This is a genomic window from Streptomyces sp. NRRL F-5135 (assembly GCF_000719775.1).
Classification (GTDB): Bacteria; Actinomycetota; Actinomycetes; order Streptomycetales; family Streptomycetaceae; genus Streptomyces; species Streptomyces hebeiensis.
Genome location: NZ_JOHR01000005.1, coordinates 230,142 through 287,812, shown reverse-complemented (window position 1 = coordinate 287,812; position 57,671 = coordinate 230,142). Strand labels below are relative to the sequence as shown.

The following is a 57,671-nucleotide window of genomic DNA, read 5'->3' as shown; positions in this document are numbered from 1 at the left end:
AGTGCCGCCAGACGCGCGGCCACCACGGCGTCTCCACGCTCGTGTACTGCCCGGCGCGGAAGGGGTACGGCTGGTCGGGGCGGACGGTGATGACCGCGACGTCCGGGGTGCGCAGTTGGTGCGCCACCACTTCGGCGTTCCACCAGGCCGGGGCGTACTGCTCGTTCTCCGCCGCCGCGTCGATCATGATCTGCGAGATGGCCGTGTACGTCCTGACCCAGGCGCCCTCGGTCTCGTCGTCCCAGATGGTGGCGTACCGGGTCAGCGCGCCGATGAGGGCTTCGCCGACGGCGGGGTAATGCAGCGACTGGGTGCCGTACTTGCGGTGTCCACGGCCCAGCTGACGGAGGTAGTCGGTGAAGATGACCGGGGAGTCCATGTGCTCGGCCGCGATCAACAGCGACTTGAGGAGCCGGTCGCGCTGGGTGTCCATGGCCACCGGGAAGAGGCCGCGCAGCTCGGGGTGGTGGATGAAGAGCAGCGCGTAGAAGTAGGACGTCAGCTGGTCCGAGACCGGTTCGATCTCGGACAGGGTACGGCGGACGATGATCGCGTCGGGTGAGGCGTCGGTGTCCGCCGGTGGCGCGGCCGTGGGAGGGACGACCGCCGACGGCTGCGGCGCGGGTGCCTCGGGGGGCAGTGCGCCGGGCGCCGCCGGGGCCTCGGGCGGCAGCGCGGCGGAGACGGACGGCTGTTCACCGGCCCGGTCCGGCGCGGGATGTGGTGCGGGTTCGGCCTCGCCATCGGCATCGGCGTCAGGATCGGGCGCGGGAGTGGGCTCGGTCGCCGGCGTGGGCCCGGGCGGGGAAGTGGGGAGCGACTCGGGCGGCATGGCCCCGGGCGGGCGGCCGGCCCCGGTCCCCGCGCTTCCGGAGAGCGACTCCGGTCGTACGGATCCGGGCTGGACGAGGGCTTCGGGCGGGAAGCCGGGGCTTTCGGCGCCGGGCAGTCCGCCGGACAGCCGCGCGGCGGCTTCCGTGACCTCTTCGGGGAACGGCTCGCCGACGTTGCCGGCCGGCGCTCCGTCGCCTTCCGGCACCGACGGGTGGTGCGCGGGCGCGTCACCGTCCCCGACCGGCTTGTCGCGAGGCCGGAACGCGTCCGGTACGGCATCCTCCGGTGCGGGCCGGCGAGCGCCGTCCGGGCGTGCGACGGGCTCCCCGTTCGCCTCACCGGGGGGCGGGGTGGAACGCCTCGCGCCGGAGCCCACCGGGCGTATGGCGGCGAAGGAGCGGCTCGGCACTGATATTCGTCCGCGGTCCGTTCCGTCGGTCCCCTCCGGGCCGTCGCCGGCCGGGCCAGGGCCGGTGCGGCCCTCGGCGGGCCGCTTCTTGCGCGGGGAGAACCAGCCACCGCCCCCCGAATCACCGGACGTACCGGCGGCCGGGGTGGGGGACGTGCCGGAGCTTCCGGAGGTGCCGGCGCTCCGGGAAGGGTCGTTGTCCCCGGAAGTGCCATTGTCGGCCGACGTGGTGGTCGGAGCGTCCATCGTGTGCCTCGCCTCGAACATCTTTCGGTCGTCTACGCACTTCCGCTGCCCGGAATACGCTAGCAATTCCCCGCTTCGGCCAGGTCTGCCGACGGCCACCGCCGAACCACGCCATACCCCCAATTCGGGCATGGGTGACGGAGGGTGGCATCGCCCGCGGTTCCTGTCGCCGCATCTTGACAGGGCAGGTGGCCGCGAGGTCGAAGAGCGTCAAATACGGATGAACACCACGGGGGCAAGCATGCGAACGCATTGCTTCCCGTGCCGATTCACCGGCCTTCGGGCCCTGTTTCCCGCGAGACCCGGGGGTCAGCGTATTACTGCCGGGGACCGACGAGTTCATAGACCTCGCGCAGATCGCTCCCCGAGTACGTGTGCGTGGACAGTCCCGCCAGATGATGATCCGCGTTTACCGCCACTGACCTGGGCACCACTGCGAAAATCTCCGCATCCGACATGGAATCGCCGTAGGCGACACAGTCATCCAGTCCTACCCCGAACTCTGCGCACAGCCGGTTCGCGATCTTCACCTTGGCCGCCGGACTGAGAATGCCCGTCCGGTCGATGGGCTCGGTGAACGGCAGAGCCGGCCAGCGCGACCCGTGTGCGGCATGGGCACCCCAGTCCAGGAGCCGTGACACAAAGAAGTCGGGAGAGAGCGAGATAACAGCGCAGTAGTCCCCTTGCTTCCGGATATCCGCCCAGACCTCACGGATGCCGAGGAGCCACGGGGCGCCTTCGAAGGCGGCCTCGACCTGCTGGGCGGTGAGTTCGGCCCACAACTCGCGCGCGCGGACGGCGAACTCGTCGGGCGTCAGCCCGCGGTTCAGGAAGTCCCGTTCCAACGCGGCGATTTCGGCTCCCAGCCCCAACTGCCGGGAGATCTCGACCGCGGCGGCCGAACCACGGATGAGTGTTCCGTCGAGGTCGAAGAGGTGCAGTCTGCGCGTGCTCGCCATGAACAGCGAGGTTAGTACGTACGGTCCCCTTCCGTCCGCCGGGCGGCATTTCTCACACGGCGGCCCGACGGAACTTCGCAAGTGGCCTGACGAAGTGCCGGTCCGGCTTATCAACTGGACGAAAGGCCGGCCGTTCGGACAGCCTGGCCGCCATGCCGACTCCTGTTTCCGCCCTGCCGATCCGCCCGCTGGCCATGGCCGATCTCTCCGCCTGTGCCGATCTCGCCGAGAGCCGTGGATGGTCGCGCGAGGAACGTTCCTGGCGGCTGCTGCTGGCCGCCGGCGCCGGTTACGGCATCGACGACCCCGTCGCCGGACCACCGGCCGGCCAGGGATTGGCCGCGGTGTGCGTCCTCACGTCGTACGGACCCGTCGCTCGCGTCGGCGACGGGATGACGGACGGCCCCGGTGGCCACCGTGCCGAGAATGGCCGGAAGAGGACGCAGCGGCCCTCCTCCGATCCGGTGGGCAGCCAGGGCGTCGGTGGCGTGGCTGCCTTCGCCGGAAGGCCGGAGGCCGGTGGAAGGTCCTCCGTCGACCGAGGGCTCGCTGCCGTCGGTAAGTTGCTCGTCGCGGAACGGTACGAGCGCCAGGGGCTGGGCCGACGGCTCATGCGCCATGTCCTGGACGAGGCGGACAACAGGCCCCTCGTCCTCTACGCCACCTCGTACGGACTGCCGCTCTACCAGCGGCTCGGTTTCACCGACGTCGGTGGCGCGGCGCGGCTGCGAGGCCATCTCCGCGCCCCCGACCGGCCTTCGCCGGTGACGACCCGTCCGGCGACCGCGCACGACGTGCGGGCTCTGGTGCGCCTGGACGCAGAGGTCCTCGGGGTGGACCGCACCGCTCTGCTCACGCGGCTTCCCTCGTGCACGGACCGCATCCAAGTGGCCGAGGAGGGCTCCACGATCACCGGGTACGCGGCGGTCAGGTCAACTCCCCGCGCGGAGGTCGTCGGCCCGGTGATCGCCGAGGACACGGCCACCGCCGAGGCGCTGATCACCGCCCTGGTCACCGGCCGGGAGCGGCCCGTACGCCTGGACATCGACACACGGCACCCGGAGTTGTTGCGGCGACTCACCGAACGCGGGCTGGCGACAGCCTCCATGACCACGACGATGACCTATGGGACTCCGTCCCTGCCCGGTGACTGGGCCCGGCACTTCGCGCCGCTGAGCCTGGCCACGGGCTGATCGTCGTCCCTGGCCCCGCGCGGCGGCGTCTCTCGCGGGGCCATCGGCTCAATCGCTCCGGACGGTCCGCCGGTGCCCGCGTAAGGTGCCGGGCATGAGCGATCTGGACATACGACCCGCGGCGCTCGAGGACATCCCCGCCATAGTGGCGATGCTCGCGGACGACCCGTTGGGCGCTCAACGGGAGACGCCCGATGACCTCACCCCGTACACCGCCTCCTATGAGCGGCTGGCCCGGGACCCGAACCAGCATCTGATGGTGGCCGTGCGTGACGGTCGGGTGGTCGGGACGCTCCAGCTGACGATCGTCCCGGGGCTGTCCCGACGCGGTGCCACCCGCTCGGTCATCGAGGGGGTGCGGATCCATACGGACGAGCGCGGCAGCGGGCTCGGTACGCGCTTCATCGAGTGGGCCGTCGACGAGTCCCGGCGCCAGGGGTGCCAACTGGTCCAACTCACCTCCGACGCGAGCCGTACCGACGCCCACCGCTTCTACGAGCGGCTTGGATTCACCGCCTCGCATATCGGCTTCAAGCTCGCCCTGTGAGAGCACGTCCGATCGGGGACTGATGAGTTGGCTCCCCAAAGCGCGCCTTGTCCGTTGGTGCGGCCGTGTCCATCGGCGCGGCCATGCCCGTTTCACGTGAAACATCCGCCGCCTCAGCCTTCGGGCGAGGTCATGCCACGCCAGCCCTTCTCGTCCACCCCACCGGGCACATCGGCGCCGGGGTCGTACGCCTCGCGGGTGAAGACGAACGAGCCGAGGTCGAGATGGTCCACCGAGCCGTCCGGCCGCCGTACGACCCGCAGGGTCTCACCCGCGTGGTAGCCGTCGAGCCCGGTCCAGGTGCCGTCCGGCTGTCCGACAAAGCGCGAGCCGCGTCCACTGCTTCCTCGATTCCTTCGGCTCCCTCGGCTCCCTTCCAGCGGAGTGAGTTCCAGTCCCTGGTCCGTCGACAGGGTCAGCACGAACGGGTGTGTGCCCCAGAACCACGGGCCTGTGACCTCGAGCAGTGGCTGGTCGGCCGTGGCAAGCGGACGCCAGGGCTCGGGGAACCTCGGCTCGGCCTCGGCCACGATGGAGACGAGCTCGGCCGCCACCGCCCCCACCGGCGGGCCCGAGGTCGCGTTGGCGAGTGCCACCGCGGCCACGCCGTCGTCGACACTCACCCAGAGGGATGCGACAAAGCCCGGCAACGATCCCGTGTGCCCGGCCAGGCTCCGGCCGCCATGACGGGCCAGTTGGGTGCCGAGTCCGTATCCGCCGTCCCACTGTCCCGTCTCGGGCGGTACCGACGGCGTCCGCATCTCCGCCACCGACGCGGCGCTCAGCACCTTCTCGTCCCCGTCGGCGAGGAACCCGGCGAAGCGGCAGAGATCCGCGGCGGTGGACCAGAGCTGACCCGCCGGAGCCATCAGACCGAGATCCTCCGCGGGTTCCGGCAGCACCACATCGGCCCAGGGGTGGACGGCCCAGCCCTCGGCATGCGGAGCGACGGGCTGTGCGGTCGTACGGTCCATGGCGAGTGGCTCCAGCACGTCCCGGCGCAGCACTTCCTCCCACGGCGCGTCGCGCACCGCCTCGACCAGCGAACCGAGGACGGCGAACCCGGGGTTGGAGTAATGGTGCCGCCGTCCCGCGGGGTGCCGTACGGGCCGGTCGCCGAGGACATCGCCCAGCGTGGGCCGCAGCGTGCCCGGCGTCCGCTCCCACCATGGCCCCGGCGACTCCGCGCTCAGCCCCGCGCTGTGGCCGAGCAACTGGGCGATGGTCACCTCCCCCACGCCCGTCCCCGGCAGGTACTTCTCCAGCGGATGGTCGAGGCCGATCAGTCCCTCGTCGCGCAGCCGTAGCACGAGAACGGCGGTGAAGACCTTGGTGATCGATCCGACGCGGTATTGCGTGTCGGCATCCGGCACCTGCCCGTCCGCACCGCTCCGCGCCCCGGACCACACCATCCGGCCGTCCCGGGCCACGGCGGCCACCAACGAGGGCGCCCGCCCCTCGGCCTGGGCCACGGCCACACGGTGCAGAAGAGCCCGGCGCGTACCGGGCAGAAGTTCGTCACAGGATGAGGTCATGCCCCACACCTACCGTCTCGGCGGCGTGAGCGCACCGGGCGGCGCGAGCCTCATCCCAGGCGGTCCACGGAGGCCATGAAGTCCAGCATCCGGCGGTTGGTCTCCTCCGCGTGGTCGATCTGCGGACCGTGGCCCGTATCGGCGATGATCTCGGCTCTGGCGGCGGGTACGAGGCGCGGAACGCGCTCCACCTGCCGACGCGGGTGCACCAGGAGGCTCCGCCTGCCCAGCACGAGGTAGAGCGGAGTGCGGATGGTGGCCAGTTCGTCGTCGGACAGGGGCAAGGGGGCCGGGCGGCGAATGCGGTACGCGCGGACGGCGGCTCTGACCATGGTGCGCAGTTCCGGCACGATGAGGACCGGCTGCTCCAGCCAGGACGCCAGCCGAGGGCGCAGCGCCTTCGGCGCCCAGGTCGCGAAGAGGCTGACGAAGATCCAGACGAAGAAGCGCAGCCCGACCTTCTCCAAGCCGCCGGGGTCGAGCAGCGTGGCCGAGGCGACGCGGCCGGGCTCGCGGTGAACGTGGTTGAGGACGAGCCATCCGCCGTAGGAGGAACCGACGAGGTGCACACGGTCGAGTCCGAGTCCGGCGAGCGTTTCGTCCAGCCACCGCGCGGCGTGTTCGGGCTGATGGATGGGCTCGCGCTGCACGCTGCGGCCGGGATCGCCCGGGGTGTCGATCGCGTAAACGGGGCGCTCGGCGCTGAGATCCGGGGTGTTCGGGTACCACATGGCGGAGCAGGATCCCGCGCCGTGCACCAGGACGACGGGGGTACGCGATCGGGCGGCCGGGTCCGTGGGGCCGTAGCGGTAGACGTGCGTGGTGCCGAAGGAGGTCTCCACGTCCAACTCCTCGAGCGCGGGTGCCCCCAGCCCGTAGACCGCGTCGCACGCGGCGAAGTAATGGTCACGCCGGGCATCGCTCACGTAGCGGCCGACGTCGGCTCGGGCGCGAGCGGCAGTCTCGGTCACGGTCACCTCCGGGTTCCGGTTTCGTGATACGAACGTACCACAATGATGGTACGGCTGTACCATGAAGGAGAGCCAGCAGGGGCCGTACCAGTGGAGACGAGCGGAGAACCGGCCGATGCCCAAACGCGTGGACCACGCAGAACGGCGCACCGAGATCGCCGAGGCACTCGTCCGGGTCGCCGGACGACGCGGGCTGCACGCCGTGGGGATGCGGGACGTGGCGGCGGAGGCGGGTGTATCGCTGCGGTTGGTGCAGTACTACTTCGAGACGAAGGAGAAGTTGCTGCTCTTCGGCCTGGAGCGGTTGGCGGAGAGGTTCACGGAGCGGGTCTCCGCCCGTGTCCGGGCCGCCGGCGACGACCCCGGCCCGCGCGCAATGGTCGAGGCGCTGCTCATGGCGGCCCTGCCGACCGACGAGGAGAGCCGCACGTTCCACCACCTCTACACCTCGTACGCCGTCATGGCCATGCACGACCAGGCGCTGGCGGCCCAGCCCTTCATCAAGAACCCCGAGGCCGCCGAAGACGCGGTGACCGGACTCCTCCGGCAGGCTCAGGAGGCGGCTCTCCTCGAACCCGGTGTCGACGCCCGGCTGGAGGCGATCAGCCTGCTCGCCATGTCCGCGGGACTCGGCACCAGCCTCCTCGTCGGCCAGCGCGACCAGGAGTCCGCCGTCGCGGTGCTCGACCATCATCTTGACCGGATCTTCCGCGCGCGTGACGGTAGCGCGGCGACACGTGCGGACGGAGAGCCGGGAACGGGCTGAGAAACGCGCCCGGAGGCGCCGACGCGGACCGTCATGCAGGTTCCGCGATTGAGTGTCGAATGGCGGAGCGTTGAGCTGGGGCTTCCTTCGAGTCCGCGTCAGTTGTCGTCGACGTCTGTCCGCGGAATCGTGTCCAATCCTCGTGGTCAGCCGTTCGTGCCGAGGACGATCCAGTCGAGTATGGATCCGAGCAGGGCATGGAGTTCTTGCTCGGTTTGGAGGTCTCGGTGCTCGGGTGTCGGCGGTCAGTGGGAATTCCCCAGCGGCGGCCACTTGGCGGGGAGCTATCTGGCCGCCGGTGGTCACTCTGCGTTCCCGGATGGTTCGTCGTTCTTGATCGGTCCCGGCGGCAGCTAGGGCCTGGCTCCGGTGGCACCTGGATGGGGTTGTTGCACATGCCGTAGCGGCATGTGGTGGGGTCGGGGCACCACGGCACGAAAGGCTCTGTCTGCGATGTACCCCTCCCTCACGCCTCCCCGGCAGGTCAAGATCGGTGATGCCGCTGCGTTCGCCGGGATCACCCCACGCGCCATCCGCCACTACCACGAGATCGGTCTGCTGCCGGAGCCCGAGCGCGGCGGGGACGGCCGCCGCCGCTACGGCTATGACGACATGACCCGCCTGCTGTGGATCCGCAAGATGGCTGATGCCGGTATCAGTCTGGACGACATGCGGGCCGCCTTCGCCGAAGCCCGGGACGAAGCTGGAGACGAAGCCCTGGACCAAGCCCCGGATATCGAGTCGGTACTGAGCAGGCTGGAGGAAACCTTGGCGGCGCAGGAGGCCGCCATCAAACGTCGGCGCGCGGCTGTCCAGCGCCTGCAGGCAGTGGGCAGCCCGCTGGGGCTGCTCTCCGAACTGGTCACGGACCGGCTCAGCCACCTGCCCCCGGGCGCGTTGCGCCCCTCCGATCTGGACGCCCTGCTAGTCACAGAACGGATCTTCGGGCCGCTGGGCGCCGCCATCCAGGCCAGCACGTTCAGCGTGCTGGCCACCCACCCCGAGCTGCGGGCCGAAGAGGACCGTCTTGAGGCGGCCGAGGCCGCCCTCGACGACGGCGTCGAACCCGACGACCCGCGCGTCGAAGAGCTCGCCGTACAGCGATGCGCTCACCAAATGGCCCTGAATCAGGCCATCGAGGCAGCTGGTCTCGACGCGGCCGAGGAGAAGATCTTCGAGATCTACGACGCCGACCTGAAAGGGGAGGAGGGCACAGAGATGAGTGCCGCCGCAGCGATCACCAAGATGCCTTACGACTTCTCTCCTGCCCGGATGCGCTGCGTGGAACTCGCCGGACGGCTCTTCGGCGAGGCCCTTGCCGACGCCCACTCCGCGGACAGCTGATCGCCTGTGTCTGGCACTGACGTGGCCCGACAACCGGTCGCGTTCATCAGCCTCGTCACCGATGCGAGCGAGCACACTGTCCAGGTCAAGGAACTCTTCCCAGACCGGTCTTCCGCTCGCCGCTGTGAGTCTGGCGACGACAAGGTCTTCGAGTTCGGGGACCCGCTTGTTCTTCCAGATCTTGTCGGCCAGGCTGACAAGGAGTTCTTCCATCCCGGCCTCTTCGCTGGTCCAGGATGCGTGTGTTCCGGCGAAGCGTGCCATGGCGGAGTCGACGCCTTGGGTCATAAGTAGCTCGCGGCCTGCTTCTTCGTGCTGTGCACCGGGAGCGGACAACTCGGCGGGGTGCAGAGTCTTGCCGATGTCGTGGGTGGCGGCTCCGAAGAGAACCGCCTCCGGGTTGATGCCCAGATCGAGATTGCGTGTGGCAATCCATTCGAGGAGTTGCCCTGCAACGTCGTGGACTGCTCGCAGATGGGCGACCAGACGCGGCGGAGCGTCAACGCTGTGAAGCAGTTCTGCTGCTTCGATTGGCAGTGGACGCAGCGGGGGCCGACCGGTGTCCTGGAGGGCAATCGACAGTACTCGCGAGGTCGTCACCGCGACAGGGTAGTCGTTGCGGTCGCAGTAGGGACGCGGCATTCAGGATCGGTTCCCGTCGGTTGGCCCTGGCCCGCGTCGGCCTCTCGTGCCCCCTTTCCGCAGAAATGCTCCGTGACTCCATCCGCCGGACGGTCGCACTGGAATGCCGAGCTCACGAGCCCACTTGGCCATGGTGGTACTGCTCATACCTTTCTCCCGGGCGAGGTCCGGCAGAGTGCGGCGGCGGTTGACGTACTGCTCGAAGAGCCAGTCCCGGTCGATTTCGTCATGTCGCCGCCGGCCGCTCTTGCGCATGGGGATGCCGTACTCGTGGGCCAGCCTGAGGACATTGACGGGCGAGACGCCGACATCTCGTGCGATTGCCCTGGTGGGCTGGCAGTTGTCGAGGTAGCGGAGCCGGAATTCGTGCTCTGGGAGCAGTTGGCGGGCGATTCGGAGCGGCTGTCCGGCGGCGCCAGTTCGGCAGCACCCGCGGCGGCCGGTAGCACTGGTAGAGCACCATCGCCGCATCCACAGCCTTGGTCGACACCGGGGTGAGCCGCAATCCGACAATGCAGCGGGTGTACCAGTCCATGGCGACTGTCAGCTCACAGTTGACCCACTTCAGCGTCATCGGATCGAGTGCGAAGACGTCCAGCCTCGTGGTGTCCATCAGCACGTACTCACCCGGCCTGGTCGGCCGGAGTTTGTCGTAGGCGCCCTTCGGGCGGTCGGCAACGTCGCGGTTCCGCTTCGTGCTCTGCCGGAACGTCGGGTGCTTCTTCTCCAGCTCTTCCAGGGCTTTGTAAGCCTTGGACCGGCCCGGTATCTCCACCACGCCCTCGCCGTACCGCGCGACGATCCGGGCCTGCGTCTGGCTCAGGACGGTCTTGCCCATCGGTGTGGCCTCATCGCCGTGCTCGACCATCACCTCGATGGCGACTTCCACCCACCGCTGATCGCACCGGGACAGCACCGTGTCGATGCGGATCGGGGGCGCCAAGCCCGCCTCACCGTCCTCGCCTACCTCGGCGACCCACCGGCAGATGGTTCGCACCGACAGGCCGAGTTCGGCGGCCTTCGCCTCGTACCGGGCCATGTAAGCAGGTCCGGAGCGTATTCCGGCCGCGACTCCCCCGCGGCAGCCAGTTCGGCGCTGCCGGACTTGTAGCCGGTACGGATCTCCCGAACGTGCTCGGCCCTCTCCAGGAGCTTCGCCATGGTTTTCGTGTGGTCCTTGCCCGCGAACAGGGCCAGCACGGCGCCATTGAGTTCCCTGTCGTCACTCGACGAGGGCCCTGGACTGTCAGGCACGACCTGGGCCCGGTCCGAGAACAGCAGTTCCTTGACAGCGACGCGGAGGAGTCGTCCGAGCCGGTCTTTCAGCACAACTTCGTTGCCGGCCATCGTCGCGACGGTTTCGATGACTTCGACCGCTTCGCCGTCGTAGAGCATCCGGGTGCCGACCTGCAGCCGAACCGTCCCGGCGCTCAAGGCATCCTCCGCAGGACATGCTCCGATCCGAGCGGCCGGTCCAGGTCCGTGGCCAGGCGGCCGGTCCACAGCTGGTGGAACACCGACGCCCGCACCAGGCGGGCGTCGAACTGCGGCGCGGTGGCGAACGCCTCGGCCAGCGTGACACCGTGCAGATCAGCACGGTCCAGCGCCGCCAAGATCTCGGGGTCGAACAACCATTCACGCCGATAGCCAGCCAGGAAGCGGATGTTCTCCAACTGTCCGACCGGAGGCCCGCTCCACACCTCGTAGCGCCAGCCGCGCGACTCGATCACGGTGCGGGACCAGGCAAAGCTGAAGGCGACCTTGTCATCTGACAGCTTGTGCGCGGACTTGACGTCGACGACCACCGGCCCGGACTCGGTGAGCAGCAGGTAGTCGGGGATGTGTCGGCGTTTCGCCCCGTCGACATGTGCTGTCATGTGGAACGGCTGCGCGATGATCCGCGTGCACCTCGGATCGAAGTCGGCGTACAGGACTCGGCTGAGCTCCAGACGAGACTCGTAGAGCACATGGGACGCTTCCGTGGCTGACCAGTAGGTTCCCGAGTAGTGAGCCTGGCCCAGATGCCAGCGAAGCGTCCGCCACGGTGCCGCAGCGAACAATTCCTCTGGTCGCACCTCGCCGAACCCGTGCAGTTCAGGCTTGTCCTTGCCGGGCTTCCGGACCTGTAACTCGGCCGTGGATTATGGCGCCTTGGTCTGACATGCCGATGCAGCCCCCTGGAGTGGCTTCTCAACCTTCATGTCCACATTGGCGTGAGAGCCCGGCCGCGTCTGCAGCACCACCCCAATACCACTCCAACGAGTGACGCTTCTGACCCGCACGTCCTCGGGTCATGTCAAATTCGACACTGGCTTGACACTTGGGCGCGGATTTTGACAGCGAAACGCGGATCCTACACGTCAGGCCGTCAGGTCTGGGCCATGTCCACGAACCGCGAGTAGTGGCCTTGGAAGGCCACCGTGATCGTCGCCGTCGGGCCGTTACGGTGCTTGGCCACGATCAGGTCCGCCTCGCCCGCGCGGGGGGACTCCTTCTCGTACGCGTCCTCGCGGTGCAGCAGGATCACCATGTCCGCGTCCTGCTCGATGGAGCCCGACTCGCGCAGGTCGGAGACCATCGGCTTCTTGTCCGTACGCTGCTCCGGGCCACGGTTCAGCTGCGAGAGCGCGATGACCGGCAGCTCCAGCTCCTTGGCCAGGAGCTTGAGGTTCCGCGACATGTCCGAGACCTCCTGCTGGCGGCTCTCGGCGCGCTTGGAGCCGCCGGACTGCATCAGCTGGAGGTAGTCGATGACCACCAGCCTCAGCTCGTTGCGCTGTTTGAGGCGGCGGCACTTCGCCCGGATCTCCATCATCGACAGGTTCGGCGAGTCGTCGATGTAGAGCGGCGCCTGGGAAACGTCCGGCATACGGCGCGCCAGGCGCGTCCAGTCCTCGTCCGTCATCGTCCCGGAGCGCATGTGGTGCAGCGCCACCCGCGCCTCGGCCGACAACAGGCGCATCGCGATCTCGTTGCGCCCCATTTCGAGGGAGAAGATCACGCTGGGCAGGTTGTTCTTGATGGAGGCGGCGCGGGCGAAGTCCAGCGCGAGCGTGGACTTGCCCATGGCCGGACGGGCGGCGATGACGATCATCTGGCCCGGGTGCAGCCCGTTCGTGAGCGAGTCGAAGTCCGTGAAGCCGGTCGGAACGCCGGTCATCTCCCCGCTGCGGGAGCCGATCGCCTCGATCTCGTCGAGCGCGCCCTCCATGATGTCGCCCAGCGGCAGATAGTCCTCGCTGGTGCGCTGCTCGGTGACGGCGTAGATCTCCGCCTGGGCGGAGTTGACGATCTCGTCGACGTCGCCGTCCGCCGCGTATCCCATTTGCGTGATCTTCGTACCTGCCTCGACGAGCCGTCGAAGGACCGCGCGCTCATGGACGATTTCCGCGTAGTACGAGGCATTCGCCGCGGTGGGCACCGACTGGACGAGCGTGTGCAGGTACGGGGCGCCTCCGACACGGGTGATCTCGCCGCGCTTGGTCAGCTCGGCCGCCACCGTGATCGGGTCGGCCGGCTCCCCCTTGGCGTAGAGATCGAGGATCGCCTGGAAGACGGTCTCGTGCGCCGGGCGGTAGAAGTCGTGGCCCTTGATGATCTCCACGACGTCGGCGATCGCGTCCTTGGACAGCAGCATGCCGCCGAGCACCGACTGCTCGGCATCGAGGTCCTGCGGAGGCACCCGTTCGAAACCTTGGGAACCGCCGTCCCAGGGACCGGCGTCGCGACCGTCCCGGCCACGCTCGTGCTGCTCCTCGCGCCCGCGTCCACGCCCCCGTCCATGTCCGTCCGGTCCTTCGCCACGGCGCTGCCGGGAGACAGGCAGACGGTCGCCGGGACCGGCGTCGGTCCACGGGTCGTCCAAGGGCTCGGGAACGCTCACCGGCCACCTCCTCACGTCCGCTCAACGGACCTCGCCGTGCCACTCTTTCTACGGCACGACACTGACAAAACGGGAGGTCTGGCTCCGGTTCCGGCGCGTCGGACGCCGGTCCACGGTAGGCCCGCCGACACCGTCAGCCAATCTGGTTATCCACAGGCCATGTGGACGACGAACCAGATGCTGTGGAGAACCCCGGCGAACCTGTGCACGGAACGGGGGACAGCACTGTGGACAACCACGCGACTCCACCGGATAACCAGCTCTGAGCTGGCCGTTTTCCGTCCACCGGCTGTGGGGGAGAAAAACTTCCCCCATCAACTCAAGATCATCGGAGGGGCAGCCCGGCAGATCTCCGACCGCTGGTAAAAGTAAGGACCATAGACGCATTGCGTCTATTACCTGTGGAAGATTAGATTGGGTGCATGACAGAGGCCCCCACGGCATCCAGGCCCGGACGGCGTCGCCATGATCGAGAGATCATCGCGCTCGCCGTCCCCGCGTTCGGCGCGCTGGTCGCCGAACCGCTTTTCGTCATGGTGGACAGCGCGATCGTGGGGCACCTCGGGACCCCGCAACTCGCCGGTCTGGCGATCGCCGCGGGCCTGCTGACCACGGCGGTGAGCATCTTCGTCTTCCTCGCCTATGCCACCACCGCGGCCGTGGCGCGGCGCGTCGGCGCCGGAGAGCTGCAGGCCGCCATCCGCCAGGGCATGGACGGAATCTGGCTCGCACTGCTGCTCGGAGTCGCCGTCATCGCCGTAGCCCTCCCTGCGGCGCCCTGGCTCATCGGGGTGTTCGGAGCCTCCGACACCGCCACGCCGTTCGCCATCACCTACCTACGGATCTCCAGCCTCGGCATCCCCGCCATGCTCGTCGTCCTGGCCGCCACGGGGGTACTGCGCGGGCTGCAGGACACCCGGACGCCGCTCTACGTGGCCATCGGCGGCTTCGGCGCCAACGCGGCTCTCAACGTGGCACTGGTCTACGGCGCCGGACTCGGCATCGCGGGTTCCGCCTGGGGCACGGTCATCGCCCAGTGGGCCATGGCCGGCGTCTATCTCGTTGTCGTCGTACGGGGCGCGCGGCGCCATGGCGCCTCACTGCGGCCCGACGCCTCGGGCATACGGGCCAGCGCGCGGGCCGGAGTCCCACTGCTGATCCGTACGTTGTCGTTGCGGGCGGTTCTGTTGATCGCCACCGCCGTCGCCGCCCGGCTGGGCGACGCCGAGGTCGCGGCCCACCAGATCATCCTGTCGTTGTGGAACCTCATGGCCTTCGCGCTGGACGCCATCGCCATAGCGGGACAGGCGATCATCGGCCGCTACCTCGGCGCAGGTGACACCCACCGAGCCAGAGAGGTATGCCGCCGCATGGTGCAGTGGGGCATCGTCGCCGGCGTACTGCTCGGCGCTCTGATCGTGCTGGCGCGCCCACTCTTCATCCCGCTGTTCACCGGAGACCAGGTGGTACGGGACACGCTCCTGCCCGCCCTGCTCGTCGTGGCCGTCTCCCAGCCGGTCGCCGGGGTCGTCTTCGTACTGGACGGCGTGCTCATGGGTGCGGGGGACGGCCCATATCTCGCTGGAGCGATGCTGTTGACCCTGGCCATCTTCGCGCCGGCCGCACTGCTCGTGCCCACGCTCGGCGGCGGGTTGACAGCCCTCTGGTGGGCCATGGGACTGATGATGGTCGTTCGGCTGGCCACACTCTGGATCCGCACCAACTCCGGCCGCTGGCTGGTCACCGGCGCCACGCGCTGACTGTCCTGTCCTCGGCCCTTGCTCGCCAGGACCGCGGGTTCCGTCATCCTTGCGGATCCGCGATACCCGAACCTCCGTTTCACGTGAAACATCCCGTGTGGCCGTTTCACGTGAAACGTGGAGACGCACCCGGAGCACGGGGTACCAGGGGTGCAGAGCATGGAGCAAGGAAGAGAGGGCCACACCCCTGCGGGTGCGGCCCTCTCCATGTTCTGCCGGGGACGGCGCCACTCAGGCGGCGACGACCTCGATACCGAGGCGCGCGGCGACCTCGGGGTGCAGACGCACGGACACCTGGTGCGAGCCCAGGGTCTTGATCGGCGCACCGAGCTCGATACGCCGCTTGTCGACCTCCGGACCACCGGCGGACTTGATCGCCGAAGCGAGGTCAGCCGGAGTGACGGAACCGAAGAGGCGGCCGGCGTCGCCGGAGCGAACGGCCAGACGCACCTTCACGGCCTCGAGGCGGGCCTTGATCTCGTTGGCCTGCTCGATGGTCGCGATCTCGTGGATCTTGCGAGCGCGGCGGATCTGCGCCACGTCCTTCTCGCCACCCTTGGTCCAGCGGATCGCGAAACCGCGCGGGACCAGGTAGTTGCGAGCGTAGCCGTCCTTGACGTCGACGACGTCGCCGGCGGCACCGAGGCCGGAGACCTCGTGGGTGAGGATGATCTTCATGTTTCGGTCACCCTTCCCTTATCGCGCGGTGGACGTGTAGGGCAGCAGCGCCATCTCACGGCTGTTCTTGACGGCCGTGGCGACGTCACGCTGATGCTGCGTGCAGTTGCCGGTGACGCGACGGGCACGGATCTTGCCACGGTCGGAAATGAACTTCCGCAGCATGTTCGTGTCCTTGTAGTCCACGTACTGGGTCTTGTCCTTGCAGAACGCGCAGACCTTCTTCTTAGGCTTGCGCACAGGCGGCTTCGCCATGATGTTTCTCCTGTGTGATCAAGAAGTGGGGTACCAGCCCGCCCTAGAAGGGGGGCTCGTCCGAGTAGCCGCCGCCGGAACCGCCGGAGCCACCGCCCCAGCCGCCACCGCCGCCACCCTGCTGGCCGCCGGCCGGTGCGCTGGAGGCCCAGGGGTCGTCGGCGGGAGCACCGCCGCCGCCCTGCTGGCCACCGCCGGGGCCGCCGCCCCAGCCGCCACCGCCGCCACCCTGCTGGCCGCCGCCGTAGCCACCCTGCCCACCGCGACCGGTGGTCTTGGTGACCTTGGCCGTGGCGTTCTTGAGGCTGGGGCCGACTTCCTCGACATCCAGCTCGTAGACCGTGCGCTTGACGCCCTCGCGGTCCTCGTAGGACCGCTGCTTCAGCCGGCCCTGCACGACGACACGCATGCCGCGCTGGAGCGACTCGGCGACGTTCTCCGCCGCCTGCCGCCAGACCGAGCAGGTCAGGAAGAGGCTTTCGCCGTCCTTCCACTCATTGGTCTGGCGGTCGAAGGTGCGGGGAGTGGACGCGACGCGGAACTTCGCGACCGCCGCACCGGACGGGGTGAAGCGCAGCTCGGGGTCGTCGACGAGATTGCCGACGACCGTGATGACGGTCTCGCCTGCCATGGGTGAACCTCTCGGCGGGGATTGCTTCTGGCTGCTGTGCTGCTACTCGGAAACCTCGGACCCGAGTTCCGAACCGTGGCTCAGTGGATTCTGAGCCGCGGGCTCAGTGGGTCTCGGGGCGGAGGACCTTGGTCCGGAGGACCGACTCGTTCAGGTTCATCTGCCGGTCGAGCTCCTTCACGACCGCAGGCTCGGCCTGGAGGTCGATGACCGAGTAGATGCCCTCGGGCTTCTTCTTGATCTCGTAGGACAGACGACGACGGCCCCAGGTGTCGACCTTCTCCACCTTTCCGTTGCCCTCACGGACGACGGAGAGGAAGTTCTCGATCAGGGGGGAGACAGCGCGCTCCTCCAGATCGGGGTCGAGGATGACCATCACCTCGTAGTGACGCATGTGGAACCCACCTCCTTCGGACTCAGCGGCCACGGTCGATCCGTGGCAGGAGGGTCGTGATGCGTGCGCAACGGTACCGGCCACCACCGACAGCCCCGCTCGGCAGAGCGTGGACCATGGCGGGAACCCGCGATGAGACCTCTGAGGGCCTGGCGGGCCTGGACAGACACCGGTGCAGAACGTACAGAGTACCCGCAGCCCGCCTTCCGGTTGAAATCCGGCCGCGCTCGGACGCAATCTGTACACATCGGGTGTGTGCGGCGCTACGGTGCGCCGCTTTCCCGCACGGCCAGGAGGTGCCACATGGCACAGGCAATGCGACCGAACTCAGCGACCTCACTCTTCTCCACGGACGGCAAGCGCCACCCGCTCCAGGACACCCTGATGGCGGTGACGCTGGTCCTGGGGCTGCTCGCCTTCTTCACCGCGTTCTTCAACCATCTGCACCTGCTCAGCTCGTGGGCCGGTCTGGTGGGCATCCTCACGGGTGCTTACGGCCAGTTCATTTCCGTGACCACCCGGGAACGCTTCCTCCTCATCATCGGGCTGGGAGCCTCGGCCGTCGGGTTCTTCCTCGGGATGGCACACGGCGGTCTCTTCGGCGGGGTCATCGGCTGACCCCCGGGGGGCGTCGGCCGGATCGCGGGACGCCGCCCTTCCGGACACTCCGCCGGAGGCCCAAACGGGGCGCTCCATCGGACCAGTAGGCTTCGGCGCGAGAGCCGGAGCCCCTGTATCCATGGGGACACACCTGCCGAGGAGCGCCCCGCATGAGCCTGACACTGAGGACCATCAGCCGAGAGCAGCATCTGGCGTACATCCAGAGCCTGCCCGCGGCGAGTCATTGCCAGGTCCCGGCATGGGCTGACGTCAAGACCGAGTGGCGCTCGGAGAACCTGGGCTGGTTCGACAGGAACGACCAGCTCGTCGGCGCGGGTCTGGTGCTCTACCGCCAGCTTCCCAAGATCAAGCGCTATCTCGCGTACCTCCCCGAGGGCCCGGTCATCAACTGGTACGCCCCCAACCTGGACGAGTGGATGCGGCCGATGCTGGCTCATCTGCGCAACCAGGGCGCCTTCTCCGTGAAGATGGGGCCGCCGGTGGTCATCCGCCGCTGGGACGCCGCCGCGATCAAGTCCGGTATTCAGGACCCGGACGTCAAGCGGCTGCGCGACGTCCAGGCCACCCACATCGAACCGCGCGCCTTCGAGGTGTCCGACCGACTGCGCAAGATGGGCTGGCAGCAGGGCGAGGACGGCGGCGCCGGCTTCGGCGACGTACAGCCCCGTTACGTCTTCCAGGTGCCCCTCGCGAACCGTTCCCTGGACGATGTCCTCAAGGGCTTCAACCAGCTGTGGCGGCGCAACATCAAGAAGGCGGAGAAGGCCGGCGTCGAGGTCGTCCAGGGAGGCTACGAGGACCTCGCGGAGTGGCAGCGGCTGTACGAGATCACCGCCGAGCGCGACCACTTCCGGCCGCGCCCGCTCTCGTACTTCCAGCGCATGTGGAGCGTCCTCAACACGGAGGACCCCAACCGCATGCGCCTGTACTTCGCCCGGCACGAGGGCGAGAACGTGGCGGCGGCGACGATGCTGATCGTCGGCGGCCACGTCTGGTACTCGTACGGGGCCTCCGCGAACCACAAGCGGGAGGTCCGGCCGTCCAACGCCATGCAGTGGCGCATGCTGCGCGACGCCTACGCGATGGGTGCCACGGTCTACGACCTGCGTGGCATCTCCGACTCGCTCGACGAGACCGACCACCTCTTCGGCCTGATCCAGTTCAAGGTGGGGACCGGCGGCGAGGCCGTCGAGTACATCGGCGAGTGGGACTTCCCGCTGAACAAGCTGCTCCACAAGGCGCTCGACATCTACATGTCCCGACGCTGACCCGTCCCGGCGCCGGCCCGGCACCGATCGGGCGGCGGGCACCCTCCCGTCCTCACGGACAGGTACGGGGACGTCCGGTGAGCGCGGTGCACACCTCCTTGCCGCCGGCGTCTTCCTCCGTAAGGTGGACCATCTCCGTACGGCCCTCGAGGCCACGACATCGGCCCACGACACCACCCACCCTCTCCCTCACCGCAGCCACGAGAAAGGTCCCGGACCGGCATGGCGCTCTCCCTCTACGTCGACACCGCGCGCTGGCGGGCGCACCAGAAGTCGGTCATCGACCAGTTCCCGGGGCTGGTCCCGGTCTGCAAGGGCAATGGCTACGGCTTCGGCCACGAACGTCTCGCGGACGAGACGACGCGCTTCGGCGCGGACATGCTCGCCGTCGGCACCATCTATGAAGCAGCCAGGATCAAGGACTGGTTCAGCGGCGACCTGCTGGTCCTCACCCCGTTCCGGCGGGGGGAGGAGCCGGTGCCGCTGCCGGACCGCGTCGTCCGCTCCGTGTCATCCGTCGACGGTGTGTTCGCCCTGGTGGGGGCCCGGGTCGTCATCGAATGCATGAGCTCCATGAAGCGCCACGGCGTCAAGGAGCAGGAGCTCGGTCAGCTGCACTCGGCCATCGAGGACGTCCGGCTGGAGGGCTTCGCCCTGCACCTCCCGCTGGACCGCACGGACGGCTCCGACGCGGTCGAGGAGGTCATCTCCTGGATGGACCGGCTGCGCGCGGCACGGCTTCCGCTGCACACCATGTTCGTCAGCCATCTGCGCGCGGAGGAGCTGGCCAGGCTCCGGCAGCAGTTCCCGCAGACCCGCTTCCGGGCCCGGATCGGCACCCGGCTGTGGCTGGGCGACCACGACGCGACCGAGTACCGCGGCTCCGTCCTGGACGTCACGAGGGTCACCAAGGGCGACCGCTTCGGTTACCGGCAGCAGAAGGCCGCCTCCGACGGCTGGCTGGTGGTGGTCGCCGGAGGCACGTCGCACGGCGTCGGCCTGGAGGCTCCGAAGGCGCTCCACGGTGTGATGCCCCGGGCGAAGGGCGTCGCCCGGGCCGGCCTCGCCACGGTCAACCGCAACCTGTCACCGTTCGTGTGGGCCGGGAAGCAGCGCTGGTTCGCGGAACCCCCGCACATGCAGGTGTCGATCCTGTTCGTGCCGGCGGACGCCGACGAGCCCAGGGTCGGTGACGAACTGGTGGCCCATCTGCGGCACACGACGACACAGTTCGACCGCCTCGTCGACCGCTGACGCTCTCGTTCCGTTCCGTTCAGGTCACGACATACGGACGCCCTCCGCGCGCTACGGCGTCCGGAGGGCGTCCGTATGTCGTCAGAGCCGTCCGCGCGCCCTGAGAGCCGCTCAGGCGGCCCCAGGCGGCCTGGCGCCCCATTCGACCCGCGGCCCCCGCTCCGTCTGCGCCACGTGACGGTCGTGGCCGGCCGCCTGCCCGAGTACGAACACGTCCTCCGCCCCGTCCAGCACACCGCCCGACGGATCGTCCGAGCCGTCTCTCCGTACGCCGTCCCGCTCCGGCATCAGGATGTCCCGTACGACCAGCGCGCACAGGTACAGCGTGCCCAGCAGGTGCAGCGCGATGGCGAGCTGGTAGCCCTCGGTAGGCAGTCCCTTGTGCTCGTCACCGCCGTTCGTGTACGCCAGGTACATCCAGATGCCGAGGAAGTACAGGACCTCGCACGCCTGCCAGACCAGGAAGTCCCGCCAGCGCGGCCTGGCCAGGGCGGCCAGCGGCACCAGCCACAGCACGTACTGCGGCGAGTAGACCTTGTTGGTGAGGATGAACGCGGCGACGATCAGGAAGGCGAGCTGAGCGAAGCGCGGCCTGCGCGGAGCGGTCAGCGCCAGCGCCGCGATGCCCGCGCTCGCCAGCAGCATGAGCAGCATGGCGTAGGCGTTGACGGCGCCGACCTCCATGGATCTCCCCGTGCGCTGCGTGATGATCAGCCAGAAGGACCCGAAGTCGATCTGCCGCTCCTGGCTGAAGGTGTAGAACTTCTTCCAGCCCTCGGGCGCGAGCAGCATCACCGGCAGGTTCACCGCGAGCCACGAGCCGGCCGCCGCCAGCAGGGCAGCCCCGTACTCCCGGAACCTCCCCGCCCGCCAGCAGAGCACGAACAGCGGCCCCAGCAGCAGGACGGGATAGAGCTTGGCGGCCGTCGCGAGCCCGATGAGGACGCCGAAGGCGAGAGCCCGGCCGCGTGACCACATCAGCATCGCGGCGGCGGTGAGCGCCACGGCCAGCAGGTCCCAGTTGATGGTGGCCGTGAGCGCGAAGGCGGGCGCGAGGGCGACCAGCAGGGCGTCCCAGGGGCGGCGCCGGTGGGTCCGGGTGACGCAGACCGCGATGACCGCGGCGCAGATCATCAGCATGCCCGCGTTGACCATCCAGTACATCTGTTCGCGGTACTGGATGGAGCCGCCCGGGGTGAGCCAGGAGGCCAGCTCCATGAAGAGCCCCGTCAGCACCGGGTACTCCAGGTACTCCATGTCGCCGCTCAGCCGGTCGAAGTACGGGACCAGGTTGTCGGCGAAGCCACGCCCCAGGAAGAGATGAGGGATGTCCGAGTAGCAGGCGTGTGTGTACTGCGAGTTGGCGCCCCGGAACCAGGCCCAGTTGTAGCAGGGCGCCTTCTGGACCATGCCCAGCGCGAACATCCCGATCGCGACCAGGGCGACCACCTTGACGGGCGTGAGCCGCCCGCCGCCGGACCAGGCCCAGCGCCCGGCGGGTCCGCCGATCAGCTCGCTGCCGGCGGCGGCGATCTCGTCCCGCCGTGTGGGCGGCACGACCGACCGGTCCTGGTGCACGGTTGTCTTGTCTGCGCTCGGCATGCCGCCCATCCTGCCGTACGCGCCCATGAACACGGCTGAGGGCCGCCGCACCGTACGTACACAGCCACTGTGCGCGTACGGTGCGACGGCCCTCGTGACGAGCTCAGGAGCTCGCCGGCGCCTCACACCGGAGTGCTGGTGCCGGGAGGAGCACTAGCCTCCTGCCCCGGCGAAGAACCCGTTGTCGTTCTCCTCGGTCGCCTCGCCGGTCGGCGTCCCCGACGGGCTCGGTCCGCCACCGCCCGGCCCGCCGTTCTGGTTGCCCTGGTTGTTGCCGTCGTCGGGGCAGCCGAAGGGATTGGTGCAGACGTCGTCGGAGTTCGACGGCGACGGCCCTTCGTTGTCCGGCTCCTCTTCGGTCACCGTCGGCGACGGCGATTCCTCGTCCTTCTCATCGCTCTCCGACGGCGACGGCGACTCCTCGGTCTCCGTCGGCGACGGGGACACGCCCTTGCCGTTGTAGGCCTCGCCGATCTCCTCGGGCTCCGGGAACGGGATGGCTTCCTCGCCCTTCAGCGCCTCTTCCATGTAGTCGTGCCAGATGTCGGACGGGAACGAGGCACCGTGGATCTTGTCCTGGCCACCCGTGCCGAACATCTTCAGGAACTGGCGGTTCTTGCTCTCGGCGTTGTCGTCCATCCGGTACATGTCGATCGCCGTCGACAGCTGTGGGGTGTAGCCCACGAACCACGCCGACTTGTTGCCGTCGGTGGTACCGGTCTTGCCCGCGACCTCACGGCCCTCAAGTCGCGCGTTCTTACCGGTGCCCTTCTCCACCACGGTCTTGAGCACGTCCGTGACGTTGTCGGCGACCGCCGAGGTGAACGCCCTGTTCGCCTTCTCGTCGTGCTCGTAGACGACCTTGCCGCTCGCCTCCACCTTGGTGACGGAGTACGGGTCGCGCTGCTCCCCGCTGGCGGCGAACGTGCCGTAGGCCCCGGCCATCCGGATGGCGCTGGGGTCGGAGATACCGATCGAGAACGACGGCACCTCGCCACCGACGAGGGAGCTCTCCAACAGCCCGGCCTTCTTGGCCGCGTCCCTCACCTGGGGGATGCCGACGTCCATGCCCAGCTGGACGAAGGGGGAGTTGGCCGACTCCTGCATGGCGTAGCGCAGATCGATGGGACCGTAGTCCTTGTCGCCGTCATTGACCTGCAGCCACTCCTTGTCCTCCTCGTTCCGCCAGATCGACCCGTCGTAGTTCTTGATCTTCAGCTTGTTGTCGCCGTCGTAGATGGTCTTGTCCGGCGAGATCTGGGTGCGCTGGTCGCTGTTCTGCACCGGTCCCAGATTCGGATCCCGGACCCCGCTCTCCATCGCCGCCGCCAGGACGAACGGCTTGAAGGTCGATCCGACCTGGGCACCCGTCTGGTCCGCGTTGTTCGTGAAGTGCTTGGTGGCGTCCGTCCCGCCGTAGATGGCGACGATCTTCCCGGTCGACGGCTCGACCGACGCACCACCGAACTGGACGTGCGTGTCGGTGTCCGGGCGCTTCTTGGGGTCGATGTTCGCGTCGTAGACCTTCTTGACGGCCTTGGTGAGCTGCTCGACCTTCTTCTTGTTGAAGGTCGTGTGGATCTCGTAGCCGCCCTGGGCGAGTTCCTTCTCCGTGATGCCCTGGTCGTTGTTGTTGATGAAGTACGCCTTGGCCAGGTCCACCAGGTAGCCGGTCTGACCGCCGAGCCCCTGGTTCTGCTTCTGCTGCTTCGGCATCGGGAACTCGGAGTACTTGGCGAGCTCGGAGCGGTCGAGCTTGCCGTCGTTGACCATCTCGCCGAGGATCCACTTCCAGCGCTTCGTGGCGTTCTCGTAGTTCCTCTCGGGGGTGGCCCGGGGGTCGAGGGACGGGGCACCGGCCGGGTCGTAGTAGGTCGGACCCTTGAGGACCGTGGCGAGCAGGGCGCACTCGCTCGGGTTCAGATCGTCCGCGTCCTTCCCGTAGTACGTACGGGCGGCGGCCTGGATACCGAAGGCCCCACGTCCGTAGTAGGACGTGTTGAGGTACCCCTCGAGGATCTCGTTCTTCTCCATCTCGTTGCCCACCTTCATGGAGATGAACAACTCTTTGAACTTACGGCTGAGGGTCTGGCTCTGGTCACCGAGGAGTGCGTTCTTCACGAACTGCTGGGTGATGGTGGAACCGCCCTGGGTGTTGCCGCCCATCGCCATGTTGTAGACGGCGCGGCCCATGCCCTTGAAGTCGACGCCGGGGTCGTCCCTGAAGGTCTTGTTCTCTGCCGAGATGACGGCGTCCTGCATCGCCTTCGGGATACGGCTGATCGGGATGTTCTGCCTGTTGGGACCACTGCCCGCCGAGACCATCGGCGAGTCGTCGTCCCAGTAGTAGACGTTGTTCTGGGATTTGGACGCCAGGTTCTGGTCGGGGACCCCCACCAGGGCGTACGCGACCGAGCCCGCCGCGAGCAGCGACCCCAGGAAGGCGATGGAGAGCGCGGCGACCTGCTTCCAGGACGGCACCCAGCGCCGCCAGCCGTACTTGCCGTATCTCGGGTAGTCGATCAGGCGTTTCTTGCCTGACGGCGCAGCGCGCCCCCGGCCACCCTTCTGGGCCGCTCGTCTGGCTTCGGCTCGGCTGCTGTACGGGCGCTCCTCGCCGGGCGCACCCGAGTGCGACTCCGTGACGGTTTCGCGGGAAGACGCTCCGCGACGGCCTGACGGCTGCTGGGCCGCACGTCTCGCCGCGGCACGTCCACCACCCTGTGGCTGTGGTGGTTTGCGACGGTGCTCGCTCATCGAACGACTACTCCTCGGGCAGGCGTGCACGCCTGGAAGCGGCAGTTGAGTTCCGGTCCCCCCGAAATGAATACGGACGGGCCCCGCGCGGGGCTCATCCGCCATGCATCCGGTAAGCCGACAGTCTTGACGCGCGGCGGCGTCGCTCGGTTCCCGGTGGTCTGCATGCCGCACAGACTACGCACGGCCAAAACCCTACTAGTGCGCAAGTTCACCCCAAATCAGGCAAGTTGCCTACAGAGAATTAATGATGTGACGCCGTTCACGATGACCTCCCTTGTCGCGGCTGCCGGTCCGATCTATCGTCTGGATGTATCGATCCGATACATCAGCACGAGATGACAGCCGTGGACCGACGAGGAGGCCGGACGTGAGCAGACGCTCGGGCATCCTTGAGTTCGCCGTCCTCGGCCTCCTCCGCGAGTCCCCGATGCACGGCTATGAGCTGCGTAAACGGCTCAATACCTCACTGGGGATCTTCCGCGCCTTCAGCTACGGGACGCTCTACCCCTGCCTCAAGACGCTGGTCGCCAACGGCTGGTTGATCGAGGAGCCGGGCAGCGCTCCCGAGGACGCGCGCGCCGCCTCACTCGCGGGGCGCCGCGCGAAGATCGTCTATCGGCTGACGCCGGAAGGTAAGGAGCACTTCGAGGAGCTGCTGTCGAACAGCGGCCCGGATTCCTGGGAGGACGAGCACTTCGCCGCCCGCTTCGCCTTCTTCGGGCAGACGGAGCGCGAGGTGCGGATGCGTGTGCTGGAGGGCCGCCGCAGCAGGCTGGAGGAGCGGCTGGAGAAGATGCGCGCCTCTCTGGCCCGTACGCGCGAGCGGCTCGACGACTACACCCTCGAGTTGCAGCGGCACGGCATGGAATCCGTGGAGCGCGAGGTGCGCTGGCTGAACGAGCTCATCGAGAGCGAGCGGGCAGGACGGGACCAGAGGCAGTCACCGTCCGCACCCCCCGCCACGCGGAAAAGCACATCCGGAGAAGCGGGCGACCTGCCCCGGCACCGGGACGCCGAGCCTTCCGGAGGCACGCCTCCGGGGCGTACCGGCCCGCCGGATCCGTCCGCGGACACCGCCAAGTGAGGTCCTGCGCGTCCGCAGGGTCTCGTCACGAACACTGAGACACAGGGAGCATGCGGAATGGGTTCGGTTCGCGTAGCCATCGTCGGCGTGGGTAACTGCGCCGCCTCACTGGTGCAGGGCGTCGAGTATTACAAGGACGCCGATCCGGCGACCAAGGTCCCGGGGCTGATGCACGTCCAGTTCGGCGACTACCACGTCCGGGACGTCGAGTTCGTGGCCGCCTTCGACGTGGACGCCAAGAAGGTCGGGCTCGACCTGGCGGACGCCATCGGCGCCAGTGAGAACAACACGATCAAGATCTGCGACGTCCCGTCCACGGGCGTCACCGTGCAGCGCGGCCACACCCTGGACGGTCTGGGCAAGTACTACCGCCAGACGATCGAGGAGTCCGCCGAGGAGCCGGCGGACATCGTCCAGACCCTCAAGGACAAGCAGGTCGACGTGCTCGTCTGCTACCTCCCCGTCGGTTCCGAGGACGCCGCGAAGTTCTACGCGCAGTGCGCCATCGACGCCAAGGTCGCGTTCGTCAACGCGCTCCCGGTCTTCATCGCCGGCACGAAGGAGTGGGCCGACAAGTTCACCGAGGCCGGTGTCCCGATCGTCGGTGACGACATCAAGTCCCAGGTCGGCGCGACCATCACGCACCGGGTCCTGGCGAAGCTCTTCGAGGACCGGGGCGTCGTCCTCGACCGCACGATGCAGCTGAACGTCGGCGGCAACATGGACTTCAAGAACATGCTCGAGCGTGAGCGCCTGGAGTCCAAGAAGGTGTCCAAGACGCAGGCCGTCACCTCTCAGATCCCCGACCGTGACCTGGGGGCCGACAACGTCCACATCGGCCCGTCGGACTACGTCGCCTGGCTGGACGACCGCAAGTGGGCCTACGTCCGGCTGGAGGGCCGCGCCTTCGGCGACGTCCCGCTCAACCTGGAGTACAAGCTCGAGGTCTGGGACTCGCCGAACTCGGCGGGTGTCATCATCGACGCCGTGCGTGCGGCGAAGATCGCCAAGGACCGCGGGATCGGCGGGCCGATCCTCTCCGCGTCGTCGTACTTCATGAAGAGCCCGCCGGTGCAGTACTTCGACGACGAGGCCCGTGAGAACGTCGAGAAGTTCATCAAGGGCGAGGTCGACCGCTAAGGACACACACGCGGACAAGGCAGGAGACGGCCGGGAGTTCGTCGCTGCCTGAGCCGCACGCCTCTACGAGAAGGGTCGTCGGACCGTCCGTCCGACGACCCTTCTCGCATCTCCCGACCCGACGTATGTGACGCTGACTCACATGCCTGTCGTGCGTGATCTGCGCGTGCTGCTACGCCTCGGCGGTTTCCGTCGGCTGCTCGCGGTCCGACTGCTCTCCCAGGGAGCGGATGGCGTCTTCCAGGTCGCGCTCGCCGCGTATGTCGTCTTCTCACCCGAGAAACAGACCTCGGCCGCCGCGATCGCCTCCGCCATGGCCGTACTCCTGCTGCCGTATTCCCTGGTCGGACCCTTCGCCGGCGTGCTGCTGGACCGTTGGCAGCGCCGCCAGGTGTTCCTGTACGGGAATCTGCTGCGAGCTCTCCTGGCGGGCGTGACGGCGTTGCTGATCCTCGCCCCGGTACCCGACTGGCTCTTCTATGTCGCGGCGCTGTCCGTGACGGCCGTCAATCGTTTCGTTCTCGCCGGCCTGTCGGCGGCCCTGCCACGGGTGGTCGACGAGGACCGTCTCGTCCTCGCGAACGCGTTGTCTCCCACCGCGGGCACGCTGGCCGCGACGGCGGGTGGCGGAGTCGCCTTTGTCGTACGGCTGACCACGGTGGACTCCGACGCCACCGTCATGCTGCTGAGCGCTGTCCTCTATCTCTGTGGCGCCTTCACCTCCCTCACACTGGCACGCGAACTGCTCGGCCCGGAACGGCTGTCGGGCCGCCCCCGACTGGGGACCGCGCTCCGCGCCACCGCCGACGGACTCACCAGCGGTCTGCGCCACCTCGCACAGCGTCCGGCCGCTGCTCAGGCGCTGGCCGCCATGACGGTGATGCGCTTCTGCTATGGCGCACTGACCGTGATGATGCTGATGCTCTGCCGGTACGGCTGGACGACGCGGGAGGCCGACGGACTCGCGCTGCTCGGGATCACGGTCGCTGTCTCGGGAGCAGGTTTCTTCATAGCCGCAGTAATCACCCCTTGGGGCGGAGGACGTTTCGGCCCACACGGCTGGATAGCACTCTGCGCGACAACTGCCGCCCTCCTTGAACCCGCCTTGGGGTTGACCTTCGCGCCGTTGCCTACACTCATCGCCGCATTCATCCTCGGGCTGGTCACCCAGGGAGCGAAGATCGCCACCGATACGGCCGTACAGACATCGGTGGATGACTCCTTCCGAGGCCGAGTGTTCTCCCTCTATGACGTCCTCTTCAACGTCGCCTTCGTCGGCGCCGCAGGGCTGGCCGCCCTGATGCTGCCACCCGACGGCCGGTCGACTCCGCTCGTAGTGACGGTCGCGCTCCTCTATGGAGCAGTGGCCGTCGCCCTTACCCGGGCACGAAAAGAGCGGTGTTTCACGTGAAACACCGCCCCGATCGCGTCGCCGTCGCACGGGTCATGTTTCACGTGAAACATGACCCGAACCACTTCAGCCCTGCTTGGCCCACCACTCCTTGAGTGCGGCAACGGCCGCGTCATGCTCCATCGGCCCGTTCTCCAGCCGCAGCTCCAGCAGGAACGCGTACGCAGATCCGATCGCCGGCCCCGGGCCGACGCCCAGCACCTCCATGATCTGGTTGCCGTTGAGGTCAGGCCTGATGGAATCCAGCTCCTCCTGCTCTTGGAGCCGAGCGATGCGCTCTTCCAGACCGTCGTACGCCCGCGACAGCGCATTCGCCTTGCGCTTGTTCCGCGTGGTGCAGTCCGAGCGGGTCAGCTTGTGGAGCCGACTCAACAAAGGACCCGCATCGCGCACGTAGCGCCGAACCGCGGAGTCGGTCCACTCGCCCGTGCCGTATCCGTGGAACCGCAGATGCAGTTCCACCAGCCGGGCGACGTCCTTGATCATCTCGTTGGAGTACTTGAGAGCGGAGAGCCGCTTCTTGACCATCTTGGCGCCCACGACCTCGTGGTGATGGAAGGAGACCCGTCCGTCCTTCTCGAATCGCCTGGTCCTGGGCTTACCGATGTCATGCAGCAGCGCGGCCAGCCGCAGCACCAGGTCCGGGCCGTCCTCCTCCAGATCGATGGCCTGCTCCAGGACGATCAACGAATGCTCGTAGACGTCCTTGTGCCGGTGGTGCTCGTCGCTCTCCAGCCGCAGCGCGGGCAGCTCCGGCAGCACTCGTTCGGCGAGACCGGTGTCGACGAGCAGCGCCAGGCCCTGGCGTGGATGAGCCGAGAGAAGCAGTTTGTTCAGCTCGTCCCGCACACGCTCGGCGGAGACGATGTCGATGCGGTCGGACATGGCCGTCATGGCCGCGACCACGTCCGGGGCCACCTCGAAGTCCAGCTGAGCGGCGAACCGGGCAGCACGGAACATCCGGAGCGGATCGTCGGAAAAGGACTCCTCGGGCGTGCCAGGGGTACGCAGCACACGCGCCGACAGGTCCTCCAGCCCACCGTGCGGGTCGATGAAGTCCTTCTGCGGCAACGCGACGGCCATCGCGTTCACCGTGAAATCCCGGCGCACGAGGTCTTCCTCGATGGAGTCCCCGTAGGACACTTCCGGTTTGCGTGAAGTCCGGTCGTACGCCTCCGACCGGTAGGTCGTCACCTCGATCTGGAAACGCTGATCAGCGTCACCCACCCGTGCGTCCTTCTGGCAGCCGACGGTGCCGAAGGCGATCCCCACGTCCCACACCGCGTCCGCCCACGGCCTGACGATCTTCAGAACGTCCTCGGGACGGGCGTCGGTGGTGAAATCCAGGTCATTGCCGAGCCGGCCGAGAAGAGCATCCCTGACCGAGCCTCCGACCAGGGCGAGACCGAATCCGGCTTCCTGGAATCGGCGCGCGAGCTCATCGGCGACGGGGGACACTCTCAGCAGCTCACTGACCGCGCGGCGCTGCACCTGGCTGAGTGCACTGGAATTGTCTTCATTGGCGTTCGGCACAACAGAAAAGGGTACGTGCCGCCGTCCTCGCCGGCGTCCCCGTTTCGAGCCCGGACGGCCGATGCGCGGGTTTGCGGCGGAGCATGAGAATCTTCCGATCATGTGGGGCGGTCCCCAGCACTTCACCCCCGCGCGTCTCGTTACCATGCGTGGACGCGGCAATCGACAACCACCTATGGCAACCGACGACGACGAGAGACGGGCGAGCGCGTGGCGGAGGCGGCAGACTTCCAGGGGATCGGTCCATCTCCTGCCCGCCGGTGGCTGCGGCGCACAGCCTCCTTGATCGCCGGAGCCCCCTTGCTGGCGGGACTACTGACCGGTACGGCCCCCGCCGCCTCGGCGGCCCCCACAGCGAACGAGGCCACCGGCTCCCGCACCGTCGATGTGTCGCTCGACACACTCAACCCGAGCGCGCCGGTGAAGGGCGACACCCTCACCATCTCCGGCACGGTGACGAACGAGAGCAAGAAAACCGTCACCAACGCTCAGGTGGACCTGCGGGTGGGGCCACGGCTGTCCGGCAGGACCGCCATCGACGACGCCGCGGAGCGTGCCGACCACTCCTCCGGCGATGTGGCTCCGCTCGGCGGCTCGTACAAGGTGACCTTTCCCAAGCTCGCCTCCGGTGTCCCCCAGGACTTCGCCCTCTCCGTACCGGTCGGCAAGCTCGGCCTCGGTGACGACGGGATCTACCAGCTGGACGTCTCCCTGAGCGGCCGGACCGCCGCCGCCCCGTACAGCCGCGTGCTGGGCCTCCAGCGCACCTTCCTCCCCTGGCAGCCCGACCCCACGGAGAAGAAGACCCAGCTCACCGCTCTGTGGCCACTGACCTCACGGGCCCATCTCTCGGCGGAGACCGGTTCCGACGACCAGCAGACGCCGGTCTTCGAGAACGACGACCTGGCCGAGGAGCTGGCGCCCGGCGGACGGCTGGAGCAGATGGTCTCGCTCGGCAGCCGGCTTCCCGTCACCTGGGTCATCGACCCCGACGTGATCGCCACCGCCGACGCCATGACACGCAAGTACCAGGTCCGGAACGGCGACACCACCGTGCCGGGCAGGAACCAGGCCGTAGCCGCCCAGTGGCTGAATTCCCTGGAGAAGGCGGTGGCGGGGCACAAGGTGGTGGCGCTTCCGTTCGCCGACCCGGACCTGGCCTCATTGGCACACCGCGGCAAGGACGTCTCCGGAGCGCTCAGCCACCTTCAGCCCGCCACCGATGTGGCCGGCAAAACCGTGGAGACCATCCTCCATGTGAAGCCCTCGGGCGACTTCGCCTGGCCGGTGGACGGCGCGATCGATCCCTCGATCGTCGATGTCGCGACCTCGGCGGGCGCCCACAACATCATCACCCGAGGCGACAGCCTCCAGGACAACCTGCCGTACACGGCGACCGCCGCTCGGCCCATCGGCGGAGGCACCACCGCGATCGTCGCCGACACACGGCTGTCCACCGCATTCCAGGGCGACATGACGGAGGCGGGCAGCTCCACCCTCGCCGTGCAGAAGTTCCTCGCCCAGTCGCTGGCCCTCACCCTTCAGCAGCCCGGCAACGAGCGCAGCATCGTCGTAGCCCCGCAGCGGATGCCGACGGCCGCCCAGGCACAGTCCATGGCACGCGCACTGCGCGGTCTGGACGCCGAGCGCTGGACGGAGCCGACCGATCTCATCGAGGCGGCGGCGGCCAAACCCGATTCCCAGGCCACCACCAAGGTGCCGAGCGCCGCGCGCTACCCGAAGAGCCTGCGCGGTCAGGAGTTGCCGGCCGACGCCTTCCTCGAGATCAAGCAGACGACCGACCGGCTCGACAACTTCAAGGCCATCCTCAGTTCCCCGGACCGGGTGGCCGCCCCCTTCAGCAACGCGATCAACCGGGCGATGTCGGCGTCCTGGCGAGGTGACCCGGAGGCCGCGCAGCAGTACCGCGGCGCGGTGGAGAACTACCTGCTGAGTCTCGCCGACGAGGTGCAGCTCATCCCCAAGTCCGACCTCACCCTCTCCGGCCGTAGCGCGACGGTCCCGGTGACCGTGCAGAACCAGCTGTTGCAAGGTGTCCAGAACCTGGTGCTGCGCCTGAAATCCGACAACCCCACGCGGCTCAGGCTGGACGGCAACCGAGCGGTCGCGGAGCAGCCGATCAAGATCGACGGCGGGCACAGCCAGTCGGTGAAGTTCACCGGGGCAGGCAACGCCAACGGTCCGGTACAGGTGACCGCACAGCTCTACACGGTCGACGGCCGGCCCTACGGCGCCCCCATGACGTTCCAGGTCAAGGTCTCGGAGATCACGCCCACCGTCATGCTGGTCATCGCGGGCGGTGTGCTGCTGCTCGTCCTGGCCGGGGTCAAGATGTACAGCCAGCGCAAGCGGGCGGTGGCCCGTAAGGCGGCGGCGGAGTCCACGGACGACGAACAGACCGCGAGGGACACGAATCCCGAGCAGCCGAGTGACCCGACACCGGACACCGGACCGGAAAGCGCGGACGCGTCGGGCGCGGGTGAGAAAGTGGACCGTTGAGCGATGTCGTGGCCGGTGGCCGGGGACGATGAGGTGGGGTTGACCATGAAAGCGCCGTACGACGGTGACCGCGGGCAGGGCGCGGGCGGCGATCCGGCAGGCCAGGTTCCGCCCTCCTCGCAGCCTGCGGAGGATCCCTACGTGCAGGATGCCTACAGCCGGGACCCGTACTGGGCACAGGACCTGTCCGCACAGGACCCGGTGACCGAGGCTCTGTACGACCGTGCCTCGCACCCCCCGCCCCCGCCGGGCACCTATCCGGACGCGCGGGAAATGTACCGGCAGCCACCCGCTCAGCAGTACGCTCCCGACCCCCGTGTGTGGGCCCAGACGCCGCCCCCCGAGCCCGCCGGCCCCTCCCGCCTCCCCTACGGCGACAACCCGCACACCACCCAGTACACAGGCGTCGACGACCTGGTCTCGCGGGCCGGCGACGAGGGCCCCTCCCCGGACGCGTTCGCCCATCTCTACCGCGACCAGCAGGGCACCGGCCAGGTGCTGTCCCCGCCGGAGCCGGAGCCCGCGGCGCCGCCGCCTCCCGCCAAGAAGCAGAGCAAGGCCGCGGGACTGCTCAAGTCCAGCGCCGTGATGGCGGCCGGAACGCTGGTCTCCCGGCTCACCGGTTTCGTACGGAGCCTGGTGATCACCGCCGCGCTGGGCGCGGCACTGCTCGGCGACTCCTTCACCGTCGCCTACACCCTCCCGACGATGATCTACATCCTCACCGTGGGAGGCGGCCTCAACTCCGTCTTCGTACCGCAGCTCGTACGGTCGATGAAGAACGACGACGACGGCGGCGAGGCGTACGCCAACCGGCTGCTGACCCTCGTCATGGTGGCGCTCGGCGCGATCGTCGCCCTCGCCGTCTTCGGTGCACCCCTGCTGGTGCACGCGATGTCACCCACGATCGCGGGTGATCCGGCGGCCAACAACGTAGCGGTCACCTTCGCCCGCTACTGCCTGCCCACGATCTTCTTCATGGGCGTGCACGTCGTGATGGGCCAGATCCTGAACGCCCGTGGGAAGTTCGGCGCGATGATGTGGACCCCGGTCCTCAACAACATCGTCATGATCACTACGTTCGGGCTGTTCATCTGGGTGTACGGCACCGCCGCCGACTCCAGCATGACCGTCCGGACCATCCCGCCGGAGGGCGTCCGGCTCCTGGGCATCGGCACGCTGCTGGGCCTGGCCGTCCAAGCGCTCGCGATGATGCCCTACCTGCGTGAGACCGGTTTCCGGTTCCGCCCGCGGTTCGACTGGAAGGGCCACGGGCTCGGCAAGACGGTCAAGCTCGCCAAGTGGACCGTGCTCTTCGTTCTCGCCAACCAGGCCGGTGTCCTGGTCGTCACCCAGCTCGCCACCGCCGCCGGAAAGGCGTCCGGCGAGGACGGCACCGGCATCCTCGCCTACAGCAACGCCCAGCTGATCTGGGGCATGCCGCAGGCCATCATCACCGTCTCGGTCATGGCCGCGCTGCTGCCCCGCATCTCCCGGTCCGCATCGGACGGCGACTCCGGCGCGGTGCGCGACGACATCTCCCAGGGGCTGCGCAACTCCGCGGTCGCGATCGTCCCGATCGCCTTCCTCTTCCTCGCGCTCGGTGTGCCGCTGTCCATCCTGATGTTCTCCTCCAGCGGCCTGGACTCCGCGCGTTCGATGGGCTTCATCCTGATGGCCTTCGCCCTCGGACTGGTCCCGTACTCCGTGCAGTACGTCGTGCTGCGCGGCTTCTACGCCTACGAGGACACCCGGACCCCCTTCTACAACACGGTCATCGTTGCCGCCGTGAACGCCGCCGCGTCCGCCGTCGCCTACCTGGTGCTGCCCTCCCGCTGGGCCGTGGTCGGCATGGCCGCCGCGTACGGACTGGCCTACGCGGTCGGTGTCGGCATCGCCTGGCGGCGGCTGCGGAACCGGCTGGGCGGCGATCTGGACGGAGGTCGCGTGCTGCGCACCTACGCCCGGCTCTGCCTGGCGTGCGTTCCCGGGGCCCTCGGAGCCGGCGCGGTCGCCTATCTCGTGCTGAACCACGTCAGCGGCGGTGCTCTCGGCTCGGTGCTGGCACTGGTCGGAGGGTCTGTCGTTCTGCTCGGTATCTTCTTCGTCGCGGCGAAGAAGATGCGGATCGAAGAACTCAACGCCCTGGTCGGAATGGTGCGGGGCCGTCTGGGGCGCTAGAGCGGGGCCACCGGAGGCAACCATCGCCGGTCGCCGTGTGTCGTGCATAGCGTCCGACTGTGGGCACAATTGGCTAGGCGTTTAGATTGTTCGCAACGGATGGGGAGGCAGGAGCGACGGTGGCGGAACGTAGCACGGCTGCCGTCGACGTGGCCGACAACAGCGGTGAGAAACCGTCGGCTGCCAAGGCGGCCAAGGCCACGACCGACGGCGTGGCGAAGGCCCAGGACGCCGCGGACACATCCGGCGCTGCCGCGGGCAGCGAACGTCAGGATGCCGCTTCGGGGGGCACGGAGCCCGACTTGCACAGCGGCCACAAGCTCGCCAGACGCTACCGCCTGGAAGAGTGCGTCACCCGTCTGGACGGATTCAGCAGCTGGCGTGCCGTGGACGAGAAACTGCGCCGGGCCGTGGGGGTGCACATCCTCCCGTCCGACCATCCGCGGGCCCGCTCCGTCCTGGCCGCCGCCCGGTCCGCCGCCCTGCTCGGTGATCCTCGCTTCGTCCAGGTCCTGGACGCCGTGGAGGAGAACGACCTCGTCTACGTCGTCCACGAGTGGCTGCCGGACGCCGTCGAACTCACCGCCCTCCTCGCCGCGGGGCCGCTGGAGGCCCACGACGCCTACCAACTGGTCAGCCAGGTCTCCCAGGCCATGACCGCGGCCCATCGCGAGGGACTCGCCCATCTGCGGCTGACCCCGGGAGCGGTCCTGCGGACCTCCACCGGTCAGTACCGCATCCGGGGCCTCGCCGTGAACGCGGCGCTGCGCGGGATCCGCGCCGACCGGCCCCAGCGCACCGACACGGAAGCGATCGGCGCGCTGCTCTACGCCGCGCTCACGCAACGCTGGCCGTACGAGACGGATGCGTACGGGCTCTCCGGCCTTCCCAAGGACGTGGGCCTGATCGCCCCCGACCAGGTGCGCGCCGGGGTCCATCGCGGCCTCTCGGAACTCGCCATGCGGGCCCTGGTCAATGACGGTGCCACCGCGTCCCGCCAGGAACCGCCGTGCACCACGCCGGACGAGCTGGCGGCGGCGGTGGCGGAGATGCCGCGCGTCCGGCCCCCCGAGCCGGCCTTCACCGCCCCGCCCGACTACCAGCGCACCACCTACCAGCAGGGCACGTACGGGCAGCCGCAGACTTTGCCGCGCACAGCCGTCATTCCTCCGGTGGTGGTTCCCCCACCGCCGCTCCAGAGCCGCACGGGCAAGGCCCTGAAGTGGACCGTGGCCGCGCTCCTGATCGCCGCGCTGGGCCTCGGCAGCTGGCAGGTCGCCGACCATGTCCTCAACCGCGACGAGTCCGCGGACCCGACTCCCACGCAGCAGAGCACCCAGAACGACGACGACAAGTCGGCGACGAAGCCCGGCAAGCCGATCAAGATCGTCAATGCACGTGACTTCGACCCCCTCGGCCAGGACCAGTCCGAGAACCCCGAAGACCTCCAGAAGGCCTATGACGGCGATCCCAGCACCTCCTGGCATACGAGCGCCTACTTCAGCTCCGACTTCGGCCGCCTCAAGCCCGGTGTCGGCATCATTCTCGATCTCGGCAAGGTCCAGCAGGTCGGCACAGTGGATGTCTCGTTCCTGGGCGGCACGACAGGCGTGGAGCTGAGGGCCGCGTCCGCGGACACCCAGTCCGAGCCGACCACTCTGGACGCCTTTTCCAAGGTTGCCGAGGGATCCGGTGAGAAAGTCGCGCTCAAGCCCGGCAAGGAGCTCAAGACGCGATACGTTCTCGTCTGGCTGACCGACCTTCCCTCGGAACCGGGAGGCAATTATCGCGGGAAGGTCTCGGAGATCCAGGTCACCAGCTGACCGGAACAGGGGAGGGGGCCACCGTTGGACGATGCCGCTCTCGGCGATGCGAGCGATCACGATCTCTTGGGCGCTCATGTGGCGGGCCATCCGCATGCCTTCGGTGAGCTGGTCCGGCGTCATCGGGACCGGCTCTGGGCCGTCGCACTGCGCACACTGGGCGATCGGGAAGAGGCAGCCGATGCCGTCCAGGACGCGCTCGTCTCCGCATTCCGGGCAGCCCATACGTTTCGTGGCCAGTCCGCCGTGACCACCTGGCTCCACCGGATCACGGTCAACGCGTGTCTGGACCGGGCCCGCAAAGCCGCTTCCCGGAAAACGTCTCCCGTGGACGACACAGAGCGGCTGGAGCAGCTCCTCGAGCCCCAGGAGTCGGCCGAGGCGCCCGCCGAGCGGCAGGATCTGCATCGCCAGCTATTGGCTGCGCTGGCCACACTTCCCCCTGATCAACGCGCCGCCCTGGTACTGGTGGACATGCAGGGCTACCCGGTGGCGGAAGCCGCCGATGTCCTGGGCGTGCCCACCGGAACGGTGAAAAGCCGTTGCGCCCGCGGCCGGGCCAAACTGCTGCCTTTGCTCGCACATCTCAGAGGAGACACCGGGGATAGTGGCCGTCTCGACAGGGGAAGGAACCGGACGCCGGGGGCATCCGTCCCACCGGCATCAGGGCCGAAGGACGCAGGACCGAGCGATCCTGCCGCAGTGAAGGGCGGAGGTGGGCGCGCGTGACATCGACGACCGACACGACTCAGCACCCGGATGTCTCGGAAATCTCGGATCTGGCCGAGGGTCTGCTCTCACCGTCCCGCGCCGCTGACCTGAAGGATCATCTCGACGGCTGTCCCCTCTGCGCCGATGTCCATGACTCTCTGACGGAGATCAAGGGGCTGCTCGGCACGATGCCCGGCCCTCCGCTGATGCCGGCCGACGTGGCCGGCCGTATCGACGCCGCCCTCGCGGCGGAAGCGCTGCTCCAGTCAACAGCGCCCGGCAATGAGGTGTCGGGCGTGCCCGACGCCTCTGCCTCCGAAGGGCCGTGCGCCTCCACCTCGCATGTTTCACGTGAAACATCCAGCGAGTCGACCGACCCCTCCGAGTCCGTACGGGTCACCGCCACGTCCACGGAGGCCGTCGGGCAGCCCGTACGAACCACTCGCCCCGCCGGTCACCCGAAGGCGTCCACCGGCCCCGGTCGCAAGGCGGCAGAGCGGCGGCGCCGGCGGACCGCCATCCTGGGCGCCGTCTTCGGATGCGCCGCTTTGGGCGTCGGCGTGCTGTTCTTCCAGACAGAGGACTCCGCCACCACGGACAGCAGCGCGGACCAGCAGGCCCGCTCTGAGGTCAGCGCCTCCGCAGGGGACGGCAGCAACGAGTTCTCCGACACGCCTCTGCCTCGTCGGGTGGAAGCACTCCTCGCCTCCGAACCGACGACCCAGGAGTCCCCGGCCCGGCGGGACGGCGGCTCCACCAGCAACCGCAGTATTGAGAACACGCCCCTCCTCCAGCCCAAGGCCGTGGTGCCGCCCTGCATCCAGCAGGGGACCGGACGTACCGATGCCGCCCTGGCCGCCGAGCAGGGCACCTACCAGGGCAGCCGCGCCTATCTCGTCGTCCTCCCGCACCTCGTCGACGGCACTCAGGTCCAGGCGTACGTGGTCGATGCGGCATGTGTGGGCAGCGCCCCCGAGGCCAAGGGCAAGCTGCTGCTGACACACTCCTACCCCCGCCGCTGACGACACCCTCCCGGCCGCGGCATCTGGGGAATGCGAGACCCTTAGGATCCGTTGGATGGGGTGAAAGTCGTTGATCCGGCCCCAGTAGGCAGTCTGCTGTAGAGACGAGGAACAAACCCGTGACCGACGTCCGTAACGTGATCATCATCGGGTCCGGACCAGCCGGCTACACGGCCGCGCTGTACACCGCGCGCGCCTCGCTGAAGCCGCTGGTCTTCGAGGGAGCCGTCACCGCCGGTGGTGCGCTGATGAACACCACCGATGTGGAGAACTTCCCTGGGTTCCGCGACGGCATCATGGGGCCGGACCTCATGGACAACATGCGGGCGCAGGCCGAGCGCTTCGGTGCCGAGCTGGTCCCGGACGACGTCATCGCCGTCGACCTCACCGGCGACATCAAGACGGTCACCGACACGGCCGGCACCGTCCACCGCGCCAAGGCCGTGATCGTCACCACTGGCTCCCAGCACCGCAAGCTCGGCCTGCCCAACGAGGACACGCTCTCCGGACGAGGCGTCTCCTGGTGCGCCACCTGCGACGGCTTCTTCTTCAAGGACCAGGACATCGCCGTGATCGGCGGCGGCGACACGGCGATGGAGGAAGCCACCTTCCTGTCCCGCTTCGCCAAGTCCGTCACCATCGTCCACCGCCGGGACACTCTGCGCGCCTCCAAGGCCATGCAGGACCGCGCCTTCGCCGACCCCAAGATCAAGTTCGCCTGGGACAGCGAGGTCGCCGAGATCCACGGAGAGCAGAAGCTCTCGGGACTGACCCTGCGCAACACCAAGACCGGCGAGACATCGCCGCTCGCCGTGACGGGGCTCTTCATCGCCGTGGGCCACGACCCGCGGACAGAGCTCTTCAAGGGCCAGCTGGATCTGGACAGCGAGGGCTACCTGACCGTGGATGCCCCGTCGACACGGACGAACCAGCCCGGTGTCTTCGGTGCCGGTGATGTCGTCGACCACACCTACCGCCAGGCGATCACCGCTGCCGGCACGGGCTGCTCCGCGGCGCTGGACGCGGAGCGCTACCTCGCCGCCCTGAGCGACAGCGAGACGACTGCCGAGCCGGAGAAAACCGCGACCGTCTGACTCGCTCATCCCCACCCAACCCACAAGGTAAGGAGGCCGCCGTGGCCGGCGACCTGAAGCACGTGACCGACGACTCCTTCGAAGAGGACGTCCTCAAGAGTGACAAGCCCGTACTGGTGGACTTCTGGGCCGCCTGGTGCGGACCGTGCCGCCAGATCGCCCCGTCGCTGGAGGCCATCGCGGCCGAGCACGGCGACAAGATCGAGGTCGTCAAGCTCAACATCGACGAGAATCCGGCCACGGCTGCCAAGTACGGCGTCATGTCCATCCCGACGCTGAACGTCTACCAGAACGGCGAGGTTGCCAAGACCATCGTCGGCGCCAAGCCCAAGGCCGCGCTCGTACGTGACCTGGAAGACTTCATCAGCCACAAGTAAAGACGCGGCCGAGACCGGCTGCTCAATGTTTCACGTGAAACGGACTCGCCTCCGGCAGGAGGCGAGTCCGTTTCTTTTCTTATGGGCAAGCACGGACAAGCGCTGCCCCGCCGTTATGGGCGTATGGCGATTCGGCCGACGGCCGACTCAGAGCGGCCGCAGAGCGGGCTCCTTCTTCACAGCGCCCAGCAACCGGTCCAGCGCAAGCTCTACGTCCTCTTTCCAGGACAGCGTGGTCCGCAGCTCCAGCCGCAGACGCGGGTACCGCTGATGAGGACGAACGGTCTTGAAGCCCACGGCCAGCAGATATTCGGCGGGCAGAACACACGCCGAACCCTTCCACCGGGCATCGCCGAATGCCTCGATCGCTTTGAATTCCCGGCGCAGCAGATCCTTGGCCACCGCCTGAGCCAGTACGCGGCCCAGCCCCTGGCCCTGGTGGCCCGGCCTGATCCATGCCGTCATGAGCTGTGCGGCGTCCGAGGACGCCGGGCTCGTCGGGAAGGCCATGGAGCGCGGCACATACGCCGGCGGTGCGTACAGCACGAAGCCGACCGGCACGTCATCGACGTAGGCGACGCGGCCGCAGGATCCCCACTCCAGCAGGACCGCGGAGATCCATGCTTCTTTCTCCTCCGCCGCTCTGCCTGTCCTTACCGCAGCCTCTCCGCGTACCGGATCCAGCTCCCAGAAGACACATGCGCGGCAACGTCCGGGGAGGTCCGGAAGGTTGTCCAATGTGAGCGGTACGAGCCGACGCCCCATGGAGGCTGATCCTCACTTCCTTCACCTGCCGCTCCGCGGGCAGCGGTCGGCGCACTCCGTTCCCGAAGCAGGATGGCTGCGCCGTACACAACGCATCGTATCCACCCATAGGTTCCTGGCACACCGAGAGACAGAAAAGGCGGGCCGGGTTCCCGTCAGCAGGGAAACCGGCCCGCCCAGAGGCTGGCGAAGAGTGTCAGCCCGCGCGCTGCGGCTCCTCGTCCTCCCCGTCTCCGACACCTTCGGAAAGGCCCTTCTCCAACACTCGTCCTTCACCTGGGGCCAGGGTGCCGAGGATGCGTTCCAGATCCTCCATCGACGCGAACTCGACGACGATCTTCCCCTTCTTCTGCCCCAGATCGACCTTCACCCGAGTGTCGAACCGGTCGGAGAGCCGGGACGCCAGATCGGTCAGCGCCGGCGACACACGGGCACCGGCCCTGGGCCCCTTGTGCTTGGGCGCGCTCTCAGGCTCCGAGTCCATCAGCCTGACGATCTCCTCGACCGACCGTACTGAGAGTCCCTCCGCCACGATGCGATGGGCCAGTCGGTCTTGCTCCTCCGCATCCTTCACGGAGAGAAGCGCCCGAGCATGACCGGCCGACAGGACCCCGGCAGCGACCCGCCGCTGTACCGGGCCGGAGAGCCGTAGCAACCGTAGGGTGTTGCCGACCTGCGGGCGTGAACGCCCGATCCGGTCCGCCAACTGCTCTTGTGTGCAGCTGAAGTCCTTGAGCAGCTGATCGTAGGCCGCGGCCTCTTCGAGGGGGTTCAGCTGAGCGCGGTGCAGGTTCTCCAGCAGCGCGTCGAGAAGCATCTTCCCGTCGTCCGTGGCCCGGACGATCGCCGGGATACGTTCCAGGCCGGCTTCCCGGCAGGCCCGCAAACGCCGTTCGCCCATGATGAGCTCATAGGCTTCAGGACCCGACTGTCGTACGACAACAGGCTGGAGGAGCCCCACTTCCTTGATGGACGTGACCAGTTCGGCGAGCGCGTCCTCGTCGAATTCCTTACGAGGCTGACGAGGATTGGGCACGATCAGGTCGACCGGTACCTCGGCGAAATGCGCCCCGTCCACCGACCGCAACTCATTCAGCGTCTCAGCCGTCGGTGCGACTGTCGCCGGCTCCGGAACGACGGGCCCCGGTGGCAGGGAGGCCACCTTCGCCGCAGCCACCCCGCGGTCCGCGGTCAAAACCGCCCCCGCTCCTGAAGAGGCCGCTGCCCCTTCAGGGGAGGACGTCTGATTCTCCTGCGGAGCGCTGGGAATCAGGGCACCGAGCCCGCGTCCCAAGCCCCTACGGCCCCCACTCACTGGATCCCCTCCGACATGCTCTGCTGGCTGTTCTGGATGCCCAAATGAACCTGCTGGGCGTCGTAGTGCACCCCGACTCCCCGCAGGGCGATCTCGCGGGCGGCCTCTAGGTACGACAGGGACCCGCTGGATCCCGGATCATAGGTCAGCACCGTCTGGCCGTAACTCGGCGCCTCAGAGATACGTACGGAGCGAGGAATGCTTGTCCGCAGCACCTCCTTGCCGAAGTGGCTGCGAACCTCCTCTGCCACCTGCGAGGCGAGACGGGTCCTGCCGTCGTACATGGTGAGCAGGATCGTCGAGACATGCAGGCCGGGGTTGAGGTGGCCGCGCACCAGGTCGACATTGCGCAGCAGCTGTCCCAGCCCTTCGAGTGCGTAGTACTCACACTGGATGGGGATCAGAACCTCTGCGCCGGCGACCATCGCATTGACCGTCAGCAGACCCAGCGAGGGCGGACAGTCGATGAGGATGTAGTCCAACGGCTGCTCATACGCTTCGATCGCCCGCTGCAGTCGGCTCTCCCGTGCCACCAGCGACACCAGCTCGATCTCCGCACCGGCGAGATCGATGGTGGCGGGGGCACAGAAGAGACCTTCGACGTCCGGGACGGGCTGAACCACATCCGAGAGCGGCTTGCTCTCCACCAAGACGTCATAGATCGAGGGAACTTCGGCGTGGTGGTCGATGCCGAGCGCTGTGGAGGCATTGCCTTGCGGGTCAAGGTCGACGACCAGGACCCGCGCACCATGCAGGGCGAGCGAGGCGGCAAGGTTGACGGTGGTCGTGGTTTTCCCCACGCCACCCTTCTGGTTGGCTACAACCATGACCCGCGTCTGCTCAGGGCGAGGCAGACCGTCACCCGCACGCCCCAGCGCCTCCACCGCCAACTGGGCGGCTCGACCAATAGGGGTGTCGTCCATCGGGGGCGGTGTTTCACGTGAAACATCCTCCCCCGCCGACTCGGTGCGGGGACCGGGGACCGGATCGGTCATCGGTCCCGCGATGTTGGCGTCGGACCGCAAGGATTCACTCTCCTCGACTTCAGACTCGCAATGAACAGAGCCTGCCATGCTTTCGGGGTCAGGAACCAGCGAGGTCCGTGGATCTGTGGATGAATCCGCCTCTGTGGACAACCCCGTCCCCCTTTCGAGGGGCTTCCGGTCGCGCGATGTGGTAGCCGCGCGACCTCGGCCGATGATTCCTTGCAGCAGTGAGCGACGTTTCACGTGAAACACGATGCACGGGCCGCTATGCCAGGCTGTTACGACACTCCGTAGTACCCGCGTACGGCAGCTTGTATGGAGCACCACCGCTCACCAGGCGCATGGCCCGACTCAACGGCGGCGACGCGCCCGACCGGCTCGAGCAGCCTTGGCCCGCTTGGTGGCGAACCGCACGCCGCCGGGGCTCTCCCCGGCCTCCACGCGCACCACGGTGGCCAGCGGGTCGACGATGCCTTCGCCGACATGCAACACCGAGGTCCCCACCACACCCAGCTTGCTCAGTGCCGCACGAGCCCCCTTGATCTCTTCCTCGGCCGTGTCGCCCTTGAGCGCCAGCATCTCGCCGTACGGACGGAGCAGCGGAACGCCCCAGCCGGCCAGACGGTCCAACGGGGCCACCGCCCGGGCCGTCACCACATGTACGGGCTGAAGAGTGCCGAGCACTTCTTCGGCCCGGCCGCGTACCACCGTCACATGATCCAGGCCCAGCAGTTCCACCACTTCCTGGAGGAAGGTGGTCCGACGTAGCAGGGGCTCCAGCAACGTGATCTTCAAATCCGGCCGCACCAACGCCAGGGGGATGCCGGGGAGCCCGGCGCCCGAGCCCACATCGCAGACCATGACCCCTTCGGGAACAACCTCGGAGAGCACCGCGCAGTTCAGGAGGTGCCGCTCCCACAGCCGTGGTACCTCGCGTGGACCGATCAGACCGCGCCTCACGCCGGCGTCCGCCAGCAGCTCCGCGTAGCGGACAGCCTCCGGAAAGAATTCGCCGAAAACCGTGCGTGCCTCGTCCGGCGCGGGGGGAAGCTCTGCTGCCTCCGACACGGGAACCGTCCTTCCATACCGATCCACCGACTGGTGGCTGAACTATCAGGCTGACAAAGTTCGGCCCCGTCTGCTCAACAGACGGGGCCGAAAAACGCGGGACCGCTCAGGCAGGGAGCACCACGACGAAGCGCTGAGGCTCTTCGCCCTCGGACTCACTGCGCAGGCCGGCGGCGGCGACCGCATCATGCACGACCTTGCGCTCGAAGGGCGTCATCGGGTTCAGTTTCACCGGCTCGCCAGTGCTCTTCACCTTGTCCGCAGCCTTGGTGCCCAGCTCGGCCAGCTCGGTGCGCTTCTTGGCGCGGAAGCCCGCGATGTCCAGCATCAGCCGGCTCCGGTCTCCAGTCTCCCGGTGCACGGCGAGCCGCGTCAGCTCCTGGAGCGCCTCCAGCACCTCACCGTCACGCCCCACGAGCTTCTGCAGGTCCCGGCCATCCGAGTCGCTGATGATCGAGACCGCCGCACGGTCCGCCTCGACGTCCATGTCGATATCCCCGTCGAGATCCGCGATGTCCAGCAGACCCTCAAGGTAGTCGGCCGCGATCTCGCCTTCCTGCTCCAGGCGGGTCAGGGCGTCGTCGGCCTCGTCCGCGGACTCGGCGGCGGAGATGGTGCCTTCCGTCACGGATGCACTCCTTCTTACTTCTTGGACGGGTGCTTGGGGCGCTGCTGGCCCTTGCGCTGGCCCGGCTTGGCTTGGCGAGCGGAACCGGCGGCGGACTTGCCCGACGGCTTGGACGTGCTGTCCTGCGGCTCGTCCTTCTCCAACGAAGGCTTGCCGGGGGCCGGCTTGTCGGCGGCCGAGTGACCGGCGGCCGCCTGGCGCTGTGCCTTGGTCTGGCGCTTGGGCTGCTGCCGACGCGCCGCGCCACCGGCTTCGGCCTCAACGGTGGCGGTGTCGCTCTTGGCGACCGTGCCGTCGGCCTGTGCGGCCAGTCCCGCCTTCGCCAGGCCGGTGACGAAGCGGCGCTCGTTGTCGTTGCGGTCCGGCCCCTTGGCCACGATCGCCTGGACGATGGTGCGCTTACGCCGCGACCGCACCTGGCCCTGTGAGGTGATGGACTTCAGGAGGCGCTGGAGGTACTGGTCCTGCGCCTTGCTGCCCGGCGTCGGGTTCTGGTTGATCACGTACATCTGCTGGCCCATGGTCCACACGTTGGTGGTCAGCCAGTAGACGAGCACACCGACCGGGAAGTTGACACCCGTGACAGCGAAGATCACCGGGAAGATGTACATCAGCATCTTCTGCTGCTGCATGTACGGCGTCTTCACCGTGAGGTCGACGTTCTTCGTCATCAGCTGGCGCTGCGTGTAGAACTGCGACGCGGACATCAGCACGATCATGATCGCCGTGACGATCCGGACGTCGGTCAGGGAAGCGTTCAGGGACGCCACCTTGTCGCTGCTGTCCATGAACTTGGCGGCCAGCGGAGCCCCGAAGATGTGCGCCTGACGCGCGCTGTCGAGCAGGCTCTGGTTGATGACACCGATGGTCTTGCCGCTGGCGATGCTGGACAGCACGTGGTACAGGGCGAAGAAGAACGGCGACTGCGCGAGGATCGGCAGGCACGAGGAGAGCGGGTTGGTACCCGTCTCCTTGTACAGCTTCATCATCTCCTCGGACTGACGCTGCTTGTCGTTCTTGTAGCGCTCCTGGATCGCCTTCATCTTCGGCTGGAGCACCTGCATGTTGCGGGTCGACTTGATCTGCTTCACGAAGAGCGGGATCAGGCAGATCCGGATCAGTACCACCAGGGACACGATGGACAGCCCCCAGGCCCAGCCTGTGTCAGGGCCGAAGACCGCCCCGTACAGCGAGTGGAACTGGACGATGACCCAGGAAACAGGTGTGGTGATAAAACTGAAGAAACTGGCAATCGTGTCCACTAATCAGGCTCCTTGAGCTTTGGGCGAGGTCTCTGCGGCCGGGCCGGGGTCGCCGGTGTCCGGCCCCCCGGAAGGCACGCCAGCGGCGGAGTGCCCGCCCTTCCTGTCGCGCCACGCCGTGCGCAGCATTTCGTGCCAGCGCGGGCGTGTGCGCGGCGGGACGTGATCCACACCACCGGGCGACCACGGGTTGCACCGCAGAATGCGCCAGGCGGTCAGAGCCGTCCCCTTCACCGCGCCATGCCGGTCGATGGCGGTATATCCGTAGTGCGAGCACGACGGGTAGTACCGGCAGACAGGACCCAGCAGTGGGCTGATCGTCCACTGGTACAGCTTGATCAGAGCCAGCAGCGGGTATTTCATCGCGCGCCCCCTCCCAGCAACCGCCGGAGAGCGGCGTCCAGGTCTCGGGCCAGGTGGGCATGGTCGGCGTCACCCGCTCCGGGCAGCGCCCGTACGACAACCAGGCTACCGGTGGGCAGCTCGGACAGACGTTCGCGTATCAGGTGACGCAGTCTCCGCTTCACCCGGTTCCGTACGACGGCTCCGCCCACGGCCTTGCTCACGACGAAACCCGCACGCGTCGGGGAAGCGCTCTCCCCAGGCGCGTGCGGGTCGGTTGGACCGCTACGTAGATGGACGACGAGAAGCGGGCGTCCGGCCCGGCGTCCTCGGCGTACCGCGGCCGCGAAGTCCTCGCGCCGCCTCAGCCGATTCTCGGTAGGCAGCACGTCATGACCTGTTGGCGATCAGGCGATCAGGCGGACAGACGTGCGCGACCCTTGCCACGGCGGGACGCGAGAATCGCGCGGCCGGCACGGGTGCGCATCCGCAGCCGGAAGCCGTGGGTCTTCGCGCGACGACGGTTGTTCGGCTGGAAGGTGCGCTTGCTCACTCGGGGGCTCCAGAGAAATGTGTGTGGTGGCGGGACATCGCCTGGCTGTCACCGTGCGCCCACGAGTAGCTCGCGTTTACGCCCGAGTGCACCGCTTCAACAACCACAGTTCGTGATCTTTGCCCATCGGAGGCAGGCGGCAGCAGCCATCGACAACTCGACCTGGTCACGGTACGCGCGGCTGCGCCATCCGGTCAAACCAGGTCCGGGCCGGGGCTCATTGTGCACAGGCTGTGGACAACGACTTGAACCGCGCGGGTCGCCCTGACTACCGTGGCTGAACTCCGGCTTCTTTTCCTGCCGGTCTTCCCGATCCCGTCCCGAGAACCACACATTCGTGGGACCTGCGAGAGAGCGTGCCCCGTGGCTGACGTACCTGCCGATCTTGCCGCAGTGTGGCCACGAGTGCTGGAGCATCTCCTCAGAGAGGGCCAGCAGGGCGTCGAGCCCAAGGACAAGCAGTGGATCGAGCGCTGCCAGCCACTCGCCCTGGTCGCCGACACCGCGCTCCTCGCCGTTCCCAATGAATGGGGCAAGCGGGTCCTCGAGGGCCGGCTCGCCCCGCTCATCAGCGAGACCCTGAGCCGCGAGTGCGGGCGGCCCATCCGGATCGCCATCACCGTCGACGACTCCGCCGCGGAGCCCACCCCGCCGGCCCCACCCCTGCCCCAGCAGTCCCGCTACCAGGCGCCGCAGCACGACCAGTCGCGCCAGAGCGATCCGTACGACGACTACGGGCGCCGCGCGGCGGACGACGGCTACGGCCACCGGCCGTCGGACGACGGACTGCCGTCGGTGCGCCCCGCGTACCCGGACTACCAGCAGCAACGCCCCGATCCCGGCGTCTGGCCGCGCACCCAGGACGATCTCTCCTGGCAGCAGCAGCGGCTCGGCGGTTACCAGGACAGCGACCCGTACACCTCCCGCCCCCAGCAGCCGCAGCACGACTACCGGCAGCCGCCACAGGGTCCGCACGAGGGCGGCCCGTACGACCAGCGGTCCGACGGGGGGCCGTACGACCAGCGATCCGAGTACGCCAAGCACTCCGACGCGCGTGATCTTCCGGATCTGCCGGCACCCCGGCACGGCGGCACGCACAGCGCGGTGCCGGGCGGCCCGCGCGGGGGAGCGCCGGGCCCGCTGGGCGCCCAGCCCGCCCCGGCGCCGGGCCCCGGCGAGCCGCATGCCCGGCTCAACCCCAAGTACCTCTTCGACACCTTCGTGATCGGGGCCTCCAACCGGTTCGCGCACGCGGCGGCGGTCGCGGTCGCCGAGGCCCCGGCCAAGGCGTACAACCCGCTCTTCATCTACGGCGAGTCCGGGCTGGGCAAGACCCACCTGCTCCATGCCATCGGGCACTACGCCCGGAGCCTCTATCCGGGGACGCGGGTGCGCTACGTGAGCTCGGAGGAGTTCACGAACGAGTTCATCAACTCGATCCGGGACGGCAAGGGCGACACCTTCCGCAAGCGGTACCGCGATGTCGACATCCTGCTGGTGGACGACATCCAGTTCCTGGCGAGCAAGGAGTCGACGCAGGAGGAGTTCTTCCACACCTTCAACACGCTGCACAACGCCAACAAGCAGATCGTGCTGTCCTCGGACCGGCCGCCCAAGCAGCTGATCACGCTGGAGGACCGGCTCCGCAACCGCTTCGAATGGGGCCTGACCACCGACGTCCAGCCGCCGGAGCTGGAGACGCGGATCGCGATCCTGCGGAAGAAGGCGGTCCAGGAGCAGCTGAACGCCCCGCCCGAGGTGCTCGAGTTCATCGCCTCCCGGATCTCGCGCAACATCCGCGAACTCGAAGGGGCCCTCATCCGGGTCACGGCGTTCGCCTCGCTCAACCGGCAGCCGGTGGACCTCGGTCTCACCGAGATCGTCCTGAAGGACCTGATCCCGGGGGGCGAGGACGCGGCACCCGAGATCACCGCGAGCGCCATCATGGCGTCGACGGCGGACTACTTCGGGCTGACCGTGGAGGACCTGTGCGGGTCCTCCCGCAGCCGGGTGCTGGTCACCGCGCGGCAGATCGCGATGTACCTGTGCCGTGAGCTGACCGACCTCTCGCTGCCCAAGATCGGGGCGCAGTTCGGCGGCCGCGACCACACGACCGTGATGCACGCGGACCGGAAGATCCGTGCGCTGATGGCGGAGCGGCGCTCCATCTACAACCAGGTCACGGAGCTGACCAACCGCATCAAGAACAGCTGACGCCACTGAGGCCACTGGCTGTGCCGGCATGACCGGCACAGCCGCGGCGATCGGCACAGCGGCAAGGGTCACGCCCCCGGTACGGGCCGATGCGACCCTCGCTCGGAAGGCCGCGCCCCTGTCCGCGACCGCCGCTTCTTCATCGCTTCCGCGTCGTCCCTGACCGAGGCGCCGTAGCCAGGACGCCGAGGGCCGGCGCGTCGCGCGCCACGCCCGCTGTTCGAATCCGGAGACGCGCTGAAGGCTTCTCCACAGATCCTGAAGGAATCCTCCGTCCACAGCTTGGGGACGGGGAAGTTGTCCAGACGGCGTCCACAGGCCCCGCCGCCAGTCGATCATCACGCCAGGTCAGGTGGCTGTGGAATTGTGGCCGACGCCGCTCCACAGACTGTGGACGGAAAACTCTTCCACAGGGCGCCGGATCCGTTGTCCACCGGCGGCCCACAGGCAGGCCGCCGTTGCCCACAGCTCATCCACACCCCTGTCCACTGTTCGGCAACGAAACGCCCGGCATCGCTGAGTCGAGTGAAAGGCGTCACACCAAGGAGCTGGGTTGGGCTGTGGGGAACCGGGGTAAAGCTGGGGACAGCACTGGGGAGAAGTACCGGTGTCCTGTGCATCGGGTGTGCACAACTTCGGCCTGTCCACAGAAGGCGCGAGTTGTCCACGAGCCGCACCCACAGCACCAGTGGACAAAAAACCGGCCCTGACCTGCGGATACGACGTTTTCCACGGTTTCCACAGGCCCTACTACTACTCCCACCTGGAGTTACCGGGGAATTCGCTTCGAAGAAGGCCCTGTGCACAACTCGGGCCCGGAGCCTCCGGCACCCGTCGACTCGACTTGACCCGCGACCGCACCGACTGTCGGTGCCGTGCGTCAGACTGGTCACCGGCATCACAGCCGACGACGAAGGCCAGCAGGGCGAGCCAGCAACAAGCAGGAGGCGGTTCCGGTGAAGATCCGGGTGGAGCGCGATGTACTCGCGGAGGCGGTGGCCTGGGTGGCTCGGAGCCTCCCCGCCCGTCCGCCGGCGCCCGTTCTCGCGGGCCTTCTTCTGAGGGCCGAGGACGGAGCGCTCAGCTTCTCCAGCTTCGACTACGAGGTCTCGGCGCGCGTCTCGGTGGACGCGGAGGTCGAGGAGGACGGCACGGTCCTCGTCTCCGGCCGGCTGCTCGCCGACATCTGCCGGGCGCTGCCCAACCGGCCGGTGGAGATTTCCACAGACGGTGTACGGGCGACCGTGGTCTGCGGCTCCTCCCGGTTCACCCTCCACACCCTTCCGGTGGAGGAGTACCCGGCGCTGCCGCAGATGCCGACGGCGACCGGCACCGTTCCCGGTGAGGTCTTCGCCTCGGCCGCCTCCCAGGTCGCGATCGCCGCGGGCCGTGACGACACGCTGCCGGTGCTCACGGGCGTACGGATCGAGATCGAGGGCGACACGGTCACGCTGGCCTCGACCGACCGCTATCGCTTCGCGGTCCGTGAGTTCCTGTGGAAGCCGGAGTCCCCGGACATCTCCGCGGTCGCCCTGGTGCCCGCCAAGACGCTGCTGGACACGGCCAAGGCGCTGACCAGCGGTGACACGGTCACCCTGGCGCTGGCCGGCTCGGGCGCCGGTGAGGGCCTGATCGGTTTCGAGGGCGCGGGCCGCCGTACGACCACACGCCTGCTCGAAGGCGATCTGCCGAAGTACCGCACGCTCTTCCCGACCGAGTTCAACTCGGTCGCGGTCATCGAGACCGCCCCGTTCGTGGAGGCCGTCAAGCGCGTCGCCCTGGTCGCCGAGCGGAACACGCCGGTGCGGCTGAGCTTCGAGCAGGGCGTGCTCATCCTGGAGGCCGGGTCCAGCGACGACGCACAGGCTGTGGAGCGGGTCGACGCGACGCTCGAGGGCGACGACATCTCGATCGCCTTCAACCCGACCTTCCTGCTGGACGGCCTGAGCGCGATCGACTCCCCGGTCGCCCAGCTCTCCTTCACGACGTCCACGAAGCCGGCCCTGCTCAGCGGCCGCCCGGCCGTCGACGCCGAGGCGGACGAGGCGTACAAGTACCTGATCATGCCGGTACGACTGAGCGGCTGACCCCACAGGTGAGTGGCCGGGTCCGGGCGTAGGCTCGGACCCGGGTACGAATCGCCTCAACGCTTAAGGAACGCCTGATGGAGCTCGGTCTTATCGGTCTCGGCAAGATGGGCGGCAACATGCGCGAGCGCATCCGCCGCGCGGGCCACACCGTCATCGGTTACGACCGCAATCCGGACCTCTCCGATGTGCAGAGTCTCGAGGAGCTGGTGGGCAAGCTCAAGGGGCCGCGCGTGGTGTGGGTGATGGTGCCGGCCGGGGCCGCGACCCAGGCGACGATCGACGAGCTGGCAGGTCTGCTGTCCCCGGGGGACGTCGTGGTGGACGGCGGCAACTCCCGCTGGACGGACGACGAGAAGCACGCCGTCGAGCTCGGCATCAAGGGCATCGGCTTCGTCGACTGCGGCGTCTCCGGCGGTGTCTGGGGCCTGGAGAACGGCTACGCGCTCATGTACGGCGGTGACGCGGAGAACGTGGCCAAGGCGCAGCCGATTTTCGACGCGCTCAAGCCCGAGGGCGAGTTCGGCTCCGTGCACGCCGGCAAGGTCGGCGCGGGCCACTTCGCCAAGATGGTCCACAACGGCATCGAGTACGCGATGATGCAGGCCTACGCCGAGGGCTGGGAGCTGCTGGAGAAGGCCGATTCGGTCACCGACGTCCGCGAGGTCTTCCGCTCCTGGCAGGAGGGCACCGTCATCCGGTCCTGGCTGCTGGACCTGGCGGTCAACGCGCTGGACGACGACGAGCATCTGGAGCGGCTGAAGGGCTACGCGGAGGACTCCGGCGAGGGCCGGTGGACCGTCGAGGCGGCGATCGACCACGCGGTGCCGCTGCCCGCGATCACCGCGTCCCTGTTCGCCCGCTTCGCCTCCCGCCAGGACGACTCCCCCCAGATGAAGATGATCGCCGCGCTGCGCAACCAGTTCGGCGGTCACGCGGTCGAGAAGGCGTAACGATCCGGCGGCCGGGCGGCCGACCGGCGGCGGAATCAGCACGTACACACCCGGGAGGGCCGGCGCACACCCATGCACGTCACGCATCTGTCGCTGGCCGACTTCCGCTCCTACGCCCGGATCGAGGTGCCGCTCGACCCGGGCGTCACCGCGTTCGTGGGGGCGAACGGACAGGGGAAGACCAATCTGGTCGAGGCGGTCGGCTATCTCGCCACTCTCGGCAGCCATCGCGTCTCCTCCGACGCGCCGTTGGTGCGGATGGGAGCCGAGCGCGCGGTGATCCGGGCCGCGGTGACCCAGGGGGAGCGCTCGCAACTGGTCGAGCTCGAACTGAACCCCGGCCGGGCGAACCGCGCCCGTATCAACAGGTCGTCGCAGGTGAGACCGAGGGACGCGCTGGGGATCGTACGGACGGTCCTGTTCGCGCCGGAGGACCTGGCGTTGGTGAAGGGCGATCCGGGTGAGCGGCGCCGCTTCCTCGACGAGCTGGTCACGGCGCGCTCGCCGCGGATGGCCGGCGTGCGGTCCGACTACGACCGGGTGCTCCGGCAGCGCAACACCCTGCTGAAGTCGGCGGCGATGGCCCGGCGGCACGGTGGCCGTGGCATGGACCTGTCCACGCTCGACGTGTGGGACCAGCATCTGGCGCGCGTGGGCGCGGAACTGCTGGCGCGGCGGCTCGACCTGATCGCGACCCTGCGCCCGCTGGCGGACAAGGCGTACGAGCAACTGGCTCCCGGGGGCGGCCCGGTGGTCCTGGAGTACCGTTCCTCCGCCCTGGAGGCCGAGGGGAGCCCGGGGCTCCCCGACGTGAGTGCGGAGCCGGCGCGGGACGCCGCCGCGACGGGATCAGTGGGGCTCGCGGAGCCGGAGTTCGCCGGGCACACCCGCGAGGAACTGTACGAACGCCTGCTGGCCGCGCTGGCCGGCGTGCGCAAGCAGGAGATCGAGCGGGGCGTGACCCTGGTCGGCCCGCACCGCGACGACCTCGTGCTCAAGCTGGGCCGGCTGCCCGCGAAGGGGTACGCGAGCCATGGCGAGTCCTGGTCGTACGCGCTGGCGCTGCGGCTGGCCTCGTACGACCTGCTGCGCTCCGAGGGCAACGAGCCGGTGCTGGTGCTCGACGACGTCTTCGCCGAGCTGGACGAGCGGCGGCGGGAGCGGCTCGCGGAACTGGTCCTGCCGGGTGAACAGGTCCTGGTGACCGCGGCGGTGGACGATGACGTACCGGATGTGCTGGCCGGGGCGCGGTACCTGGTGGCGGACGGCACGGTGGAGCGCGTATGAGTGACGGCAGGGACAGCGGCGACGGCGGGTACGACCCGGCCGCGCCGTACGGCCGGCCCGTGCCGCCCCGGCCGGGGACGGCGGACGGTGCCGTAACGGCGCCCGCCGAGGCCTCGGGGGTGGACCTGGCCCGGGTCGCGTTGCGCGCGGCCAAGGAGCAGGCGCGGGCGCGTGGTGCCGCCGCGCAGCAGAAGAAGCAGGCGCGGCGGGGCGGCGGCCTGCGCTCGGGCGCCGGCGCGGACGGCCGCGACCCCCTGCCGCTCGGCGCCGCGATCAACCGGCTGATCACGGAGCGGGGCTGGGAGACCCCGGCCGCCGTGGGCGGGGTGATGGGCCGTTGGCCCCAGATCGTCGGCGAGGACGTGGCGAAGCACTGCGTGCCGCAGCGCTATGACGACGGCGACGACCAGCGGGTCCTGACGGTGCTCTGCGATTCCACGGCGTGGGCGACGCAGCTGCGCCTGCTGGCGCCGCGCCTGGTGGCCCGGCTGAACGAGGACCTGGGCCACGGCACCGTACGCATGATCAAGGTCCTGGGGCCTGGCGGTCCGCCGCAGCGGTACGGCCGGCTGCGCGCGGCGGGGAGCAGAGGGCCCGGCGACACCTACGGCTGAGACCGGACGCAACGGTCGCGTACCGGCGAACGGTCCCGTACCGACGTCGTACGGGACGGAGACGGGACCGTCTTCGGCCCCGTCTCCGTCCCGTGCACACCGGGGTCCGGGCCCGTACCTACCGGGCGGCCGGTGGGCCCCGGATGTATAGGTATGCGTTCCGTCGGCGTACGCCCTTCGGCCGGTGAGGCAGCGGACCGGAGCGGGCGAGGGCCGGGCGCCTCGACACCCCGCCCCGGTCCGCCCCCGGTCCGCCCCCGGTCCACCTCCGGTACGAGTCCGCCCCCGGTGCGACCGCGCCCGGCCCCGCGCCCCTTCCCGCCACGGTCGCCTCCCCTCCTCTCCTCCATTCCCTGCCCCGGCACGCTCTTTCCGCGCCCCCTGTCCGCGCCCCTTCCGTACGCCCCGCGACACCGCTGTGACCAGGGACGTCGGCCGGGGAAGACGGGGCGTCCCGCACCGTAGCGGCAGGTTGACAGCCCGAAGCGCTCAATGCCGGTGTGAGCCTCTTGGAGCCCCTTCCCGAATATGGGGAGTCGGCAGGCGCTCATTCAGGGCGGCACATCGGTACTCAGGTACCCGCAAACCCCCATTCGTGTCGGCGCTACCGGTAGACTGATGGGAAATCCCGCTGTGCTTGCGGGAACGTCAACAGAAGCTGACACAAGCCGAACGACGCAGCCGCTCCCGCTTGCTCGGGTCAACGGCCTGCGCTGTGCCAGAAAGGGCGCTTCGTGGCCGATTCCGGCAACCCCGATGAGAAGACACCGTCCACCTTCATTGGCGAGAACGGCGAGGTCTCCGCCTCGTACGACGCCAGTGCCATCACCGTGCTCGAGGGCCTGGACGCGGTCCGCAAGCGGCCCGGTATGTACATCGGCTCCACCGGTGAGCGTGGGCTGCATCACTTGGTGCAGGAGGTCGTCGACAACTCCGTCGACGAGGCCATGGCCGGGCACGCGACCACCATCGATGTCACGATCCTCGCCGACGGCGGGGTGCGGGTCGTCGACAACGGCCGCGGTATCCCTGTGGGCATCGTTCCCTCCGAGAACAAGCCGGCCGTCGAGGTCGTGCTCACCGTCCTGCACGCGGGCGGCAAGTTCGGCGGTGGCGGCTACGCCGTCTCCGGTGGTCTGCACGGCGTCGGTGTCTCGGTCGTCAACGCCCTGTCGTCGAAGCTCGCGGTCGAGGTGAAATGCGACGGCTACCGGTGGACCCAGGACTACAAGCTCGGCGTGCCGACGGCGCCGCTGCTCCAGAACGAGCCGACGACCGAGTCCGGAACGTCCGTCACCTTCTGGGCGGATCCGGAGATCTTCGAGACGACCGAATACTCGTTCGAGACTCTTTCCCGGCGCTTCCAGGAGATGGCCTTCCTCAACAAGGGCCTGACCCTGACGCTGACCGACGAGCGCAAGTCGGCCAAGGCCGTTGTCGGCGCCGACGTCGCGGGCACGGACATCACCGAGGGCGTGGACGAGGAGCCGCCGGCCCGCACGGTGACGTACTACTACGAGGGCGGCATCGTCGACTTCGTGAAGTACCTCAACTCGCGCAAGGGCGAGCTGATCCACCCCACCGTGATCGACGTGGAGGCCGAGGACAAGGAGCGGATGCTCTCGGTCGAGATCGCGATGCAGTGGAACGCGCAGTACAGCGAGGGTGTCTACTCGTTCGCGAACACCATCCACACCCATGAGGGCGGCACGCACGAGGAGGGGTTCCGGGCGGCGCTGACCGGCCTGGTCAACCGTTACGCGCGCGAGAAGAAGCTGCTGCGCGAGAAGGACGACAACCTCACGGGCGAGGACATCCGCGAGGGCCTCACCGCGATCATCTCGGTGAAGCTGGGCGAGCCGCAGTTCGAGGGGCAGACGAAGACGAAGCTGGGCAACACGGAGGCGAAGACCTTCGTGCAGAAGGTCGTCCACGAGCACCTGACGGACTGGTTCGACCGCAATCCCGTCGAGGCCGCGGACATCATCCGCAAGGCGATCCAGGCCGCCACCGCCCGGGTCGCGGCCCGTAAGGCGCGGGACCTCACCCGCCGCAAGGGCCTGCTGGAGAGCGCGTCGCTGCCGGGCAAGCTGAGCGACTGCCAGTCCAACGACCCCTCGAAGTGCGAGATCTTCATCGTCGAGGGTGACTCCGCCGGCGGTTCCGCGAAGTCGGGCCGTAACCCGATGTACCAGGCGATCCTGCCGATCCGGGGCAAGATCCTGAACGTCGAGAAGGCCCGTATCGACAAGATCCTCCAGAACACCGAGGTACAGGCGCTGATTTCGGCGTTCGGCACCGGTGTGCACGAGGACTTCGACATCGAGAAGCTCCGCTATCACAAGATCATCCTGATGGCGGACGCCGATGTCGACGGCCAGCACATCAACACGCTGCTGCTGACGTTCCTGTTCCGCTTCATGCGTCCCCTGGTCGAGGCCGGGCACGTCTACCTGTCGCGGCCGCCGCTGTACAAGATCAAGTGGGGCCGGGACGACTTCGAGTACGCCTACTCCGACCGCGAGCGCGACGCCCTGGTCGAGCTCGGCAAGCAGAACGGCAAGCGCATCCGCGAGGACTCGATCCAGCGCTTCAAGGGTCTGGGCGAGATGAACGCCGAAGAGCTCCGGGTCACCACGATGGACGTCGACCACCGGGTGCTCGGCCAGGTCACGCTGGACGACGCGGCCCAGGCGGACGACCTGTTCTCGGTGTTGATGGGCGAGGACGTCGAGGCACGGCGGTCCTTCATCCAGCGTAACGCCAAGGACGTCCGCTTCCTCGACATCTGAGTCGGCCACAGCTGACGGATTCGACAAGGCCGAAAGGAAAACTGACCAGCAATGGCCGACGAGAACACCCCCGAAACACCTGACTCTCCCGACACTCCTGACGTCCCTGGCGACTCGGCTGCCTCCGGTGCCGCGGGTGCCGCCGGTGAGGCGAGCGGCGCCGAGGCCTCCGGCGTCCCCGGCACCCCCGGTACGCCGGTGATCCAGGAGACCGTCGAGGCGGTCGAGGGCCTGGCGATGCGCGTCGAGCCGGTCGGGCTCGAGACCGAGATGCAGCGCTCGTACCTCGACTACGCGATGTCCGTCATCGTCTCTCGCGCGCTCCCCGACGTACGGGACGGCCTCAAGCCGGTCCACCGGCGCGTCCTGTACGCGATGTACGACGGCGGGTACCGGCCCGAGAAGGGCTTCTACAAGTGCGCCCGCGTCGTCGGCGACGTCATGGGCACGTACCACCCGCACGGCGACTCCTCGATCTACGACGCCCTGGTCCGGCTGGCGCAGCCGTGGTCGATGCGGATGCCGCTGGTGGACTCCAACGGCAACTTCGGTTCTCCGGGCAACGACCCGGCCGCGGCCATGCGGTACACCGAGTGCAAGATGATGCCGCTGTCGATGGAGATGCTCCGGGACATCGACGAGGAGACCGTCGACTTCACGGACAACTACGACGGCCGCAACCAGGAGCCGACGGTTCTGCCGGCGCGCTTCCCCAATCTCCTGATCAACGGCTCGGCGGGCATCGCCGTCGGTATGGCCACCAACATCCCGCCGCACAACCTGCGTGAGGTGGCGGCGGGCGCGCAGTGGGCGCTGGAGCACCCGGAGGCCACGCACGAGGAGCTGCTCGAAGCGCTGATCGAGCGCATCAAGGGCCCGGACTTCCCGACCGGCGCGCTGGTCGTGGGCCGTAAGGGGATCGAGGAGGCCTACCGTACGGGCCGCGGTTCGATCACGATGCGCGCGGTGGTAGAGGTCGAGGAGATCCAGAACCGGCAGTGCCTGGTCGTCACGGAGCTTCCGTATCAGACCAACCCCGACAATCTCGCTCAGAAGATTGCCGACCTGGTCAAGGACGGAAAGATCGGCGGCATCGCCGATGTCCGCGACGAGACGTCCTCCCGTACGGGCCAGCGTCTGGTGGTCGTCCTGAAGCGGGACGCGGTCGCCAAGGTCGTCCTGAACAACCTCTATAAGCACACCGATCTTCAGACAAATTTCGGCGCGAACATGCTGGCGCTGGTCGACGGCGTACCGCGCACGCTCTCCCTGGACGCGTTCATCCGGCACTGGGTGGCGCACCAGATCGAGGTCATCGTCCGGCGGACGCGCTTCCGGCTGCGCAAGGCCGAGGAGC

The 57,671-nt window shown here is 68.3% G+C and carries 49 protein-coding genes and 1 pseudogene (2 of these 50 cut by a window edge); 25 read left to right on the top strand and 25 right to left on the bottom strand.

The genetic code is table 11. The annotated features are described in order from the left end of the window. Positions 1-832: the 5' portion of a globin domain-containing protein gene (locus IG02_RS39055; protein WP_234314695.1), read on the bottom strand. It extends 557 nt beyond the left edge of the window; the window shows 832 of its 1,389 coding nt (coding positions 1-832); it begins with the start codon at positions 830-832; its stop codon lies off the left edge, out of view. 974 nt (positions 833-1,806) lie between these two features. Further along, positions 1,807-2,448 carry an HAD family hydrolase gene (locus tag IG02_RS0110010; protein WP_030744405.1) on the bottom strand — a complete coding sequence of 214 codons (642 nt, stop codon included), beginning with the start codon at positions 2,446-2,448 and terminating at the stop codon, positions 1,807-1,809. A gap of 152 nt (positions 2,449-2,600) precedes the next feature. Here IG02_RS0110010 and IG02_RS0110005 point away from each other — a divergent pair, with 152 nt between their 5' ends. Both IG02_RS0110005 and IG02_RS0110000 read left to right on the top strand, forming a co-directional pair. After that, positions 2,601-3,641 carry a GNAT family N-acetyltransferase gene (locus tag IG02_RS0110005; protein ID WP_030744404.1) on the top strand — a complete coding sequence of 347 codons (1,041 nt, stop codon included), beginning with the start codon at positions 2,601-2,603 and terminating at the stop codon, positions 3,639-3,641. Between the two features lie 94 nt (positions 3,642-3,735). Further along, a complete protein-coding gene (locus IG02_RS0110000; RefSeq protein WP_030744402.1) occupies positions 3,736-4,188 on the top strand; it encodes a GNAT family N-acetyltransferase in 453 nt (150 codons plus the stop codon). 113 nt (positions 4,189-4,301) lie between these two features. Here the strand turns inward: IG02_RS0110000 and IG02_RS0109995 are convergent, their stop codons facing one another. Together IG02_RS0109995 and IG02_RS0109990 are read right to left on the bottom strand one after the other, a co-directional pair. Then, the gene (locus IG02_RS0109995) at positions 4,302-5,723 is read right to left on the bottom strand and encodes a serine hydrolase domain-containing protein (RefSeq protein ID WP_030744399.1); all 1,422 of its coding nucleotides are present in this window, start codon (positions 5,721-5,723) and stop codon (positions 4,302-4,304) included. 50 nt (positions 5,724-5,773) lie between these two features. Continuing rightward, entirely contained in the window at positions 5,774-6,694 is a 921-nt protein-coding gene (locus IG02_RS0109990; RefSeq protein WP_420707732.1) for an alpha/beta fold hydrolase, read from the bottom strand. 115 nt (positions 6,695-6,809) lie between these two features. Here IG02_RS0109990 and IG02_RS0109985 point away from each other — a divergent pair, with 115 nt between their 5' ends. Both IG02_RS0109985 and IG02_RS0109980 read left to right on the top strand, forming a co-directional pair. Beyond that, positions 6,810-7,460 carry a TetR/AcrR family transcriptional regulator gene (locus IG02_RS0109985; protein ID WP_030744396.1) on the top strand — a complete coding sequence of 217 codons (651 nt, stop codon included), beginning with the start codon at positions 6,810-6,812 and terminating at the stop codon, positions 7,458-7,460. A 453-nt stretch (positions 7,461-7,913) separates the two neighbouring features. After that, the gene (locus tag IG02_RS0109980) at positions 7,914-8,804 is read left to right on the top strand and encodes a MerR family transcriptional regulator (protein WP_030744393.1); all 891 of its coding nucleotides are present in this window, start codon (positions 7,914-7,916) and stop codon (positions 8,802-8,804) included. A gap of 39 nt (positions 8,805-8,843) precedes the next feature. Here IG02_RS0109980 and IG02_RS39050 read toward each other — a convergent pair. The 5 genes and pseudogenes from IG02_RS39050 to dnaB all read right to left on the bottom strand — a co-directional run. Then, positions 8,844-9,446: pseudogene (locus tag IG02_RS39050) on the bottom strand (HD domain-containing protein); the annotation flags it as partial. Positions 9,447-9,672: 226 nt separating this feature from the next. Further along, positions 9,673-10,485 (bottom strand): hypothetical protein, encoded by an 813-nt coding sequence (locus IG02_RS37700; protein WP_051764750.1) that lies wholly within the window; start codon positions 10,483-10,485, stop codon positions 9,673-9,675. Then, entirely contained in the window at positions 10,410-10,880 is a 471-nt protein-coding gene (locus tag IG02_RS37695) for a hypothetical protein (protein ID WP_051764747.1), read from the bottom strand. The genes IG02_RS37700 and IG02_RS37695 overlap by 76 nt, the downstream gene beginning before the upstream one ends. Then, on the bottom strand, positions 10,877-11,521 hold the full coding sequence (locus IG02_RS0109970) for a TnsA-like heteromeric transposase endonuclease subunit (protein WP_037802651.1): 645 nt from the start codon (positions 11,519-11,521) through the stop codon (positions 10,877-10,879). Before IG02_RS0109970 ends, IG02_RS37695 begins: the two co-directional genes overlap by 4 nt. 293 nt (positions 11,522-11,814) lie before the next feature. Then, complete coding sequence (gene dnaB / locus IG02_RS0109965; protein ID WP_030744384.1) at positions 11,815-13,329, bottom strand: replicative DNA helicase; 1,515 nt, start codon at positions 13,327-13,329, stop codon at positions 11,815-11,817. 422 nt (positions 13,330-13,751) lie between these two features. Here dnaB and IG02_RS0109960 point away from each other — a divergent pair, with 422 nt between their 5' ends. Then, positions 13,752-15,089: an MATE family efflux transporter gene (locus IG02_RS0109960; RefSeq protein ID WP_030744381.1), complete on the top strand. Its 1,338-nt coding sequence runs from the start codon at positions 13,752-13,754 to the stop codon at positions 15,087-15,089. A gap of 231 nt (positions 15,090-15,320) precedes the next feature. Here IG02_RS0109960 and rplI read toward each other — a convergent pair whose 3' ends face one another. From rplI to rpsF, 4 genes are all read right to left on the bottom strand, one after another. Continuing rightward, entirely contained in the window at positions 15,321-15,767 is a 447-nt protein-coding gene (gene rplI / locus IG02_RS0109955; RefSeq protein WP_030744379.1) for a 50S ribosomal protein L9, read from the bottom strand. Positions 15,768-15,785: 18 nt separating this feature from the next. Further along, a complete protein-coding gene (gene rpsR, locus IG02_RS0109950) occupies positions 15,786-16,022 on the bottom strand; it encodes a 30S ribosomal protein S18 (RefSeq protein WP_003967857.1) in 237 nt (78 codons plus the stop codon). A gap of 43 nt (positions 16,023-16,065) precedes the next feature. After that, positions 16,066-16,653 carry a single-stranded DNA-binding protein gene (locus IG02_RS0109945; RefSeq protein WP_030744377.1) on the bottom strand — a complete coding sequence of 196 codons (588 nt, stop codon included), beginning with the start codon at positions 16,651-16,653 and terminating at the stop codon, positions 16,066-16,068. A 103-nt stretch (positions 16,654-16,756) separates the two neighbouring features. Beyond that, the gene (gene rpsF / locus IG02_RS0109940) at positions 16,757-17,047 is read right to left on the bottom strand and encodes a 30S ribosomal protein S6 (protein ID WP_006604399.1); all 291 of its coding nucleotides are present in this window, start codon (positions 17,045-17,047) and stop codon (positions 16,757-16,759) included. A 303-nt stretch (positions 17,048-17,350) separates the two neighbouring features. Here rpsF and IG02_RS0109935 point away from each other — a divergent pair, with 303 nt between their 5' ends. The 3 genes from IG02_RS0109935 to IG02_RS0109925 all read left to right on the top strand — a co-directional run bounded on the left by IG02_RS0109935 (position 17,351) and on the right by IG02_RS0109925 (position 20,190). Continuing rightward, the gene (locus tag IG02_RS0109935; RefSeq protein ID WP_030744374.1) at positions 17,351-17,665 is read left to right on the top strand and encodes a hypothetical protein; all 315 of its coding nucleotides are present in this window, start codon (positions 17,351-17,353) and stop codon (positions 17,663-17,665) included. Between the two features lie 152 nt (positions 17,666-17,817). Beyond that, positions 17,818-18,936 (top strand): lipid II:glycine glycyltransferase FemX, encoded by a 1,119-nt coding sequence (locus tag IG02_RS0109930; RefSeq protein WP_030744372.1) that lies wholly within the window; start codon positions 17,818-17,820, stop codon positions 18,934-18,936. 222 nt (positions 18,937-19,158) lie between these two features. Then, the gene (locus IG02_RS0109925; RefSeq protein WP_030744369.1) at positions 19,159-20,190 is read left to right on the top strand and encodes an alanine racemase; all 1,032 of its coding nucleotides are present in this window, start codon (positions 19,159-19,161) and stop codon (positions 20,188-20,190) included. 111 nt (positions 20,191-20,301) lie between these two features. Here the strand turns inward: IG02_RS0109925 and IG02_RS0109920 are convergent, their stop codons facing one another. Continuing rightward, the gene (locus tag IG02_RS0109920) at positions 20,302-21,792 is read right to left on the bottom strand and encodes a glycosyltransferase family 87 protein (RefSeq protein WP_030744366.1); all 1,491 of its coding nucleotides are present in this window, start codon (positions 21,790-21,792) and stop codon (positions 20,302-20,304) included. Between the two features lie 153 nt (positions 21,793-21,945). After that, a complete protein-coding gene (locus IG02_RS0109915) occupies positions 21,946-24,549 on the bottom strand; it encodes a transglycosylase domain-containing protein (protein WP_078854345.1) in 2,604 nt (867 codons plus the stop codon). 370 nt (positions 24,550-24,919) lie between these two features. On the opposite strand from IG02_RS0109915, the gene IG02_RS0109910 reads away from it, so the two are divergent. From IG02_RS0109910 to IG02_RS0109900, 3 genes are all read left to right on the top strand, one after another. Beyond that, positions 24,920-25,636: a PadR family transcriptional regulator gene (locus IG02_RS0109910; protein ID WP_030744360.1), complete on the top strand. Its 717-nt coding sequence runs from the start codon at positions 24,920-24,922 to the stop codon at positions 25,634-25,636. Positions 25,637-25,693: 57 nt separating this feature from the next. Then, positions 25,694-26,776 carry an inositol-3-phosphate synthase gene (locus tag IG02_RS0109905; RefSeq protein WP_030744358.1) on the top strand — a complete coding sequence of 361 codons (1,083 nt, stop codon included), beginning with the start codon at positions 25,694-25,696 and terminating at the stop codon, positions 26,774-26,776. 142 nt (positions 26,777-26,918) lie between these two features. Further along, positions 26,919-28,187 carry an MFS transporter gene (locus IG02_RS0109900; RefSeq protein ID WP_030744356.1) on the top strand — a complete coding sequence of 423 codons (1,269 nt, stop codon included), beginning with the start codon at positions 26,919-26,921 and terminating at the stop codon, positions 28,185-28,187. A gap of 66 nt (positions 28,188-28,253) precedes the next feature. On the opposite strand, the gene IG02_RS0109895 is transcribed toward IG02_RS0109900, so the two are convergent. Beyond that, positions 28,254-29,720, bottom strand: a complete 1,467-nt coding sequence (locus tag IG02_RS0109895; RefSeq protein WP_030744354.1) for a CCA tRNA nucleotidyltransferase — start codon at positions 29,718-29,720, stop codon at positions 28,254-28,256. 210 nt (positions 29,721-29,930) lie between these two features. Between IG02_RS0109895 and IG02_RS0109890 the strand changes: the two genes are divergently transcribed. The 7 genes from IG02_RS0109890 to trxA all read left to right on the top strand — a co-directional run bounded on the left by IG02_RS0109890 (position 29,931) and on the right by trxA (position 39,448). Further along, the gene (locus tag IG02_RS0109890) at positions 29,931-32,240 is read left to right on the top strand and encodes a DUF6049 family protein (protein WP_030744352.1); all 2,310 of its coding nucleotides are present in this window, start codon (positions 29,931-29,933) and stop codon (positions 32,238-32,240) included. Positions 32,241-32,285: 45 nt separating this feature from the next. Continuing rightward, positions 32,286-34,421: a murein biosynthesis integral membrane protein MurJ gene (murJ, locus tag IG02_RS0109885; RefSeq protein WP_030744350.1), complete on the top strand. Its 2,136-nt coding sequence runs from the start codon at positions 32,286-32,288 to the stop codon at positions 34,419-34,421. Between the two features lie 119 nt (positions 34,422-34,540). Beyond that, a complete protein-coding gene (locus IG02_RS0109880) occupies positions 34,541-36,244 on the top strand; it encodes a protein kinase family protein (protein WP_030744349.1) in 1,704 nt (567 codons plus the stop codon). A 24-nt stretch (positions 36,245-36,268) separates the two neighbouring features. Next, on the top strand, positions 36,269-36,973 hold the full coding sequence (gene sigM / locus IG02_RS39040; protein WP_078854344.1) for an RNA polymerase sigma factor SigM: 705 nt from the start codon (positions 36,269-36,271) through the stop codon (positions 36,971-36,973). Further along, a complete protein-coding gene (locus IG02_RS0109870; protein WP_030744346.1) occupies positions 36,970-37,977 on the top strand; it encodes an anti-sigma factor family protein in 1,008 nt (335 codons plus the stop codon). Before sigM ends, IG02_RS0109870 begins: the two co-directional genes overlap by 4 nt. A gap of 119 nt (positions 37,978-38,096) precedes the next feature. Beyond that, positions 38,097-39,071, top strand: coding sequence for a thioredoxin-disulfide reductase (gene trxB / locus IG02_RS0109865; RefSeq protein WP_030744341.1), 975 nt, complete (start codon positions 38,097-38,099; stop codon positions 39,069-39,071). Between the two features lie 41 nt (positions 39,072-39,112). Beyond that, entirely contained in the window at positions 39,113-39,448 is a 336-nt protein-coding gene (gene trxA / locus IG02_RS0109860) for a thioredoxin (RefSeq protein WP_030744338.1), read from the top strand. A gap of 147 nt (positions 39,449-39,595) precedes the next feature. Here the strand turns inward: trxA and IG02_RS0109855 are convergent, their stop codons facing one another. From IG02_RS0109855 to rpmH, 9 genes are all read right to left on the bottom strand, one after another. Then, a complete protein-coding gene (locus IG02_RS0109855; protein WP_030744335.1) occupies positions 39,596-40,213 on the bottom strand; it encodes a GNAT family N-acetyltransferase in 618 nt (205 codons plus the stop codon). A gap of 196 nt (positions 40,214-40,409) precedes the next feature. Beyond that, positions 40,410-41,528, bottom strand: a complete 1,119-nt coding sequence (locus IG02_RS0109850) for a ParB/RepB/Spo0J family partition protein (RefSeq protein ID WP_078854343.1) — start codon at positions 41,526-41,528, stop codon at positions 40,410-40,412. Next, complete coding sequence (locus tag IG02_RS0109845; protein WP_078854342.1) at positions 41,525-42,601, bottom strand: ParA family protein; 1,077 nt, start codon at positions 42,599-42,601, stop codon at positions 41,525-41,527. Before IG02_RS0109845 ends, IG02_RS0109850 begins: the two co-directional genes overlap by 4 nt. Before the next feature lie 264 nt (positions 42,602-42,865). Next, positions 42,866-43,582, bottom strand: coding sequence for a 16S rRNA (guanine(527)-N(7))-methyltransferase RsmG (gene rsmG / locus IG02_RS0109840; protein ID WP_030744325.1), 717 nt, complete (start codon positions 43,580-43,582; stop codon positions 42,866-42,868). A gap of 106 nt (positions 43,583-43,688) precedes the next feature. Beyond that, positions 43,689-44,210, bottom strand: a complete 522-nt coding sequence (locus tag IG02_RS0109835) for a protein jag (RefSeq protein ID WP_030744323.1) — start codon at positions 44,208-44,210, stop codon at positions 43,689-43,691. 14 nt (positions 44,211-44,224) lie between these two features. Beyond that, positions 44,225-45,472 carry a membrane protein insertase YidC gene (gene yidC, locus IG02_RS0109830; RefSeq protein ID WP_030744319.1) on the bottom strand — a complete coding sequence of 416 codons (1,248 nt, stop codon included), beginning with the start codon at positions 45,470-45,472 and terminating at the stop codon, positions 44,225-44,227. A gap of 3 nt (positions 45,473-45,475) precedes the next feature. Next, positions 45,476-45,835, bottom strand: coding sequence for a membrane protein insertion efficiency factor YidD (gene yidD / locus IG02_RS39035; RefSeq protein ID WP_078854341.1), 360 nt, complete (start codon positions 45,833-45,835; stop codon positions 45,476-45,478). Beyond that, positions 45,832-46,203, bottom strand: coding sequence for a ribonuclease P protein component (gene rnpA, locus IG02_RS0109825; RefSeq protein WP_030744316.1), 372 nt, complete (start codon positions 46,201-46,203; stop codon positions 45,832-45,834). The genes yidD and rnpA overlap by 4 nt, the downstream gene beginning before the upstream one ends. A 26-nt stretch (positions 46,204-46,229) precedes the next feature. Continuing rightward, a complete protein-coding gene (gene rpmH, locus IG02_RS39030; RefSeq protein WP_003949374.1) occupies positions 46,230-46,367 on the bottom strand; it encodes a 50S ribosomal protein L34 in 138 nt (45 codons plus the stop codon). Between the two features lie 363 nt (positions 46,368-46,730). Between rpmH and dnaA the strand changes: the two genes are divergently transcribed. The 7 genes from dnaA to gyrA form a co-directional block, all read left to right on the top strand. Then, the gene (gene dnaA, locus IG02_RS0109820; protein WP_078854340.1) at positions 46,731-48,581 is read left to right on the top strand and encodes a chromosomal replication initiator protein DnaA; all 1,851 of its coding nucleotides are present in this window, start codon (positions 46,731-46,733) and stop codon (positions 48,579-48,581) included. 956 nt (positions 48,582-49,537) lie between these two features. Further along, a complete protein-coding gene (gene dnaN / locus IG02_RS0109815; protein ID WP_030744311.1) occupies positions 49,538-50,668 on the top strand; it encodes a DNA polymerase III subunit beta in 1,131 nt (376 codons plus the stop codon). 77 nt (positions 50,669-50,745) lie between these two features. Beyond that, complete coding sequence (gene gnd / locus IG02_RS0109810) at positions 50,746-51,621, top strand: phosphogluconate dehydrogenase (NAD(+)-dependent, decarboxylating) (RefSeq protein WP_030744308.1); 876 nt, start codon at positions 50,746-50,748, stop codon at positions 51,619-51,621. Positions 51,622-51,693: 72 nt separating this feature from the next. Further along, on the top strand, positions 51,694-52,908 hold the full coding sequence (gene recF, locus IG02_RS0109805; RefSeq protein ID WP_030744306.1) for a DNA replication/repair protein RecF: 1,215 nt from the start codon (positions 51,694-51,696) through the stop codon (positions 52,906-52,908). Next, positions 52,905-53,522: a DUF721 domain-containing protein gene (locus tag IG02_RS0109800; protein WP_078854339.1), complete on the top strand. Its 618-nt coding sequence runs from the start codon at positions 52,905-52,907 to the stop codon at positions 53,520-53,522. Before recF ends, IG02_RS0109800 begins: the two co-directional genes overlap by 4 nt. Positions 53,523-54,235: 713 nt before the next feature. Continuing rightward, a complete protein-coding gene (gyrB, locus tag IG02_RS0109795) occupies positions 54,236-56,314 on the top strand; it encodes a DNA topoisomerase (ATP-hydrolyzing) subunit B (protein WP_078854338.1) in 2,079 nt (692 codons plus the stop codon). A gap of 237 nt (positions 56,315-56,551) precedes the next feature. After that, positions 56,552-57,671, top strand: partial view of a DNA gyrase subunit A gene (gyrA, locus tag IG02_RS0109790; RefSeq protein ID WP_234314693.1) — the start only. 1,445 nt of this gene lie beyond the right edge of the window; only the first 1,120 of its 2,565 coding nucleotides appear in the window; its start codon is at positions 56,552-56,554; the stop codon falls past the right edge of the window.

Coding starts and splice junctions, on each gene's coding strand:
- IG02_RS0109845 (WP_078854342.1), bottom strand. CDS start 42,601: ATGGCAGGCTCTGTTCATTGCGAGTCTGAAGTCGAGGAGAGTGAATCC.
- IG02_RS0109935 (WP_030744374.1), top strand. CDS start 17,351: ATGGCACAGGCAATGCGACCGAACTCAGCGACCTCACTCTTCTCCACG.
- IG02_RS0109900 (WP_030744356.1), top strand. CDS start 26,919: ATGCCTGTCGTGCGTGATCTGCGCGTGCTGCTACGCCTCGGCGGTTTC.
- rplI (WP_030744379.1), bottom strand. CDS start 15,767: ATGAAGATCATCCTCACCCACGAGGTCTCCGGCCTCGGTGCCGCCGGC.
- rpsF (WP_006604399.1), bottom strand. CDS start 17,047: ATGCGTCACTACGAGGTGATGGTCATCCTCGACCCCGATCTGGAGGAG.
- IG02_RS37700 (WP_051764750.1), bottom strand. CDS start 10,485: ATGGCCCGGTACGAGGCGAAGGCCGCCGAACTCGGCCTGTCGGTGCGA.
- IG02_RS0109905 (WP_030744358.1), top strand. CDS start 25,694: ATGGGTTCGGTTCGCGTAGCCATCGTCGGCGTGGGTAACTGCGCCGCC.
- IG02_RS0109800 (WP_078854339.1), top strand. CDS start 52,905: ATGAGTGACGGCAGGGACAGCGGCGACGGCGGGTACGACCCGGCCGCG.
- IG02_RS0109915 (WP_078854345.1), bottom strand. CDS start 24,549: ATGAGCGAGCACCGTCGCAAACCACCACAGCCACAGGGTGGTGGACGT.
- IG02_RS0109930 (WP_030744372.1), top strand. CDS start 17,818: ATGAGCCTGACACTGAGGACCATCAGCCGAGAGCAGCATCTGGCGTAC.
- IG02_RS0109980 (WP_030744393.1), top strand. CDS start 7,914: ATGTACCCCTCCCTCACGCCTCCCCGGCAGGTCAAGATCGGTGATGCC.
- IG02_RS0109960 (WP_030744381.1), top strand. CDS start 13,752: ATGACAGAGGCCCCCACGGCATCCAGGCCCGGACGGCGTCGCCATGAT.
- IG02_RS0110010 (WP_030744405.1), bottom strand. CDS start 2,448: ATGGCGAGCACGCGCAGACTGCACCTCTTCGACCTCGACGGAACACTC.
- IG02_RS0109995 (WP_030744399.1), bottom strand. CDS start 5,723: ATGACCTCATCCTGTGACGAACTTCTGCCCGGTACGCGCCGGGCTCTT.
- rpsR (WP_003967857.1), bottom strand. CDS start 16,022: ATGGCGAAGCCGCCTGTGCGCAAGCCTAAGAAGAAGGTCTGCGCGTTC.
- IG02_RS0110000 (WP_030744402.1), top strand. CDS start 3,736: ATGAGCGATCTGGACATACGACCCGCGGCGCTCGAGGACATCCCCGCC.
- IG02_RS0109925 (WP_030744369.1), top strand. CDS start 19,159: ATGGCGCTCTCCCTCTACGTCGACACCGCGCGCTGGCGGGCGCACCAG.
- yidD (WP_078854341.1), bottom strand. CDS start 45,835: ATGAAATACCCGCTGCTGGCTCTGATCAAGCTGTACCAGTGGACGATC.
- murJ (WP_030744350.1), top strand. CDS start 32,286: ATGAAAGCGCCGTACGACGGTGACCGCGGGCAGGGCGCGGGCGGCGAT.
- IG02_RS0109945 (WP_030744377.1), bottom strand. CDS start 16,653: ATGGCAGGCGAGACCGTCATCACGGTCGTCGGCAATCTCGTCGACGAC.
- IG02_RS0109985 (WP_030744396.1), top strand. CDS start 6,810: ATGCCCAAACGCGTGGACCACGCAGAACGGCGCACCGAGATCGCCGAG.
- gnd (WP_030744308.1), top strand. CDS start 50,746: ATGGAGCTCGGTCTTATCGGTCTCGGCAAGATGGGCGGCAACATGCGC.
- recF (WP_030744306.1), top strand. CDS start 51,694: ATGCACGTCACGCATCTGTCGCTGGCCGACTTCCGCTCCTACGCCCGG.
- IG02_RS0110005 (WP_030744404.1), top strand. CDS start 2,601: ATGCCGACTCCTGTTTCCGCCCTGCCGATCCGCCCGCTGGCCATGGCC.
- IG02_RS0109855 (WP_030744335.1), bottom strand. CDS start 40,213: ATGGGGCGTCGGCTCGTACCGCTCACATTGGACAACCTTCCGGACCTC.
- IG02_RS0109920 (WP_030744366.1), bottom strand. CDS start 21,792: ATGCCGAGCGCAGACAAGACAACCGTGCACCAGGACCGGTCGGTCGTG.